The following is a 51,967-nucleotide window of genomic DNA, read 5'->3' as shown; positions in this document are numbered from 1 at the left end:
GGGTAATGCCGTCCATATCCAGATCTCCGGCCTGCACTATATAGAGGAAACCTAATGTATCTGTGCCAGTACCGCCCTGATAGGTAGCCTGATGGGTAGTGCCACCAATGGTGATATCGAGTGTAGGCGTACCCGTTACAACGATGGACTCACTGAAATGTGCTTTGAAACGGAGTCCTTCACCAAGATGATAAATGCCGTTGGCAGGAACATCTATAGCTGTAATAGTAGGTGCAGTGCCATCATAAACGCGGCTTAAAATATTGGAGGCCGTATTATTATTGTTACCTACATTCACGGCTACACTTGCCGGTATCTGTATAGTCACAGTACCATCTGCCGTTGGTGTGACGAGTACGGTATATGTAATGTTGTCTGTTGTCTGGAATGCACTTAACGTAGCATTGGTAGCGGTAATATCTCCGACTACAAATCCGGTCACTGCTTCAGTGAAGATAATGGTAGCGGTGAATGGTTGCTTCAGTGGAGAAGTAGCGGTGGTTGTCACCGCTACACCTGGTATGTTTGTATTTACGAGTACACCTGTGGTGTTTACCGCAGGAAGTGTAAGTACTGCGTTGTTACCGGCTGCATCTTTTATAGTACCAGTGAGCGCAGCGCCCAGTGTGATACCATTCATGTCTACATCTCCGGCCTGTACTATGTAGAGAAAGCCTATTGTATCAGTAGCGCTACCACCCTGATAGGTAGCCTGACGTGTGGTGCCGCCGATGGTAATATCCAGTGTAGGCGTACCTGTTACAATGATAGACCCACTGAAATGTGCTTTGAAGCGGAGCCCTTCACCAAGGTGATAAATACCGTTAGCCGGTACATCCATGGATGTGATGGTAGGTGCCGTTTGGTCGAGCGTGATTTGTGCCTGAATAGTTTGCGTATTTCCCGCTGCATCCGTCAATTGCATGTATACGGTTTTGAGTCCGTCACCTGTTGGCAGCGTAAATGCTTTTGTAGCGGCAACTGCTTCATAGGTGGAAAAAGCCACATTGTCTGTGGAAAAGCGCATCTGCGTAGCACCCGACGTTGTAATGCCTAAGGTGACTGCAGTGGCATTGGTAAGAGTGGCGCCACTATTGATCGTAAGCGTTCCCGTAGGAGCGGTTTTGTCAATGGTATAAACATCTCCGGTAGTAAAAGGAACATTACTTACGGTATTTCCCATGTCGGTGCCGGTTACATTCAGACGCAGGGTACCGTCTCCGGTGCCCGTATTGACTGTAACTGTATAAGTAGTGCCACTGCCGGTAACCCCTGAAATAGATGCGCCGGTAACACCACCACTGGTGGTTAATGAAAAGGCAGAAGTGGTAACGCCGGTAGCCGTACCACTGAAGGTTACGGTGTACTGCACGCTTGTAGCATTGGTAGGACTGCTGCCTACTTTTGTAACGCTGCTCACGGAAATAGAAGGACTGGATAATTTTATTACCCGGCCACTTCCGGTGGAAGCCCCATCGTCTACAAAAACATCGCCATGACTGTTGACCGCTAATCCCCACGGATAAAAAGAGAGACTGCCAATCGTCAATCCATTAAAAATTTCAGTACCTGACGCTCCCGTGGTAACAGGAGCCGTATACTTCATAACATGAGCGGCAGTGCCGCTGGTACTTTCTGTTGTATAAAGATTATCCTGAGCATCTATGGCAAGAGAGGAATAGCCTTTTCCGCTGCCCAGAGTGGTGGGAGTATAGCCGGGCGCTGTTAGTTTAATGAGCCGGCCATTAAAGCTATTGTTGGGAAAGTCAGTGATGTAAATATTATTCGCCTGGTCGGTAACAATGCCCCAGGGGTAGGTGCCGGAGCCTACGGCCAGCGGCAGTCCGTTGTAGATAGTTGTTCCTGCACCGGTTAAGTTGGCTGCAGCATATTTTACTACGCGATAGTTAGTCGTTGCGACATCATATTCCAGCGTCAGCAGGTTATTGCTATTATCAACGGTCAACCCGGTGAAGTAACGTCCCGTTTGTATGACAGAGGAGGTATAAGTGCCCGCTGCCAGTTTAATGATCCGCCAGTTACTGCCTGCATCGGGGTCCATAACAAATACATCGCCGGTACTGTTTACCGCGATGCTCCAGGGATACTCTGAGGCGTAGGACAGTCCCTGGTAAATAGCGGTAGGAGTGCCGGTACCATTGGTATACTTTAGCACCTGGTATTTGTCAGTCGCCGAATTATAGGCGGCTATGTAAATATTATCCAGATTGTCTTTCGCGATGGCAGTATAAAACTTACCTGTTTCCAGCACACTGCTGGTATATTGCGCCATCGCTTTATGGGATACAACTGTGCTACCCAATACCCATAAGAGTATGTGTAAAAACCTGATGTAAATTTTTTTCATAGCATTTGTTAAATGCAGAGGAAAGGATTTTGCCATCCCGACACGGTGCCTTCATGGATCACCTCAAACTCCTTCGCATCAAAGCGCATCCCTTTTCCCTGATCAAGAATAATTTTATGAATTTGACTATTGGAAGTGTTAATTTTTATAATGTTGGAGGAAGGCAGTGCAAAGCCGGATAAAGGATAGAAGTTCTTTTCTCCACGGGGCCCTTGTATCACTTCTGTGCGTAGTTGCTGCTTTACTTTTTCCCAATCTTTTTTTCGGGCATGAGGTAACAATTCTTTCCATATTAATCCTGCTTCATAGCCCATCAGGGCGTAGATATTGGCGGGTTGTTTTGCCAGGTTTTCAAATTGTTTTACAAACAATTGGTTGGCCTTGTTTTCATCTTCCCGCATCCAGGAGCGGGAGGTGTACAGTTCAAGGTCTGCATGTTTTACATCTTCGAGAATATCATCATACACCATGGCTTCGTGCACAAGTAATGGTATTTCTTTGTGCAAGCCACTCTGTATCCATTGTTCAAGGAATTTCAGGCCCAGACTTCCGCAGAAAATGGCATGTACATAGGCGGGTCTTTCTTTTTTCCATTTATTAAAAATGGCGGAGGTATCCAGTTTATGAGGATCCTGTGGATCAAATGGAAGTATATTTAACTGGAGGGAAGTACCACCAGCTGCTGCAGTGCCCTGCTGAAAAGTAGTGTTCAGATGATAGCCGGCTTCATACACGGGCATGATCATATGTCCTCCGTCACCAAAAGTGTTCTGCGCCCAATGGCCCAGTGCATATTGCGACTGCCAGAGTTGGTGGGAGGCGTAAAATATATCGGGGCTCAGATAGGGGAAGTGAGGTACATATTCTCCCATATCAAAAAAGAAGGCAGGCTTTTTATCCATCTCTATCAGGGGAACCAGGTCTGGTACTGATTTATAGCTGATAAGACCGGAAAGGATATCTACTCTGTTGAAAAAAAGCAGCTTACGGGCGGCTTCTTCACTGGCTTTTATTCCTCCCATATGTGTAAATTCCGGGATGAACTGAACGGTGCGTTGCCGCACGGGATCAAGTCCCATACCGATTAACCATCCGGTAATCAGGTGATGGGAGAAAAAAGGGTATATACCCGAATAGGGAGTCAGAAACCCTACAGTGAGGGATGGATTTTGGGACATGTTATTTTTGCTCGTAATTTTTTAATAGCTACCCTTAGCTTCTTGAAGGAAAAATACCTTCGAGTGCAATCAGATAAGTCATTGCCAGATAAGGATTCAAAATGGAAATAGGTTGACTGCCACCGCTAATTCCAACGGTGATAGTGCCCGCAACTGCACCGGGTGCAAGTGTGGCGGTGTTGTCCTGAACTGCATAACCTTTAATCGGAGTGGCGGATGGACCACTTCCAATAGAAGGCAGCGTGGCTGGTACCAGGGTTGCGCCAGGGGTGGTGGTCGTACCGGCAGCAGTACTAGCCGATGGGGCTGCCGTCAGACTGAAGGTTGCCTGGTGATTGTGCGCCGGCATGTTGTTCAGGAGAATAGTGGTATTTTCGCTACCTCCTGTTTGACCGATAACATAAGAAGAAAGACCAGGGCCTTGTCCCCAACCAATAGGCGCTCTGCCTCTCAGGTCCGGTAAAGCAAAGGTAGTCACACCATCACCACCATAAGTGGTGCCGAGCAGGGAAAAGAGTGCACTGTTTTGTGCGATAGACATTAGTTGTCCCCAGCAGAGGGCCCAGCCTCTGATGGCGAAATTACCGCCGAATAAAATGACCATTGCGAGGTACGGTTCCATAACGAATAGTATAAAGGTTAGAGAATAATGACAGGGATTATCTGAAGCTAACTATCACATTATTTCCCGGGAAGGAAATAGTCAGGCTCTCTTGAGGATTTCAACGACTAAGGGTAAAATTTTATTAATTATTAATAGAATTAAAGTGTGTACTTGATAAAGATAGGATTTTCCATTTAATAAAATACCGGGAATTCTCCCGTGGTTAGGATTCCTGTACTGCGGTCCTATTTCAGTGGGATAGCAATTGCACGAAAAGATAAATTCATAGGAATGCAATAGGAACACTATCTGATTTTTATAAAATGTTTTTTATACATATATTTAAAATTGAACAAGGGGGAAATATGAAATTTAACACACGGCTCATTCATTGGTTAACCTTTCTTACCTGTCTGCTATTTGCTGGCATAACAAATGCCCAAATCACCATCATCAAAGCAGGACATGTTTTTGATGCCCGAACCGGTAAAATGTTGCCCCAACAGATCATCGTGGTAAAGGATGGTAAAATTCAGCAAATGGGTGCCCATATACCTTATACCGCAACAGATAAGATTAAGATAATAGATCTGTCAGATTCATGGGTGCTTCCGGGATTGATGGACTGCCATGTTCACATGACGGTAGCATTTCCTTATAAGAAAGTAGCCATTGAACATATGTATGTAACTGAAAGCACTGCCTTACGTGCACTGCGTGGTGCACATAATGCGGAGATACTGCTGGCGAACGGATTTACTACAATAAAGGAAATTGGTAATGATGGCAACTATGCCTCCGCAGATGTCATCAAGGCGATTAAGAAAGGATGGATAGGGGGCCCTACCATTTTCTACGCAGGAAAAATCATTAGTCCTTATGGCGGACAAACCGCTACTGATATTGAACATGAACATTTATGGGAGTATGAATATTTAGATGCCAACAGCCCGGACGAAATCCGGAAAGCCGTCAGGAAAAATATCTACTACGGGGCGAATGTGATTAAGCTGGTGACAGATTCTTACGCTTATCATTATAGCCAGGCAGAAATTGAGGCTGCTGTCAGCGAAGCAAAAAGTGCGGGTATGAAGGTAACCGTTCATGTGCAGGGAGGAGAAGCCGCTAAAAATGTGATTCTCGGTGGAGCAGCGGCAATTGAACATGGAGTGGAACTGGATGATGAGTTGTTGCGTTTAATGAAATCCAAAGGCACCTTTTTAGTCGGAACCGATCTTTCCGTCAATAATAGTTTAACCTATGGCATAGATACGGTTACAGCGCTGAAATATTATCAGTTAAATATCGACCGGCTGAAACGTGCCTATAAAATCGGTACTCCGATGGCGTTTGGATCCGATATCATTATTGATATCCCGGGAAAAGACAGGGCACAGACGATACTGGAAGTGCTACAGACGTGGAAAGATGCGCAAATTCCAAATGACTATATCCTGCAGTGTATGACCATTCATGCAGCAACATTGTTGGGCATAGAAAAAGAAAGAGGCATCATAGCACCCACATTTTTTGCTGATATAATTGCAGTGAAAACAAATCCCCTGGACACTATTGATGCAATAAAACATACCAGTTTTGTGATGAAAGAAGGAAAAGTAATCCGTCAGGATTAATGGAAGAGGTATGAATGTGTAGCTGGGACAGCTGGCACATTGCTGCTGTTTTGCAGCAGAAATACCGTATTTTTAAGATGAATCTGTAACAATAGCTTAGCTATGCATGCCGGACGCCGTTACCTGTCAATATAAAATAAGATCATGTACCTTATAAAAATAGGTTGCCTGCTGGCCGCTTTTTTCTCACTTCATCCTCCACTGTTTTCACAGGATACTACTGCGCTGATCCTGAAAGATATCCGGAATAAATGCCAGCAGGTCAATGCAGGCAAACCTGCTTACAGGAAAGTAGAGGCGGACCCGTCACAAACTTCGGAAGGGGGAGAAGCAATGGGCTATTTTAATAAAGGTAGTATCGTACTGATAGAGGAGCGCATGTATTGGGAGAGCGGGAAGTCCCGGAGATCTATCTATTATAATAACGGATTACCTGTTTTTATCTTTTTGCAGGCAAGTACCTACAATGTTCCATACTATGATTCTACATTTAATAGCAAACTTACTAAAGTAACGGAAGACAGGTCCTATTTCTATAAAGGTAAAATGATCCGTTGGATAGATGCCAAGAAGAAAGTCTTTTCTGCCAGAGATAGCATGTATGCTGAAAAAGAAGCAGGCGCTTTAAGTCTTGCTAAAGAATTATATGATAAGGTACTGGCGGCAGACACTTCTAAAAAGGTGTTGCCGCCTGGCAAGCCCCGGACTAAATAATTATCGTGGCCAACGTCTGCCTGTTTTATCGGGACAGGCTCATAAACATATTGCTACAGGCATAGTATAATTTTTTACTCCTCTTCACCCTTTTTTACACCTGCATTGCCTTAATAAGGGAACATTACCCGCCGGGTAATATTTACAAACCGTAATTATTCTGATATGAGCATTGCTAAATATGGGCTTTTCCTGCTGCTGCCCGCAGTGGGCTTCACTTCTTTTGCCGCCTCCCGAACAGACGGAGAGGTGGATGTCAACCGGAAGAACGTAATACGCCTGGTGATGAAGCGCATCAAAAATCAACACTATGCACCGAAACCGGTAGATGATAATTTTTCAAGGACGATCTGGCAGAACTACCTCAAAGCATTGGATGGCAACAAGAATACGCTCTTGAAAAGTGATGTGGAAAGTTTACGTAAATATGAAACGCTGATTGATGATGAACTGGAAAACCCTTCCCTGGAGTATTTCAATGCCATCTATACCGTGTCTATGCAACGTTTGAATGAATTGACGGTGATATACAGGGACCTGCTTTCAAAGCCGATGGATTTCAGCAAAAAAGAAACCATACAACCCGATCGCAGCAAGGCGGACTTTCCCGCTGATGAAGCGGCTCGCCGGGAAGTATGGCGTAAGAGCCTGAAATATTCCGTGTTGAAAAAAATGCTGGAGCTGCAGCAGGTCGATAAAACGAAAAGTGATGCGGTGGCGGAAAGAGAAGCCAGGGCCGCTGTGCTGTTGTCAACGGATGGATTATTTAAAAACCTCCTCGGCAGCAACGCACCTGATGATCGTTTTAGTGCTTACATGAATACGATCACGCTGGAAATGGATCCGCATACGTCTTATTTGGCTCCTGTGGATGCGGGAATCCGTGATGCGCAGATGGCGCACCGCTACTATGGTCTTGGCCTGGAGCTAACTTCCAAAGACGGTACTATCCTAATAAAAAGAGTGTTGTCTGGGGGAACCGCCGATGCCAGTGGCTTACTGCAACCGGAAGATTGTATACTTCGGTTGAGCGATGCTGCCGGTAAAATGGTAGACATCAGTGGCATGAGCATCCTCGACGTATCCAGGATGATCCGCGGTGAAAAGGGGACAACCCTGAAACTGTTGGTGCGCAAGTCTTCCGGCGGTGAAAAAGAAATGACCCTCACCCGTGGCGAAATTGTAGAAACAGAAAACGCTGCTAAAAGTGCGGTGATAGAAAAGAATGGTCAAAAGATCGGCTACCTGTTGCTGCGTGAGTTTTACCGGGATTTCAAAAGGGTGGATGGTGCGCAATGTGCGGTGGATATGGCCAAAGAAATCATGAAATTAAAAGCGGAGAAAGTCGATGGTATTGTAGTGGATCTCCGCGGCAACCCTGGTGGATCGCTGGATGAAGTAGTAAAAATTACCGGCTTTTTTGTAAAAACCGGCCCGGTGGTATTAGGCAGGGATAAAGACCATATACAAAATTACGCCATTGAGAATGGCGATCGAACGCTCTATGATGGCCCATTGGCAGTGATGGTAGATGAAAGCAGCGCGTCTGCATCTGAAATATTTGCGGCCGCCATCCAGGATTACAAACGGGGCATCGTGGTAGGAAGTCCTTCTTCCTACGGTAAAGGCACTATGCAGGAAAGTTTGCCGATGGGTAAGCTGGGAGATGTGACTAAAGGCATTCCTGACATCAGCTACGGTACGCTGGCCCTGACCATCAAAAAATTTTATCGTATCAATGGCACCACCACGCAGCTGAACGGTGTTATACCGGACGTGATTTTCCCCAGCAGAAGAATCTATCAGAAGATCCGGGAGAGGGATAATGCCAGCGCATTGGTATGTGATACCATTGAAAGTGCCTGGTTTATAAAATCGCCCGTAGCAGCTGTTTTGCCGGGTGTAATTGAAAAGGCCAACCTGCAAATCAGCCAGGATAGCACGTTAAATGAAGTGAAGCGGGAAGTGGAATGGCTCAAAGTAAATGAAGCACCGGTATTCAGTTTGCAGAAAAATGTCTTTAAAAAACAACTGAGCGATATCCAGTCACATAATAATGCGATCGATTCGGCCCTGAAATTAACTGCCGGCAAACAATTAAAAATAAGTGCCACGCCAATAGACAAGCCATCACCGGACAAAATTGCCCGGAACCAGGAGTGGCTCAATACCTGCAGTACAGATGTATATCTCAGCAGAACAGTAGATATCCTGACTGATTTTTCAGGTAAATAGCCGGATGAAATGAATAAATGCAGATTTTAGTCTATTTTGTGCGTTGATTAATTATGGGGGGCGCCAACGGGCTATGTATCAACCAAATTCAATAGAGCCGGCTTCATTTGAAGAGTTATTCCGACTACATTATTCTTTTTTATGCGCAACAGCTTATTATGTGGTAGAGGATGAAGATGCTGCGAAGGACATTGTGCAGGACTTTTTCCTTTATTGCTGGGATAAGCGGTTTATGATTCAGATTACGCAAAATTTTAAAAGTTATGCCACCCGCGCTGTACGCAATGCATGTTTAAACTATCTGAAAAAGAACGGTAAAATTGTTTTTGGTGATCCGCTTACATTAGCAGAAGAAACACCGCAATTGCCGGAAGACGATAAAGAACAGGAAGAGATTCGAAATGCCGCCCTATGGGCGGCTATCGGTCGTTTACCTATACAGCGGCAGCGCATTTTTTTACTCAGCAACCGCGATGGACTGAAGTACAAGGAAATAGGGGAGCAGTTAGATATCTCGGTAAATACCGTTAAAACACAAATCAAATTAGCTTATCAATACCTCCGGAAAGAGTGTGAATGGATGGTCATTTATATTGCCGTTTTATTTTTTTTAAAACAAATAATGATTTGCCTTCACCCTTTTTTTAAATACGGTTGCCTTTAATACAGATCGTTATGGATACACCAGATAAGGACATCAATTGGGATAAACTGCTATCGGCATTGGAGGATGGCAATACGACGCCTTTGAATGAAGAAGAGGCGGCCATGTTGCGTGCTGCCAGAGAAATGAAGGATAGGGTAAAGGTAGGGGCTAAATTTCCCACAGAAGAAGGATGGCAGCATTTTGTAATAGCAAAGGAAGCGCGGAAGATGAAAATGATCTGGCGCAGGAGAATAGCTGTAGCCGCTGCTGCCGCTGCACTACTGATCACCGCGGGCGTGTGGAGCTGGCAACAGCGTACACCAAAGCCGCAGGTAGCTGCTATCAGCAAAGCTGATCAGCCGGCCGTAACACAGGTACAATTAGTCATGTCTAATGGTAAAACCATTACGCTGGGTAATAACGCCCCCATTACGCAGGATAATAATGGCACACAGGTACAGGTAGATAGTACCGGTATCGTATACCAGGCAGGCCGCAATAAGCATGTGGTGAATGCGATGGATACCCTACATGTACCCAGGGGAAACCAGATCCGCATAGCGCTGTCTGATGAAACTGGGGTATGGGTAAATGCAGATTCCAAACTGGTTTATCCTGCTACTTTTAACGGGGATACGCGGGAGGTATGGGTACAGGGAGAAGCTTACTTTGACGTGGCACCCAATGCGCAGCAACCTTTTGTGGTGCATGCCGGAAGTACAAGCGTACAGGTACTCGGAACATCGTTTAATATCAGCACTTATGTGACGATACAAACTACGCTGACCAGTGGCAAAGTAAGTGTCAGCGCGGGTAAGGAGAAGGCAGTATTGTTGCCGGGACGGCAGTCATCTTACAATGTAGCTACCGGTAATTTACAACAGCAATCTGTTGAAACCAGGATCTTCACCGCCTGGAAAGACGGAGATATTTATTTCGAAGAAACCAATTTATCGGATATACTGAACGGCCTTGGCCGCAGCTTTGACTACGATTTTAAGTTCGAGGATACTACTTTGGAAAAGTTGAATATTACTTTGGATATGCATAAACCAGCAACATTACAACCGGTACTGGAGCATATCAGGCTAACTATTGGGAATATAAAATTTCGCGTACAGGGTAGAACGGTATTTGTGAGCCGGCCCTGAGTACAGCGAAACAGGAACATGAAAGAAGTATGTAGAAACACTGCATTACGCCACACTTATGCGTAGCTGCGGGCAGGCAGTTTAAATCTTTAATATCAAACCAAAATGAAAAAAATGTTGGGCTTACCTTCATTCAGGAAGGGTATGCAGGGCCATGCCATGTGCTTATTGCTGCTGTCCTTTTTGCTGGTTATTTCGAATGTAGCACAAGGGCAGAATTCCGGCATCCTGAACAAACCGGTGGTGTATCATGCCAGTAAACAGCCGTTGTCGAAGGTATTAAAGGAAATACGTACACTCACGAATGTACGTTTCACCTACAACAATGATGCGATCCGAAAGCAAGGGCTGGTAACAGTAGACCAGAAAACAGGTACGCTGGAACAGCTGTTGAAACTGATCCTCCTGAATACAGGACTGGACTTTGCTGAAGACCTGGGAGGAATTGTTATTTATCCGCAGAATCCTATAGAGTCTGTGAGTATAAGCATTTCTTTCCTGGTCACCGGGCAGGTCACCAATTCGAACAATGAACCCTTGCAAGGCGCCACCGTACAGGCGCTGGGTTCAAAGGACGGAACGGTGACCACCCGCGACGGCGTTTTTTCTATGATGGTGACGGACAAAGAACAATTACGTGTGTCCTTACTGGGTATGAAGCCGGTTGTATATACGTCTAAGGCCAATGCAGGGTTTGTGAAAATTGTGTTGGATACCGCCGCCCAGGCTATCCAGGAGGTGGTGGTAAACGGGTACCAGAAGATAGATGCCCGTATGTCTACTGCTTCCGTATTTAAGCTGACAGCGGCGGAACTGATGCAGCCGGGACAGCCCAGCATTGATAAAATGCTGCAGGGCAAAGTGCCCGGGCTAATGCTCCTCAACAATTCAGGTGGCGTAAATGCCCGGCCTACTATCCGTGTGCGGGGTACCTCCACCTTCGTGGGTAACGCCAGCCCTTTATGGGTAATAGATGATGTGATAAGACCTGATCCGGTAGATATATCAGCAAGCCAGTTAAACAACGTGGTATCAGATGCGCAGGGTGGCAACTTTTCACTGATAGGAAACGCCATCAGCGGATTAAATCCTTACGATGTGGAAAGTATCACTTTTCTGAAAGATGCTGCCGCTACCGCTATCTATGGGGTCCGTGCTGCTAATGGCGTCATTGTGGTTACCACAAAAAGAGGTAAAGCAGGGCCTATGCAGGTGAGCTATAATAACAGTTTTTCTTTCCAGCAACGTCCTTCATATAGCAATTTACACCTGATGAATTCCAAACAAAGAGTGGCGCTTTCACAGGAATTGCTGGACGATGGCATTTTGTTTAATAGCGCTGCAAACGGATTCAAGGAAGATGTTAGTTATGAAGGATTATTGCAGTCCTTCTTTGCCCATAAACTTACGAATGCTGAATTTAAAAAGGCGGTGAACAACCTGGAAACCAGGAATACAGACTGGTTTAAAGTATTATTCCGGAATTCATTCAACATGACGCACGCCATTAATATGAGTGGTGGAAATGGAAAAACAACCTATTACGCTTCGTTAAATTATACGGATAGTAAAGGTGCCGCGCAACTGGATACCCGGAAGATGTATACAGCGAATATCGCACTTCATACTGAAATGGGTAAACGGCTGGCGGTGGATTTCAGGTTAACAGGCGGTTACAGTAAATCAGGAGGCTATTTTAATGGCATTAATCCATTAACCTATGCGTTGCAAACCAATCGCGCCACCAGTGAAAAAGACGTGTATCCGTTACTCGCAGGTATCTATACAACACAGCCGTTTCCCGGGCCCATTACTTTTAATATGCTGAAAGAAATATCCCAGACGGAAAATAACGCCAGTACCAGGTCTTTGATAGCCAATCTGGGATTGAGTTATAAAATTGCGAATGGGTTGTTTCTCAGAAATACGACCAGCGCTACATTGGATGCATCAGAATCCATGACGGCGGCTTATGAAGGAAGCAGCTATGTAGGCGCAAAACGTGGCTGGGATTGGGATTTTAAACCTACGGATTTACAGTTGGCAGCTTCCTATCTGCCTTACGGTGGCCTGGCCAGCCTGGCCAATCAAAATTCAATGACGGTATCTGTACGCAATATACTGGAGTATAACCGATCCTTTTTTAAAGAACGCGACCAGTTTATTGTCACGCTGGGAAATGAGATTACTTCTACACAAATGAAAGGTGTATCCTCCACAGAACCCGGATATTTTCCGGATCGTGGCCAGAGCTTTTTTGCTACTGATTTAAGCAGGCGGCAATTGAGCAGGTATAGTATTACCAATGGTGTCACCAATACGCTGTCTATGTTTAGTACGGCGGTTTACAGTATTAATAATAAATACGTAGTAAGCGGCATTCTCAGAACAGATGGGTCTAACAGATTTGGGCAATACTCCAACGCCAAATTTTTACCCAACTTCGGGCTCTCCGCCAGGTGGAATGTAACAAATGAGCACTGGCTCCAAACCAGCAGATTGATCAGTGGCCTGGATCTGAGGGCATCTTTCGGTACACAGGGCAATGTGGTAAGTTCAGTGGGACCGGAGTTAATCGCTATGTATCCTACGACGGGACAGGTTGATCCGCTTACCGGCATCCCTTTTCTGGGCATCAAAAGTTTGCCCTACCCCGATTTACGCTGGGAAAAAACATATCAATGGAATTTCGGAGCAGATCTTTCTTTGTTTAACAGCCGGGTAAATCTTACCGTAGATTATTATGCCAAGAAAAGTAAAGACCTCCTCGTGAAAAAGAGCATTGCTGATGAGTATGGGATGGAAAGTATGTATAAAAACGGAGGCACGCTCTTAAACCAGGGGATCGAGATGCAGGTACGGGTGGAGGTGATCCGCCGGAAATATACCAGTCTCTCCTTCAATTTTGTGAACAGTCGGAACATTAATACCATACAGGAACACGATTTTACCAATAGCTATGTCGCCTACCTGGATGGATCTGCTTTTGTTCCCGGCAGGCCGGTGAGTGCATTTTATTCCTATGCTTATAAAGGATTGAGTTCAACAACCGGGTTACCATTATTTAATCAACAGGATCTTAAAGACCGGGTAGATTCATTGGCTTCTTACCTGGTTTATTCGGGTCAGTTGCACCCCGTATTTAGTGGAGGATTTTCGGCAGCGTTCAGGTATAAAAGTTTTTCTGTAAATGCCGATTTCTATTATGCCCTGGGAAGTCAAAAAAGGCTGGACCCTTTATTTATGGAAGACCGGACGGGAGATGGTGTACCAACCCCTTTTACGAATGTAAAGGAAGAACTTTCTCAACGCTGGCGCAAACCAGGTGATGAGAAATATACAAATGTACCGGCCATCAGGGATGTTTCTGCTGGTTTAACCACTAGTGGACTTGGAATGAATGTATATCAAGCGTATAACCGCTCAGACTTACGCGTAGTGAATAATAGTTTTCTCCGCTGTCGGGGTATGCAGTTTAACTATATGGTACCAGCGGCTTTTTACAAACGGGCCGGTATAAAAGGGCTTACCACAGGGCTTTTTGTCAGTAATCTGTTTACCATCGCCAGCAAAAAGCTGAATGGACAGGACCCCGAAATTGACGGTGTGGGATCCACTGCATTGCCCGTTACGAGGCAATACGGGTTTAACATGAACCTGAATTTTTAGTACTGACATTTAAAAAAAGAAGTATGAAGAAAATTATAGTGATCACTTTATTGGCACTGAGCTCCATTTCATGCAAGAAGTTTTTGGAAGAGCGCTCACAAACGGATGTGATTCCCAAAACAACGAAAAATTTTGGAGAGATTTTATATACAAATGGTTATCCTACCACCTCCACTTACCTGCAGCCCTATATAAACCTGATGGATGATGATATCCAGTGCTATAACGGGCCTATGCTGGCCGATGCACAGGGAACCGTTGTAGGGAATGCAGGCGCTTTTCAATGGCAGCCGGACTTTATTGATGTATGTACGGCAGCCGGAAGTCCGGATACTAAATTTTTCAATTCATGGAAATCATATTATCAACTGCTTTTAGGGGTTAATGTGGCATTGCAGTACATGGATAATTCCGTTGGCAATGCTACAGAAAAAGCCATGTATAAAGGGGAAGCATTTGCACTCAGGGCTTTCTATCATTTTATGCTGGTGAACCTGTATGCGAAGCCATATAACGACTCTACCACTACTCCGGACAAGAGCCCCGGTATTCCATTGCGGTTATCTGCAAATCTGTCGGAAGATTTACCTGCCAGAAGCTCTGTAAAAGAAGTATATGCACAGGTGACAGCAGATCTGGATAGCGCCATTAATTTGCTGGAACAAGGAAGGGTGGATCAGCCATTATATCGTATCAACCATGTGGCGRCACACCTGCTGGCAAGCCGCGTGTATCTGTATATGGAGAATTGGGAGAAGGCGATAGCTCATGCGGATTATGTACTGGCTTATCATCCGCAGTTAGTAGACCTGAATAATTGGGGAGATGTGATCGATCCAAACGAGAAACCGGTGTTGGGGCTACAGAGTCCGGAAAGCATCTGGTGCTATGGACAGCAGCGGGAAACATTTCCGGACGGAACGGAAACAGCATATGACATTTCCCCTGATCTGGCCAGTTGCTTTGAGGCCAATGACCTCCGGAGTAGCATCTATTATATACAAACGCCAGATTTCTTAAAGGATTTTGTGGCATCTTCATTTATATATTTCAAAAGCTATCCCAGCCCAGTAGTGTATGCAAATCTGGGTTCTTCCTGGCGTAGTTCAGAAGCTTATCTGAATCGCGCAGAAGCCTATATCCAGGTGTATAAAACTAAAGGAGACGCTGCTGCTGCCGGAGAAGCGCTGAAAAGCCTGAATATACTCCGGGCAAAAAGGATCGATAAAAACAGTTTTACCAACTGGACCCAGCAACCGGCGGATGTGTTACTGACGAAGTGCCGCACAGAGCGCAGACGTGAATTATTCAGGGAATGTGGTCATCGTTGGTTTGACCTGAGAAGATATGGGATGCCGGCTATAAAACACACTTTTGCGCCTGGTATTTACACTACTACTGAATACGAGTTGCCCAAACGGGATCCACAATATGTGCTTCCCATTCCCAATGAAACACTATTGAAAAATATGTCGCTCAAACAAAATCCGCAATTGGGTAGCCACCGGTTACCGCGCTGATTTTTTTCTGCCAAATCATAAATTATATTTTATGTATACTGCCTTTTCGCGTAATGTCATTGTCGCTTGTCTGCCGCTGTTATTATGCATATTTATATCCTGTCGTAAAGAAGCGCCACTGGTGGCCGGTGAGCCAGCCGATTTTTATAAGCTGCCACAGGGGAATCAACCCTATGATGATTCCATTGTGGCGTTCTATCAAAAATATGGTTCCTATATATTGTACCGGTTTACCGAAAAAGATCTTACCTATGATTATTCCCGCTACCTGACAGTAAAAGGAACGGAAGGGAATCCGGCTTATATCAAAAATACGCTCGACTATTTTAAAACCCAGTGCCTGAATTTTTACCCGGAAAGCTTTCTAAAGAAGACAATACCATTTAAGATTATACTGGCGGCTGCTATTGAYACTTTCAGCCTGGTGAATGAGACAAGACCCACCCCTCTTATCAGATCTTTAACCGGCTTTTGTGCCTCCGGAAACATGCTGGCCATCGGCTGGGCAGACAGTACATTGCTTCAGCAATCTCCTGCGCGGCTCAAGCAGCTCCGTGGATTTATGCACAGGTCTTATATGGAGCAGGCAATACAAAGTGGTGCTATGGATGTTCCCGCAGCATTTATGAAGTATATGCCGCCGACATATAATGAGGTCGTTGGCAGGGAACGTGCAAATGGCATTATAGAAAGTGTAGGCGACCTGGCTTCGTCAAGAAGGAATGTAATGTGGGATTTTACCTGTTATGTTTGTGCGATTACCGGCCATACGAAAGCTGAACTTGATGCTACTATTTTAAGTCCCGCATACGATGTGAAGGGGCTGATAAAGCTTAAATATGATGCGGTCATCCGTTTCTACCAAAATACCTATGGCGTAGACTTACAGGCAATCGGTAATCATCCTTAAAAACCAGATGTATGAATTATTTCAATAAACAACTCCTCACTGCCATTACATTTTTCGGATGTACACTGATAGCTGCGCAATCGGCCGTTGCTCAAACCGCAAAGCCTGATTTTACCCCCAGCTCACCACTGTTGCAGCTGGCAGAAGAACCGGATGAGCTGGCGTTCGGCAGTGCTGCACCCGCCTTTACGCTTAATGATGTAAAAGGAAGGAAAGTAACGCTGGAAGATTTCAAAGGAAAAATGGTGGTAATACACTGCTGGAATGGAGGCAATGAAAAAAGTGTAGCCCAGCTTCGTGAGTTATACAAAGCCGCAGGCGACAACCAACAAGATGCCAGTATTGTTTTTTTAGTGATCTCCGGAAGCAGGGATCCGAAAGTAAAACAACCTTCCATGCCAAACTGCTTGGAAATAACATTGCCCTCCAACACAACAGATGCCGCTGGTGCAGCCTTTCTGAAAGACTATAAAATTACCAGTCTTCCCCGTACAGTGATCATAGGCAGGAAGGGAGATATCTTATCTTCCTCTATTCCTGACACTGCTTTTGCCAGCTTCTTTAACATGTGGCGACTGCAACAGGAACGCATAGACGTAGCCAGCCACGAACCATACTGGGACTATAAAGTAAGGGAAGGTGACCTATTGCCTGCCGATGTGGAGCTGTCTGTAATAGACGGAAAGAAAGTGACTACCGGTGATCTCCGCGGAAAAGTAACCCTGCTGGAATTCACCGCCACCTGGTGTTCCTATTGCCGCAAACTCATGCCACACCTGGAAAATGATATCTGGAAAGTATATCGGCCACAAGGTATGCAGGTATTTGGTATTGACTTCGATGAGCCGGCAGCTACGGTGCGTAAATTTGCAAAAGACATGAATATTACCTACCCACTGGTATTAGATCCCGGCGGAAAGATATTTAAACGTTTTGTAAAAGAGAATGGTGGTTTGACGAAAGTGATGCTGATAGACCGCAACGGCCGCATTGCTCATCTAAGCCAGACACTGGATGCTGCCGAACTGGAAGTCATCAAAAATAAAATAGCCACCCTGCTGCAAACAAATAAGTCATAAAAAAATAACACTGGACTTCACCCTTTCTGTCTTTCCAGTTGCCTTTATTTAAACTATCATACTTGACCATGAGATCATTCCCACTTTTAACAGCGATGCTGTTTGGCAGCATCGGCGCATTTGCCGGCAACCCGGTGGCTACTACTTCCCTGAATGTAAAGGTGGGGATTACCCCGGAGTATGTGGGCCTGATGCAATTCAACCGTTTAGGAAATAAGGGACTGACAGCATATAAGACAGAAACTTTTTTTGTAGCGAAAGATAAACCGGTAGCAGTTTTTACCCGGTCGGTAGAAGCAGGCAAGCAAATTGTTCATCTCGGTAATTATCCTGTACTGGTCAATACCGGCGACAATGTACAAATGGCATTATCGCCTAAATATAAAGATGGTAAAGCCCAGCCCAATCAGTTTTCCGCTTCCTGGACCGGAAAAGACGCTGCCAGACAGGGACTGCCATATCTGATAGATAGTTTGTATACTATAGGTGCTGACATCAATACCGTAGAACAGGTCGATGCTTTTATTACAGCCCGCTCACAACAGGTAAAAGAAGGCATCTCCCGCGCTAAAATAACTGACAAAGAAAACATCGCACTTATTAACGCATACGAACAAACGAAGTTATTACTTCTGAAATTTACCTTTCAGTATTCCCATAAAAATTTGTTACCACTTAAAGCTTATGGTGACTGGTGCTTACAGGGTTTTGATATTGCCACACCGGCCTTTTCCGGATTTGGTGATAACGGACTGGCACAACAGGCGGTGAATCTCTGGTGGTTTGCCAGGAAAATGCAGGACTCCACACTCACAGACGACTTTAAATTACCGGAAGTGATGATGCGGGCTAAAAGTGAACTAGTTAAGGGATCATTGGCAACCATACTGATCCTCGGAGAAGCCAGAACAAATTGCTTTACGCAAAAGTTGAAAAGTTTATTCAATGCTGCCAGTGGACTAAGTAAAGATGCGCCTGCCAAACACACGATAGATTCCCTGTACAAAGCTTATCACCAGTTGGAAGTAGGTGAGCCCGCTTTTAACTTTGCGTTGAAAAATGATCAGGGAGATATTGTACGTTTATCCGATTTTAAAGGTAAAGTAGTGATCATTGACATCTGGGCTACCTGGTGTAGCGGCTGTGTAGCTTCACTGCCTACCTACAATAAAATCAAAGATTCCTATAAAGATAAAAACGACATCGTGTTCTTAACGATTGGCTGGGAAAGCCCCGATGCAGTGGACTATTGGAAAGAGTTCTCCGTAACGAAACAAATCGCAGGAGAACATAACTTATTCCTTTCCAGCGACAGAACAGAGGAGCAATGCAAACAGTTTGTAGAACGCTACTGCCTCACCGGAGTTACCCGCTGGATTGCCATCGATGAAAATGGAAAAATAAGGAACGGTAACCTTGGGTATCCGACGGATCCCGCATTCCCACAAAGGATTGCGAATTGTTATAAAATGAAAAACTAAGGTTTCTTCTTTCTCCATTCTAATAAATTAATACGCTTGTTCAATAAAATTTCAACGCTGTTGATAGTGGGATGCTGTTGCTTTTATAACGGTATTGCACAAACGAAAAATGAAGGGGTAAACATAGACGAAGCTTTTGCACCACTGGTCCGTCCGTCCGGCAATAACAGCCGTACGGCGGATGGGAAACCAGGTACGCAGTACTGGCAGAACCAGGCAGATTATAATGTACAGGCATCTTTCGATACCCTTACACGGAAAATAGAAGGAAAAGCTACCATTACCTATACAAACAACAGCCCGGTTACGCTCACCTATGTATGGCTGACGGTGACACAAAACCGCTTCCGGAAAGATTCACGTACCGCGCTCTTAACGCCTCCTGCGGGCAGTCGTTTCGGCGTGCAGGAATATACGGAGGGATGCCGGATCCATCAGCTACAGGCAGGAGTGGGAGGACAGCCATTGAAAAAAGCAGTCTACGATATTACAGATACTTATGTAAAAGTAGCGCTGCCGGCGCCGTTAAAGCCCGGTGATAAAGCTGTGATGGAAGTAGCCTATGATTTTACGTTGCCTTTCAACGGATCGGATTACTTCGGTATCCTGGACGCTACACACGGAAAAGTATTTCAGTTTGCGGGGTTGTTTCCAAGAGTGGTGGTGTATGATGATATACAAGGCTGGAATGTATTTGTTGGCGGGTATTATGTAGAACCGGGTGCCCTGGATATAAGCGTCACCCTGCCAGCGGGATTAACGGTACAGGGCACCGGTCAACTGATGAATCCGGAAGCGGTACTGCCGCCAACGGTATTAAAACGCTATCAGCAGGCGTGGAAAAGTGATACCGTAGTACATATCATCACAGAAGGGGAAGCGGTGAAAGTGACAGCATTGCCCGGACAAAAAACATGGCGCTTTCATATCGACAATGCCGGAGACGGTATGTGGGCGGCATCTGCCGCCTTTGTATGGGATGCGGTGAAAGTAAACCTGCCTGCAGGAAAACAAATGCTGGCGATGGCATTATACCCGCCGGAAAGCAATCCCGAATGGAAGCCCATCGTGGGGCAAATGAAACGCATGGTGGAAACGTATTCCGGTTTATGGGCGCCTTATCCTTACAATACCTGGGTTAATATAGGCGGTTCCGTTACAGGCATTGCCTCCCCGGCAGTATCCATATTGCATTATAAAAACACCGGGTTTGGTAATAATGTGTGGACTAAATCCAATCATGAGCTCGGCCACACCTGGTTTAACATGCTGATCGCTGCCGATAGCCGGCATGGCTGGATGTGTGAAGGGTTGAACACTTTCATCAACCTTATTAACTGCGATTCTTTAAAAGGAGAGGCTGCCTTTCAAATGGAAAGTGCCATTGAATGGCTGTCTGCCAAAAAAAGTATACAACCGTTGAATACGCCTGCGGCATCTGTAACAACGCAGAATATGGCCATGGTCATGTATGTGAAGCCTTCGGTGGCACTATCGCTGCTGCGTAATGACGTAATAGGTCCCGCACGTTTTGATCCCGCTTTCCGCGCATTTGTAAAGGACTGGTCTTTTAAACATCCTACTCCTGACGATTTTTTCCGTGCCATAGAAAACGGCACCGGAGAGGATCTCAGCTGGTTCTGGCGCAGCTGGTTTCTGACCGACTGGAAATCAGATCAGGCGGTGAAGCAGGTGATATATGTAAACAATGATCCGTCAAAGGGCGTGGATATTACAGTAGAGAATAAAGGAGATTTGGTGATGCCAGTAAACATACTGATTCGCGAGTTTAACGGTGACGCACATACGCTGCATTTCCCCGCACAGATCTGGCAATTGGGACGTACACATACTTTCCATTATGCATCGGTTTCTCCGGTCACAGCTGTGATCATTGATCCGCTAAAAGCGATTCCGGATACAGATCGCAGCAATAATGAGTGGAAAGGCAGTGGTGCAAAGTTATCCATCGGAAAGGAAGTAAATGTCTCCCGTGTTATTGCCCGTTATCTGCTGGCCATTCGTGGTGAAGAGCGCCTGCGGCAGATGCATATTGCCGCATTGACCTACGCATCATCGGTTGGTGGCCAGTATGTATTTGCAAAAAATAATACTGCAGATGGTCAGCATCGAATGACGATTACGCTGAGTAATCTGAACCTGCAGCTACGCAGCGTGGTGGTGACCGACAGCAGCATTAGCAGCGAACGGCTGGGAGCCGCTGCAGGACTGAATGCACAGCAGGAAGAAGAATTACGTATGTCCGTTGCTGTTATTCCTGAACTGCATTTTTTTGAAAAAAAGTATCATGCAGTATTAAGTGACTCTACGATTCACATCAATGGTATGAACGCCTATGTAGTGAGCGTTACTGCACCGGCAGGCGCAAAGTGGAACTACTATTATGATGTGGTGACTGGTTATAAAATACAGGAAGAATGTGCCGGTAAGCCAGCGGAAACTCCTTTCTGCACAAAGCTGGAGTTTTCCGGTTATCAGCCACAGGAGGGGATGACTTTACCCCGTCAGCTGATCATCAAATTTTATGAAGAAGCCGAAGAAAGCCTGGTGCTGAATAAATTGGAATTACGTCACTAACCATAAATCACTTAAAACAAGCTATATGAAAAAAATAATGTTAGGGCTTAGCCTGTGTGTAGCTTTTGGGGCCAATGCCCAAAAGCGTCTGGATCTGAATGTGAAAATTCCTGGATTGCCAAATGGCGACACCGTAGTTTTATGGGGCCCGTTAACCAATACCGTGGATAAAGCCGTGGTGACCAACAGCACGATCCATTTCGATGTAGATATGAAAGACGGTGGTTCTACCTATATTATGCAGGTAGGTAATGATGGTAATGACCAGCATGGCACTGTACTTTACCTGGAAGCAGGTAAAATGAACATCACCGGTAAAGGGCCTTATTTTAAGGACGCGGTGTTGACTGGTAGCCCCTTTGTGGCAGATTGGGTAGATGTTTCTAAAAACATTCTCGATGGCGATACGCTGGGTGCACAGAAGGATGCCCTTGCCAATAAAATGGCCGCTGCCAGCCAGATTGGCGATGCAGAAGCTGCACAGGAAGCGAATGTTGCGCTGATGGCCTTGAACCAAAGAGAAGTGGATGCCAGTCTGAAATGGATCAACAGTCATCCTAACTCCGGCGTATGTTCTTACCTGGTAAACTCTTACCTGTCCGCTCTTCCAAAGAAAGAGGTAATGAATATCATCGACAAACTGGGCCCTGATGCTAAAAATACGTTTACAATTAAGAAAATGATGAACGACTTCACCGGTGGGATTCTGAATTTAAAAGGAAAAGATGCACCTGCCTTTACGATGCCGGATACCAATGGCAAGGCCGTATCACTGGCTGATTTTAAAGGTAAATATGTATTGCTCGATTTCTGGGCCAGCTGGTGCAAACCATGCAGAGCGGCTACACCAGGGTTAGCAGCTACCTACGAAAAGTATAAGAACAAAAATTTTACGGTTCTTTCCGTATCCCTGGACAAGGATAAAACGAAATGGTTACAGGCCGTCGCAGAAGACAAAATGGTGTGGCCACAGATCAGCGACTTAATGGCGGAAGAAAGCCCGGTGACAAAAGCCTATGGAGTGAAGGCCATTCCCGCTGCAGTGCTGATTGACCCCAATGGTAAAGTGATCATGATAGGTGTTGCGGCAGGTGATGGACTGGACCAGCTGCTGGCCGATCTGTTGAAGTAAAAATATATCCTCCAATTGATATCCTGTTAAAAAAGAGACCGTTGTAAAACGGTCTCTTTTGATGTATAATCCTCCTGAAAATGATATATTTGTTTGTAGGATCACGACTACAGTAACTAAAGAAAACAGTTATGAAAACATTACTCGTACCGGTTGATTTTAGCACTACTTCTGAGGAAACCATCCACTTCGCTGCGGCCTGGAGTCAGCACTATGAGTATAAGCGGGTGATTCTCCTCAAGACCTTCTACCAAAATGTTTTCAGTGACATTGTGATGGCGGCGGAATATGGTGCAGTGAGTCACGATTTTATGGAAAGTCATCGGGAAGAGGCCATGGAGCACCTGGAAACGCTGTCGCAGAAAATAAAGGAGGTAGTGGATGTTACGGTAGAGATAGCGGTCAGTGAACTGCCGTTGTTAAGAGCGGTGATGGAAGTGATCCATGAAGAAACGCCTGATATGGTGATGCTGGGCAGCGAGCATGGCAAGGCAGACAGCCTCATTTCCCGTAACATTATCCCGATCGCTAAAGCCAGTCCCATCAGGGTGATGGTGGTCCCGGCAGGATTTACCTATCAACCGGTAAAAAATGCGTTGGTGCCTGCAGATTTTAATGCCCTGCATGCCCTGGATAAACTGAATAAATTAAAGGCATCCCCGGTGTGGGCAGCTACCCGTTTAATGGTGCTGAATGTAGACCCGGAAGAACATTATGAACGCCCGGATGATCAGTTCCGGGAAGATGAAAATAACCTGCACGAATACCTGAAAAATTTTAAACACGAATTGTATTACCGGAACGATAAGGACATTCTCAGCAGCATCATCAATTTCACTGCTACCAATGATGTGCAGCTCATTATCGCCTTACCGGGAAAACGCAGTTTTCTGTATTCCCTCACACATAAAAGTATTTCTGACGCTATTTGCCGCTCCGCGAAAGTGCCGGTCATCATCCTCAAGTAAGTGAGGGCGCTTTAACCGGTTTGGCCACAAATAGTAATCCGATGAACAACCCGGCTTCGGCAGCCATTATCAGCAGGTAATGCAGAGAGGTGGTGTCAAAATCACCCGTTACCCAGAAAAACAACAATGCCGATAATCCGCATACCATGCCAATCGATGAAATGCCCCACTTCGTTATTTCCAGCCATTGATAAGCTTTATGTACCATTTCCGTTGAGGCGGGAACGTTAGGGGCCGTTTTGCGGAGCAGGTAAATATTTTCTATGATGTCGCATAGCCAGGGCAACAACTGTAGCCATGCCAGCCATTCGAACAGGGTGGTACCAGCGGGATTCATTTTCTCTGCTACTTTTATGCATACCAGGAATATACTGCCATATGCGGCGGRCATAAACAGAAAATCTGTCCATAACTGTCCGCGTAAGGCCGACAGGGTTTTAGGTCGTTGATCTACCGGTAATGCATATACGCCTTTTATAAGCGCCGGTATTTCATATCGCGAACCCGGGAACTCCAGGTCCAGGATACTGAACCTGCGCATCACCACATCCATGGTATAAAACTCCCGGCTTTGCTGCATCATGACAAAAGTAGTGAGCAGCAACAGCCCCATTGAAATGCATAACCAGCCCCAGGCATCGTTGATGAGTGTTTCCATGTTTGGTTGTTATTTGGTGAGTTGCTTTTGTAATGCTTCCCGTTTGTCTTTGTAAGTACTCCAGTCAAATTTTTGCAGGAAATCGCAGGCGGCATGAGCGCCCATGGCAAACATGTCTATTTTATCCTGGTCAGACAGGAAGAAGTTGAGCCAATTATATTTATCATCCGAGAGATCCACTTTACCCACCCCTTTCTGATATACCTCATTTTTCAAGAGGAAGTCTTTGTCGTAGTAATTGCGGATGGTATTGAACATGCGTCCCAGGTAGCCGGTGAGCGACCAGTTGAAGGCGTTTTCTCCTTTATCTCCTGGCTTACTGTCGTCCAGGTCTATACCGAAAGAAGGGAGGCGGGGAACAGGGATATTGGCGTTATAAAAAATGCTGATCGGGAAATTGGATAGAATGCYGCCGTCTACAAATCTTGCATTGGCGGGAGGGCAGCTATTGTGAAAAAAGCTTTGCCAGGCAGCTTTGATCCGGTCATCGTTGTAAGGGATATTATTGATCATATAAGACTCAAAAAAGACAGGGATAGACATCGATGCCCGGATAAATCCTGCGGGCTGCATGGTGTCTATATCTGTGGCGAAAAGGCTGCACATGGCGGGGAACTGGATCTTGTTCTGCGTCACCAGTTCAGAGGTGATGAAAGTGACATCACCTTTTAAATCATCAACGCCACTCTCGTTATATACTCTCAGTGATAGTTTGGGGCAGATAGCTGCTTTTTGATTCAGATCGCTGACCGTAACCACGCCGTTCTGGAATAGCAGTTTTTTGATCCAGTCATAAAAAACATCGCCGGGGTTAATTCCAAATCCGGAATTCTTCAGTCGTTTAAACAGGTTGATGACGTAGGATCCGCCAACGCCCAGTAACAGGGACCAGAAGCCGGTGAGTATAAAGCAGCCGCCTGCCCAGGCAGAGAGGGCCGGAAACTTGCTTCGTAGTCCTATCAGCACTACATCTGCAATTATCAGCAATCCGAAAAATCCCAGCAGGAATAACAGCCAGTTTTTGGTTTTACCGACAAAATCTTTTTTAGTAATAAATTTCCGGATCAGCCAGCGGGCAGCAGGGTGCCCGTCTACCAGTGAAAAGAAATCGAGTTCACAGATGGCCTGCAATACTTCTTTTGACTTTTTATCCTGCTTGTTTTTAATGACAGTGAGGAGGGCGGTGTTGATAGCGCCGGCACTGGTACCGGCCAGCCGCAGAAAACGAATCCCCATTTCTTCCAGTATGTAGGTGTATCCTACGAGGGCAATCCCGAATACACCACCACCTTTTTGTACCAGGTTTACATACTGATTCCCGGCGGCATCTACTACATCCGATATCACAAAGGGCCTGCCGCCGCTGGCGGGGTCAAAGCTTTTCTTTAAATTTTCCAGGTCCGCTTTTACCCTGTTGTCATTGATAAAATCATCAGTAGTAAGTTTGGCTTTGGCGCCGGCATTTTTAGGGGACATAAGATCATGTTAAGGGGTAGACTTCTAAATTAGTCATTTTTTTAATTGCCGGGTAGGGTGGTGGTTGCATATTCCCGGTTTAACGAGTATATTGAGGGATATTCCGTATTTCCACGTTATCCAAACTGCCCGCATATGTACCGGTCTTTTCTGTTAGTTGCCATTGGTCTGCTTTTCCTGACGCCCATTCACGCGCAGGAGATGGTTAGTAAAGCCAATGCGTTCATTCATCTGCTCAGCAAGGAGCAACAGGCACAAACGCTTTATCCCTTTGATACGGGAGAACGGTATCATTTCAGCTATGTACCGCGGGACGATCGCAAAGGTATTTCTGTAAACGAATTGAATGCGGCCCAGCGCAAGGCCCTCTTTGCGTTATTGAGTACTACGCTGAGCGGGGAAACGGTGAAGAAAGTAAACGATATTATGCAGCTGGACCTGGTGCTGAAAGAGTTGGAGCACCGGCCGGAAAGTGATCATTACCGGGATCCGGGCAAATATTTCCTTACCATTTTTGGTGTGCCGGCCGCCCATACTGTCTGGGGCTGGCGGTTTGAAGGCCATCATGTTGCTTTTAATTTTTCTGCAGATAAAAATGAACTGGTGGCCGGAACGCCCGGTTTTCTGGGCGCCAATCCTGCCATTGTGCTGGAAGGACCTCAGAAAGATAAGCAAGTATTGAAAGCAGAAACGGAGCAGGGGTTTGCCTTGCTGCGGTCCTTATCTCCCGAAGAACTACAAAAAGCAGTGATAGCCACTACTGCACCAGCGGAAATTATTACCGGCGCCAGCAGACAAGCCATGATTGCACATCCCAGCGGTATCCGCTATGCGGAGTTAAGCCCGGCCCGTCAGCAGTTGTTGCTGGGTTTGATCAGCCTGTATGTACACCGGTTTACGAAGTTGTTTGCAGATAATATGTTGAAAGATATTCAGCAGGCCGGCCTGGACAGTCTATATTTTACATGGGCCGGCAGCCAGGAACATGCGTTGGGAAAACCTTACTACTACCGGATTCAGGGACCTACACTGATTATTGAATATGATAACACACAGAATAATGCCAATCATATTCATACAGTGGTACGGGATCTTAAAAATGATTTTGGAGGAGATTTGTTGCTGGAACATTATAAAGCGGCGCATGAGTGAAGCGGAAGGAGAGGAATTGGGAATTGGGAATTGGGAATTACGAATTACGAATTACGAATTACGAATTTGAGCGGAGATAGTAAACGCAAAGAACATCCGCTATTATCTCCCCGCAAATTCGTAATTCGTAATTCGTAATTCGTAATTCGTAATTCCCAATTCCTCTCCTTCCGCATCCCTTTATCAGCGGCTTTGTGGCTTACTTTTTATTTCTTCCAGTTGAGCCGCCAGTGCTTTTACTTTGTCCGGATACTGCTCCGCCACATTTTTTTGTTCATGAACATCTGCACTCAGATGATAGAGTTGTGGTGCGGGATCATTCCCTAATTCAATATTTACGGCACGGTCTAATTTAGCTCCTTTGGAAGGGGCCATGTATTTCCAGTCTCCGGAAATAAGTGATAAGGTGCCGGCATGCGTTACCAGGAACGGGCGGTTGTTGCGTGACTTACCCATCAGCTGATCCAGCATATCAAAACTATCGGGTGCTTCATCAGGTTGCAGTGATTGTCCGGTTAAGCGGGCAAAAGAGGCAAACAGGTCCAGTTGACTGATGAGCGTATTGGAAGTATTGTTTCCTTTCACACCTGCGGGCCATTTTACAATAAAAGGTACCCTGGCACCCGCTTCAAAAGCGCTGTATTTACCGCCACGCAAAGGGCCGGCAGGTTGATGTGTGCCCACCAGTTCCACCGCCTGATCGATATAACCGTCGTTCAGCACGGGGCCGTTATCACTGGAAAAAATGATCATGGTATTTTGGGTGAGTCCCAGGCTGTCCAGTGCCTGCACGATTTGTCCTACGGTCCAATCCAGCTGCAGAATAGCATCGCCGCGGAGGCCCATCCCACTTTTGCCACGGAACTGGCTATGCGGATAACGGGGCACATGAATATCGCCGCTGGCGAAATACAGGAAGAAAGGTGTTTGTTTATTTTTACCGATGAAGCTAATGGCCTTTTGTGTAATGGTGCCGGCAATGTCAGCATCTTTCCAGCGGGCGCTGTTACCGCCACTCATCCAGCCGATGCGGCTGATGCTGTCGACGATCGTTTGATTATGTCCCTGATGAGGATCCGGATGCATACGCAGCTTTTCCGGATTTTCCAGGCCGGTAGGATCTGTACCTATTTTATGCTGATAGTTAACGGTAATAGGATCGTTTGGATCAGCATTCACTACGTTGTGATTTTCTACAAATACACAGGGCACGCGATCCAGGGTGGCCGGCATGATAAAAGAATAGGTAAAGCCCACTTCCAGTGGACCTGGCTGAATGGATTTATTCCAGTCGATTCCTTCCCGGGTGCCCAGTCCCAGGTGCCATTTACCTATGGCAGCGGTCTGGTAGCCGACATCTTTCAGCATGCCTGGCAATGTACGGTGATCGGTAGGAATGATGAGAGAAGCATCTCCCGGTGCTATACCGGTGTTTTTTTGCCGCCATGGATATTTGCCCGTCAGGATACCAAAACGGGAAGGGGTACACGTAGCTGAAGTAGCATATGCATTGCTGAAACGTACACCCTGTTTGGCCAGCTTGTCGATGTTAGGGGTCTTTATTTTTCTCATCCCATAACAGCTTACATCACCATATCCCAGATCATCTGCGTAGATGATAATGATATTGGGCTTTTGCTGTGCGGCAGCAGTTAATGTCAGTAGCCCGCATAAAAGACCACTGCTGATTTTTTTAATGAAGGAAGAATATATCATCAGTTAATGTTTACGGAATTATTTGAACGCCACAAGTTACTTCAGATTTGGATTGATATTGGTTTCTCTTTGCGGGATCGGCCATTTTTCATCGGTGACTGCTCTGAAAGCTTTGGTGGTTACATACCAGCGACTGTAAGGATCAATAGTGGTGCCATTCTTGCGCAGGTTCACCGCGCCGGGAAATGGCGCACCATAAAAGTCGCCTTTTAATACCTGTGCCGCCACGCCCCATCTGAGCAGATCCCAGTAGCGGATGCCTTCCAGTGCCAGCTCATTTCTTCTTTCGCGGCGCAGTATGGTACGCAGGGTAGTGATATCCGTAACCGTGATGGCCGGCATGTTTACACCGGGCCGGGTTCTTATTTTATTAATAGTAGCATCCAGCAAACCCTGATCAATACCATCGCCGGCTTCCAGTTTGGCTTCGAGGTAACTGAGCAATACTTCTGCATAGCGGATAATGGGCAGGTCGATGCCGGAATTTTGCAGATCGCCGCCGGCAAAACCTTCGTAGCTGAATTTACCCATGCCGAAACCTGTGCGGGTGGCTTGTTTGGTGGTAGATAGCTGATCCGGTGATTTGGTACTATCCGGGTGAGTCACGTAGCGAATATTTTTGAAAGGCTGGTTATTATACAACACGGTAAATTTCAGTCTTGGGTCGCGGTTGGCGGTTACATCTGCCGGATTATATTTTGGATCGGTAAAAGAAAAAGGCGTACCATCTTTAAACTCATACGATTCCACGAGGCTGCCGAGTGGGCAGTACAGATGCCATCCACCAGCAGTAGCCGGGTAAATATGTTGCAGCATCGCATTCGGTGAAAGATCCTGCAGGTACTGGGTAGCGAAAATAATTTCTTTGCTGTTTTCATTGGTGCCGTTAAAGAGACTCTGGAAATTAGCATCGATGCTGTTGTCGTTGAAGTCGATGATTTTTTTATAGGTAGCGGCAGCATCTGCATATTTCTTTTCAGATAATTGTAGTCTGCCGAGAAATGCCAGGGCAGCCTGTTTGCTGGCACGGCCCCGTTCTGATGCCGGTATATCTTTGTACTGCGGCAAATCAGTGATGGCCCCGTTGAGTTCACTGATTACGAATTCAACTACCTGTGCTTTGGTAGCTTTGCTGACTGTATTGGCTTCCTGTAATGAAAGGGTTTTGGTCACCAGGGGTACATCTTTCCAGTATTGCGACATATAAAAATAAGTACACGCGCGTAGGAACCTGGCCTCTGCTGTCATCCGTTTTAGTTTGTCCTGGCTCACAGGTGTTTTGCCTACATTTTCCAGGAAATAATTACAGCGACCGATACGGATATAGCTGGCATTCCAGTAATCGCCGAGTATAACCAGATCTGCAGTCATGGTGCCATTTCCAAGGCGATTGATCACAGAGTTATCGCCACGCCGGTCGTATGCATTGTCTGTAGCTAATTCTATAAACAGTAAACCGTAGTACGACCACCAGTCGGTGGCATTAAACTCTGCGGCTTTTTGCATCTGTATATTACCACGATATACGCCCGTCAGCGCCAGCATTGCATTTTGTTCGCTGGTCCAGAAGGCATCATTGGAATAATTATTCAGTGGCGATTTATCCAGTTCTTTTTTACAGGACATGCAGCCGATGCCAGATAGCAATACCAGGAATAGATATTTATATAGCGCAGAAGATTGTTTCGTCATTTTTTCAGGTGTTGCAAGCATTAAAAATTAAGATTCAGTCCCAGGGTGTAGTTTGCCAGTATAGGGTAGTAGGCGCCACCGGTATTTACTTCGGGGTCCCAGCCTGTGCGGTAGTTGCTCCAGGTATAGATATTTTCCGCACTGAGACTTACACGTAAGCCTTCTATATTAGCGCGGTGCAGCCATTCCTTCGGAAAGCTGTAACCTACCTGTATGGATTTTAACCGGAGATAGGAACCATTCAGCACCCAGTAAGAAGAGGTGAGGGTATTGGCGGTACCCTGGTTAGAGATGAGTTCCAGGCGGGGATATTTGGCCTGTGGATTAGGATTGTCTGCTGTCCATCTTTCATCCATCTGCCAACGCTGCACATTACCATTCTGATAAAAAGCCCATCCTGCATAATTATTCAGGTAGCCGTTTACACCGGAAACGCCCTGTAACAGCACATTCAGATCGAAGCCTTTATAGCTGCCACCTAAAGTAATGCCGTAGGTATATTTAGGAATAGTGGATCCTAATACTTTGCGATCGTAGTCTGCGGTTACTTTGCCGTCTGGTTTTCCATCGGGCCCACTGATATCTTTATAGCGGATATCACCTGGTTTAGGATTGGGACTGATAGCTGTCATATCATTGTTGGCTTTCCAGGCGGCAACATCGGCCGCATCTTTAAATAAACCGTCTGCTTCGTAGCCGTAGTAGAGGTTCATCGGATAGCCCACAAACAGGCTGCTGCCGTTGCCGGTAAGACCATTGGCCTGATGGATGTTGCCTACACCAAGGTCCAGTACTTTGTTATTGATAATGCTGAAGTTGGCCCCTACATTATAATTGAATTTTCCAATGCTGTTGCGGTGGGTGGCGGTAAATTCCCAACCGGTATTTTTCAGCCGGCCGGAATTCTGTTGTCCTACGGCGGCTCCTAATACGCCGGAAACGCTGGCAGTAGGGCTTACGAGGATATCATAGGTATACCGGTCGAAATAAGAAATGCTGATGGTGAGTCTTTGTTTGAAGAAAGTTGCATCGAGTCCCAGGTCTTTGGTACGGGTAGATTCCCAATGCAGCGTAGAGTCATTGATGGTAGGTCTTACAGCACCAGGCGTAGCCACGCCCCCGATAGGGTAGTCGTAGCCGGTATTCAGGAGGTTCTGGTAAGGATAGTTCCCAATGTTCTGGTTGCCGAGGGTGCCATAGGAAGCTTTCAGTTTCAGTTCATCCAGCCAGTGAATACGGTCTTTCAGGAAGTTTTCTTCTGTTATCCGCCAGCCCACTGCCATGGAAGGGAAGAAGGCATACTTATCATTTGCGGGGAAACGGGAAGATCCATCGTAGCGCATATTCGCCTCAAACAGGTATTTTCTGCCATAGTTGTATTGAAATCTGCCGAAGAAAGATTTCAGGGCATATTCACCTGCGGAGCTATTGTTTGTTTGGGTGCTTGGATCTCCTAAGCCCAGTACAGTCAGGTCGTTGCTGGGAAGATTACTTCTACCGGCACTTAAGCTATCTGCATGATATCCTTCAAAAGAATAACCGCCCAGTACACCTATTTCATGTTTTCCCAGTTGTTTGCGGTATTCTGCCAGCATTTGAATGGTGCGGTAATCTGAAAAGCGGGAGAATTGTGATAAGCTGGAGGGGCCCAGAAATATATTTTCGTTGATGCGTTGGGTGGCGAGGAATGTTTTGCCTTGTTCCTGGAATTGTGTGTAGCCGCCGATGAGCGATAGTTTTAAGTCGGGGATCGCCTGCCAGTCCAGCCGCATATTACCATTCAGATCTGTACCGCGGTTTTTATAGAAGGCACCGCTATTCAGCCATGCTACAGGATTTCCTTTGTTCACACTACCGGCACCCCAGTAGCCGTTGCTTAGCTGGATGGGGTAGTTCGGCGTATACCGGATCACGTTAGAAATGATGTCCTGCATGCTGGTAGCATCCAGGGTGGCGGGAGTAGTAGGTTCTTCCCGGTTGGACTGTATTACCGCGATCCGGGTAGTGAGCTTCAGTTGCTGACTGATATTGGTCTGCAGGTTCAGCCGGGCATTGTATCTTTTATAATTGTTGCCTTTTACCACGCCGTCCTGGTCCAGATAGCCAGCAGAAATCAGGTACTGCGTTTTGTCGTTCCCGTTAGAGAGAGAAAGATTATGTCCTGTTTGCAGAAAATTCTTTTTGAAGGATGCGTTGGTATAATTCACGTTGGGAAAATTATCCGGATCGCTGCCGTCTTTAAATTTCTGAATTTGTTCACCTGTATAAGATCCGGGCTGGGCCTCATTCATGAGGGTAGCATATTCCCAGGAATTGACAAATTTAGGAGTAGATGTAATTTTTTGTTGACCTACGTAACTGTTCAAACTGATGCGCAGTTTTTTGGCGTTGCCTGTTTTGGTGGTGATCAGGATTACGCCATTGGCCGCTCTGGCGCCGTAAATAGCGGCGGAAGATGCATCTTTCAGTACGGAGATACTTTCCACATCGTTGGGATCAATATCATTATATGATCCGGTGGGAATACCATCTACCAGTATGAGTGCATCCGAAGAGGCGCCGAAGGAGCCGACTCCCCTGATTTGTATGTTATTGCCGGTGCCAGGTTGTCCGGAGCGTTGTATGACGGTCACACCTGGCATTTGTCCGGTGAGTGCCTGAGAAAGTTGTGTTACAGGTCTGTTATTTATTTCCTTGCTGCTGATCTGTGAGACAGATCCGATCAGTTGTGATTTCTTTTGTGTGCCATAGCCTACCACCACAATTTCATCTCCCTTAATTTCCCTGCGCTTCAGGGTAATGGTAATGGAAGATTGGCCATTCACGGGTACTTCCTGCGTTTCGTATCCTACAAACGATACTTCCAGCGTAGCGTTATTGTCTGGAAGGTTCAGGGTGAACTGTCCTTCTGCATTGGTAGAAGTACCTTTGGTAGTACCTTTCAGCCGGATGCTGGCGCCGGGCAGTGGAATGCCCTGCTCATCTTTGATGATACCTTTTAGTTCTGATAAGGGCGCTGACAATGCGGTACCTGCTGCCGGAGCGGCTACCGGGGCTTCCCGTATCACCACTATTTTATCCACGATATCATACGTCAGTCCTTTAGGTTTCAGGCACTGGTTCAATACATCCCGGATATCGGCATTGGTAAAATGTGCGTCTACTGTTCCTGCCAGTTTTAATACTTTCTCTTTAAAGAAAAACTGGTATCCGCTCTGTACCTCAATTTCCCGTAGCACCGTTTTTAAGGGGGCATGGGAGGTGGAGATAGAAATTTTCTGTGAATACGTTTTGGCGCTGATCTGTAAACAAAGCGCCAGTTGTAAAACGACTGCAAGCCTCATGGCCAGTATGATTTTGGTGATTCCCGGCCTTTTCAGGAAGGGGGGAGTGAACTTAGCTCCTAAAAGCATAAATTTGTTTGGTTTAGGTGAGATAATAAGTAGTTAAGCGACTAGTTTGAACTTACCTGAATACGGCCGGTAGTGCGGGAACACTGCCGGCTTTCTTTTGGCGGATGGTTGTTTATGGCATAACGGTAATTTGTCTTCCTGTTATTTTAAAATGTACTCCATTCAATTCTAGAATCTGTAGTACCCTTGATAGTGGTACGTCTCTGGATATTTTTCCGGAGAAGCCATCTTCTGTGATCTTTCCTTCAAAACGTACTTCCACATCATACCACCGGGCAATTTGTTTCATCAACGCATAGATGTTGGTATCATTGAACCAGAAGTAGCCTTCTTTCCAGGCCATTATCTGTGCGAGGTCTACCTGTTTACGGACATTGATACCGGCCTGCTCGCTGATCACCGCCTGTTGTCCGGGGCTCAGCAATTGTTGTTGACTGCCTTTGCGGATACTGACGGCGCCCTCCAGCAATGTGGTGGTGATGTCTGTTTCATCTTCATATGCATGCACATTAAAGTGAGTGCCCAATACGGTGATGGTTCCTTTATGGGGCATTTGTACCTGGAATGGATGGTGGGCATCCGGGGCAACTTCAAAGTATACTTCTCCCGTAACTGCTACCAGTCGTTCACTACCCGAAAAAGCTACCGGGAAACGCAGGGAGGAAGCGGAGTTGAGCCATACTTTGGTACCATCCGACAGCACCATGCTATAGTGATTTCCTCTGCCGGTGGTGATGGTGTTATAAGTAATGGTGGTGTTAGCAGTATTGCCGGAGTAAATCAGTTTTCCATTGACCAGTTGAACAGCGGTATTGCCCTGTTGGGGGAGTAATCCGTTGGAGGCGGTATCCAGTCCTACCACAGTGGCATCGCCGAGGGTCAATGTGGCGTTTTCTTTACCAGGCGCAATGTCTGCAACGGGTGTTTTTACCAACGGTGCGGGATGTTTGTCGGGCATAAGCCAGGAGATGCCCAGGAGCAGCAAAATGGCGGCAGCAGCGGTGGCGGCGTACTGCCATGCGGAGAACCTGCGCACCGGACGGCGGTCTTCCTGCAATATATTTTGCAGGATATTCCGGGCTACGTTTGGAGGAATCACCGGATCTGCCACGGATAATTTTGTGCCCTGTTCCCGGATGAGTTCTGCGAGTTTTTCTGCCGGGGCCTGATCGATCAACGCCATCAGGGCGGCGGTTTCCTCCGGCGTAGCCGTTTGGTTGTAGTATCGTTCAAAAAGTTCCTGCAGCAGCTGCTGGTCCATAGTAAAATGTCTTTCTCCATACTATGGACAAATTACCGGGACAAAAAGGGGGAGGGTATCTGGAAAAAATTTTCAGAGCAGTAAATGAATAGCCGTCATCGTAACTGCCAGTTGCAGCTTTACATGTTTGGAAATAGCTCTGGTAGCCGACTCCAGGTGTGTTTTAACGGTTTCCCTGCCGATGTTCAGGTGCGCTGCAATTTGCTGATAAGTCATTCGTTGATGACGGTGCAGCAGGTAGATTTCTTTCTGCCGGGGAGATAATTTGTCGATAGCCTCATCGATCAGCGTATAAAAAGTGGTAGTGGGATCGGTGCTTTCCGTTTCGGTGGCATTGTCTTTTACCCATTGTTCCCAATGTTTAAATTCCCTTGCTTTTTCTTGCAGGGCATTGAGTGCATGGTTGCGGGAAATGACCAGCAGGTAGGTCCAGAAATTTCGGATATCTCCCAGTGTTTCGCGGTTGTTCCAGATCTTAAGGAATACGTCCTGCACAATTTCTTCCGTGAGTGTTTGTGATTGTGTGACCCGGAAGATATGTGTAGCCAGCAAAGGATGCCATTGCTCAAACAGTTGCTTAAAAGCCCGCTCATCTCCGGAAGCTATTTTGGAGAGCAGCATTTTTTCATCACACGTAGCTAAATTTTCCACTGTCAAATATTAATAGTTCTTACTGCCGGTGGACTGATGTCCGGCTTTTCTGTATTAACATAAACCTGGTGGGGGTTTGTTGGTTAGTGCTTGTTCACTTTTACTCCTGTCAGGGAGTGACAATTACAAAGATGCAGTAAAAATAGTTTTTTCTTGATAAATATTTTTCTGCGGATATTATCTAATTTTGGCACGCCAGCATATCCGGTAGCGCATTTGCGCCGGGAACTGAAGTCCCTTTTTTATGAAATGTATTGAAAAGTGATACCTGTCTGTGAAAGAGATGCCCTTATTTTCATTTAATAAGCTATGTCATACCTGATGAAATTTTTACCCCTCCTGCTTATGCTGATTGGCATAAGTTATGTTTCCCAAGCCCAGCAAGTATACCAGATCCGCGCCGACAGTGTACGTATTTACAGTAATTGTGATACGGCGGAACTGATTATTGAAAACCGGACCAAAGCGGTGCCGGGATTTTTGTTTAATAAAGGGAACGGTCGTACGGAGTTCCAGCGTCTTGGTTTAAAAACGATCGGTAGTTTGCTGACCATACCGGGGCAGGATACTGTGAATCTGGGATTGTGGGGAAATCAAAGTTTTATCCGCAACGATACAAATCTTCAGACGGGCAGCTTTTATATCAGTGGTATTGCCCGTTCAAAGGCAGTGGATGCACAGCTACTTAAAACTACTGCGGGGACAGATGCAGATGGGGAATCGCATTATTACATGTATAATGGTCCTGGTGTGGAGGGAAATGTACGCTGGTCGCAAGGACTACTCGGGGTACAGGGATCTGCTGATTCGGGAGCAGATTACCGGATATTCAGATATTCAAATACAGGAAAATTCCTTTCTACCGCGTTAGGCATCGAGAGATCTACGGGAATCGCGTTTATTCCTTCAGGATTACAAACCGGATATTTAATGGTGAATACACCTTTTACTCCAACTTCGAGATTGACGGTGACGGATACCAGCAGCAGTCCCTATGTGCCTTCTTCTACTACGTCCCCAGGACCTAAAGTCAGCGTGGCCAGTTTTTTCAATCTGGCAGGCATGACAAATAGTTACGTTGGGTTTAATATGCAGGCGATGGTTCCGGGAGGGACCTACCAATCTGCTTATATGGGAGTGGTATCCACGGCTGATGGAGTTGGTTATGGAGCTCACCTCATATTTGGGCAAAGAACTGGTTTAAATGCTTATGCAGAGCGCATGCGTATTACCACGGCGGGATTTGTAGGCATTGGAACTACTACACCCGCTGCCATGCTGGATGTGGCCGGATCGGGTAAAATGGGCAGTTTACAGGTAACCGGAACTGCTGGGTTTTCGAAACTGAAAACCTATGGCGTTACTGGCGCGGGCCAACTGGAGATATACGGTGGTACACTCGATCCGAATGATATAAAAAACAGGAGATGGTCTTTCACACGTAATAACGCAGAATCGGGTTTACAAAACGGCAGTGATTTTGCCATCAACCGGCATGACTCCAATGGAATATTGATAGACACTCCCGTAAGGATAACACGCAGCAGAGGTATCGTAGAAATGGCCAACGGGTTTATTGCTGCCAGTTCTTCCAAGATCCGGGGCCTGGCTACAGGAAATGCCAATACCTCTTACATCGCATTTATGGAGAAAAACGATACGGTAAGAGCAGGATATGTGGGGAAAGTTTCATCTGTAAACGGAGACGTCAGCTTATTAAGTGACAACGGGAATATTTCTCTGGGCGCTTTGGGGGGCGCGCAGTTTACGCTGTCGCGGGCATTTTTAATGGTCTCAACGGGTAATATACTCCTGACAGATACGATTTCTAATATTATCAATTACGGTACCGCAGGAGTGGCGTTGCCTACACTCAGGGCAGCCAGTGCAGGTACCAAGTTGTTGTTGTATCCCCGGGCTACTGATACCAGTACAAATTTTGCCATAGGCGTTGAATCCGGCGCGACCTGGTTTTCCGTTCCTCAGCCTACGCTTAACTACAGTTGGAAGTATTACGCTGGCACTACACTCGTAGCCAGACTTACCGCTCAGGGAGGACAGGAATGGAATGGGCAAGGCCGGTTTAAGGGTTGGTATACCAGTGGTGCAGACCCTGCAAACAGTCCTGCCGCTGAAATAGGGTTTACTAATGGATGTGCTACACTCATAGGCTGCAATAGGAGCACCAATGCGTATACCCCTTTGAGATTAATGGGAGGATCTACTTTGACTGATTTTAAAGTTTTTGACATAGATGCCACTGGCTATAGATTTCAACAACTGCCTAATGCCGCTGTTTTAAGTACAGATGCTAACGGGTACCTGGTAAAAACTTTGACTACCTCCACTGTTGCCACCGCCAACACTTTAGCCTTACGTGATGCCAGCGGGAATCTTAACGCTACCGGATTTTTTCAGAGCTCCCGTGCCAGCCTGAAAAAGAATATCCGCAGTTTTAATGAAGATGCACTGGCTTTACTCATGCAGGTACAGGTGAAACAGTTTATCTATAAAGATGATAAACAGGAAAATGTACGTGTAGGTATCATCGCAGATAGCACCGACTGGCATTTCTCTACGGCGGCGCATGACCGGTTTGATACCAACAGCTCCCTGGCCATCACGATGAAAGCTGTACAGGAACTCAACCAACTTCTGAAGAAAGAGAATGATGCCATGAAAGCAGAGAATAAAGTACTGACCGAAAAATTAGAAGAGCTGCTCAAAAGAGTAAGTGCCATAGAGCAATCCGTGAAGAAGAACTAATAGAAGAGGTAGTGCTCCCGGAATATTCAGACAGGCTCCGTGCATTGCACGGAGCCTGTCTGTTTTTATAAAGCAGCGCTGAATAAAATGTAAACGCTTATTTTGGCTCCTTCCGCTTTTGATTACATTTATGATTAAATAGCAGGATTCCACCGTTGAGCTGAAAACAATTGTGATTTTGCAAAGTCGAATGTGATTTTACTATTGTTTACTGCTGTTTATATTTGACAACTTCGATAAACTTGCCATTCAGATGGTCAAAATCGCCATCGATAGTGAGTAGCTTAGCTTTTGATACCTTAGATGTTGCAGCAATCCACAAGTCATTTTTACCCATGGTAATAGCAGAACTGCCAAGTGGATGTCCTTGTAGCTTACCCTTACTATAGGCATCAATTTCGGCATAAGACTCCAACAAATTGTTATCACCAGAGTTTATATCTATAACAATTAATTTGTTTATGACTTTTTGAATTTCGTATCGTTTCTCTGCACCCCAATTCCTTTGATGCGCAAAAGCAAGAATTTCCCCATAAGAGACGACTGAAATCATAGGCAAAGAGTCATTTGCGCCTAATTGCTGCTCCTTTTCTATTTGCTTATAAAGTGTGCTTTGTCTGGCGATATGGACTAAAATGCCAGTGTCTAGCAGATATCTTCTCATTAATCTAATTCATTTAAGATTTCATCAATGTTTTCATCCCCTGGCCACTTCCCAACTATTTCGTTCAAATTATTATTATACTTGAGTTGTTTCTGCTGTCTTTGAATTTGCTGTTCAACAGTTTCCTTTTTAGAAATTTTTGAAAAATATCTATCAGATTCAGATGGCTCAAAAAATTTGTCAATATATATAAATGACATCTTTCCATTGGGCTGGAAATGGGATCGCCCAGATATGGTAAGACGTTTACCCCAAAATCTTGATATTTCATCCGGGTCAATAGTATCACTCAAAATTCCAGTAACAGCTCCATCTTCTGTGTCAATTGTGATCCTTGATTTGCTGTACTTTAATTCGTCGATGATACCATTAATGATAATTTCCYGCGATTCAGGAATACTTTCTTCCAGTTCTTTTATTTTCTTGAAATCTGATTGTTTAAGTGTAAGATCAGGAATACTTCCACGATTGCTAAATATTACCGATTCATTATCTGAAATGAATATTTTTTCGAAGGTTTTCAACTTTTTTAAAAGCCCCTTGTCAAGATGACTATTATCTTCTTTATAATTAAGCGCTTCCCGGAATGACTCAATAACTAAAGCCATAGGAGTTTGGTCAGGAAGTTCATTGAGAATTTCAGCATTAAAGGCATCTCCCTGTTGCCCTGCCAATGTTTCACGAAATGTTTCGCATTCTAATTCCAATATAGTAGATCCCTTTTTCAAATCAGCCAGGTGGATGCTTGCGGCATTAAGAATCCGATCGCTTTTTCGCCCTCTCTCAGTACTCACTCCAATCAACCTAAGGCGTAGAGCGCCACTGGCAATATCCTTTATGGACTGAGCTAAAAGAGCTAATCTATGGAGCTCTATACGACCATTATCCTGTTCTACTCCTGATAATTTTACTTCATAGACCATAAATAATTTATTGAATGTATACCTTAGACAAAAGGAAATACTGTTGGTAAAAGAGAAGTAATTCGTTGTAAATTACGAAAAATAATTCACTTATCATGGCATCAGATAGCGTTGGTCAAAGTAAATGCAGTAAGGCATTTGGGTGTAACCCTATTTCATGGAGTAGCAGAATTATAATATTAATATTCCACTCATTTTTTATCTTTTAAAATCTCTTTGCAGTTTTTTTTATTACATTTTTATTATTCAGATCTTATAGTTTGAAGTATTTAAAATAACCTTACGGAGAAGATGGGGAGTGTCTGAATAGGAATTAAAATTGTGGGGATCTGATCCGTTTTATTAATTTCAACAAACACGATCACTACCACGTATTCCTGCCAGGGAAATACAAATAAATAAACAGTGAACTAAAATGAAGGCTGGTCATATGAAATCATCATTTTTAAGCGGTCTGCTTTGCCTGGCATTATTGCCTGGTAAAGCACAAGGCAAAGCGGACGTCTGGATACCTCCGCATACTTTACGGGCGTTGAAAGCGGCGCCGGTAGCATTGATCCCGTTTCCGCAACAGGTCACCTGGCAACATGATAACTGGCGGCCGACAGCATCGCCACAGCTGGTGTATTACGCAAAAGACGCCGCGATGGTTAAAAATGCTGTGCAGTCGTTGCAGGCATTGCTATCTGCCGAAGGCGTAAAAATTACTACCTATGAACTGTCCGATGGCAGCCCTTTGCCCACCCATGTGATCAGTATAAAAATAGCACCCGCACTGCGGGTAAAAGCAGAAGGTTACCAGCTGGCGGTGAATAGTAAAGGTGTGGCGATTACCGGCAAAGATGCTGCCGGTGCTTTTTATGCGGTGCAAACGTTCCGGCAGCTGCTCACTTCACATGCAGGGCAGTTGAGTGCATTTGGTTGTACGATCACAGATGCACCAGCCTTTGCCTTGCGTGGTTTCATGCATGATACCGGCCGTAATTTCCGGGAAATAACTTCGCTGAAAAAACAGCTCGATCTGCTGGCAGCATATAAATTCAATACCTTTCACTGGCATCTCACGGATAACCCCGCCTGGCGGCCACAGAGCAGGATTTTTCCGCAGCTGAACGATCCTAAAAACAMACGGCCGGGCAGAGATCCGGACAGCAGCTATAGCTTTGACGAGATCCGTTCGCTTATTTCGTATGCGCGTGAACGTTGTATAACGGTGATCCCTGAACTTGATATGCCCGGGCACAGTGCCTATTTTGAACCGACTTTCGGTTTTAAGATGGGGACACCGCAAGGGATGGAGGTATTGGAGAAACTGATAGATGAATTTTGTGCAGAAATACCCGCATCAGATTGCCCCATTATTCATCTTGGCTCTGATGAAGTACATATCCCGGATCCAAAAGTATTTATGCAGCGGATGTCTGCCCGTGTAAAAGCAAATGGTCGCAGAATAATGGTCTGGAACCCCGGACTGACCGGGGAAGCGGGTACTATTGAGCAGTTGTGGTACGACATGGATCCTTCCGCACTGCATGCTTCCAACGGGCATCCGTATGTAGATTCCTATGCGGGCTACCTCAATTCAGGTAATGCGCTGAACCTTTTGCAACGCTATTTTTTCCAACAGGTATGTAACCGTCCGGAGGGCGACTCGATTGCTTTGGGTGGTATCCTTTGCTGCTGGCCGGATACCCGGGTAGCGGATAAGGAAAAGATATCCTTACACAACCCGGTTTGGCCGGGGGCTTTGACTTACAGCGAAGCAGTATGGTGTGGTCGCCCTGGTTTTGTTAAAGCGTATATGTCGGTATTGCCGGAAAAAAGTACCCTGGCCTGGCAGCATTTTAACGAGTTTGAAAAACGACTGGCTGTACATCGGGATCGTTTCTTTAAAACGGAGCCTTTCCCTTTTGCCGCATTCAGTAATATCACCATGTCGTTGACCGGGCCGTTTATCAGAACGTCGGATCAGGCGCCGGATGCAGCTTTTGCGCCGGAGTATACCGGCAATGGGCCTACGAAAATACCGGCATATACCGGTAACGCGCCTACGAAAAAAATCACGCTGACCGGAGGCGTGCAAATGATGGATGACCTGATTGCCCGCTATCAGTTGCCGGACAGCACAGATGAAACATTTTATATCAGCACGGAACTATACAGCGAGTCAGCGAAAGAGATACATGCCTGGATTGGATTTGAAACAGCGGCCCGCTCCACGCGTTTGAGTGCAGGTATTCCGGCTGCAGGTAAGTGGGACGCCAACGGTGGGAACGTATGGGTGAATCATCATCCACTGCCGGCGCCGCAATGGCTGCAACCCGGTGCCAATCGTTACCTGACAAATACCTGGGAAAGTCCTGGTAATGAAATACCTTTTACAGATGAAGAATTTTTCTGGTCCCGGCCACCGGCAGTCATTCCTTTGCAAAAAGGGTGGAACAAAATATTGATCCGGGTACCACGTAGTTATAAAGAACAAAACTGGCAATGTGCTTTTGTATCTGTTAAAGCAGGGCCCAATGGGAGATGGGTGGAAGATACATCACTCCGTTTTCGTTAAAATATATGCGGGCCGCAGCTATCACTAGCTGCGGCCCTTTTTGTATTAACCCGCACTGATGTTTTTCGTGGGATTAGCAGCTACCGCCCGCATTACCTGCAAGGCTACTGTGGTGAGTGTAAGTAAGACGGCAAAGCTGCCGGCTACAATAAATATCCAACTGCTGATATTTACCCGGTAGGCAAACCCCTGCAACCAGTTATGCATCACTGCCCAGGCCACCGGCGAAGCCAGCAGGAATGCTATCAGCACCAGCTTCATAAAATCTCCGGAGAACAATACGACTATATCAGACATACCTGCGCCTAATATTTTGCGGATACCAATTTCCCGTATCCGTTGCTGTGTAGCAATATGAGCCAGGCCAAACAATCCGGAGCAGCATATAGCGACAGATAACAGCGCCGCGATATAAATGATTTTTTTCCAGCGTTGTTCCTGTACATATTCGCGGGCATTTAATTCATCCAGGAACTGATACGTAAAAGCTGTTTCAGGTAATGCTTTTTTATAGGCTGCCGCGAGCGCTGCGAGGGCAGCGGGTTGGCGCTGCTTATCCAGTTTCAGCCAAACCGCACCACCGTAGGTAGGATGCTGTATCATCACCAATGGTGTAATGCGTTCCCGCAGAGAGCCGGTATGAAAATCTTTTACCACTCCGGTAATCATCCGGGTTTCTTTATCAAAATATTCATCGGTATGTATGCGTGTACCTATCGGATGTTTGATGCCGGCAGCTTTTACAAAAGCTTCATTTACGATGGCGCCGTTAGAAAGCGCCGCAGTAAAATTCCCGCCTTCTTTCAGAGAGATCCCCATGGCTGCGAGATAGTTGTTGTCAATCACCCGGTGTACCGCGGCGATCTGTTTACCCGGTAGTTGCACGGCAGATGTGCCGCCCCGCTCACCGCCAAAGGATACCACGCTGATGCCCGGCTCTTTCGACAACTCACTTTTCAGTAACTCCTGTACAGGATGCAGGTCCCTGTCACCGCTGATATGGGTAACCACTACCTGCTGCGGACGGTAGCCCAGGTCCTTGGTCCGCACATAATCCATTTGTCTGTAAAATAGCAGGGTAACGATCATAAAGAATACCGCCAGTGAAAACTGCGTAACAATCAGTACCCGGCCAAGCAACTGGCGGCCAAACAGGTGTCGCTTGCCTGAAAATGCCTGCAGGGCACTGAAATCGGCTAATACATAAGCAGGATAAGCACCTGTTAATAATACGATAACCGACAGCAACGCCGCACAATACAAGAGTAGTTCGCCATTAAAAACAGCAGACAAGGTAATGGCTTTACCAGCCAGGGTATTGAATAGCGGCAATACTGCTACCGCCAGCAGGAATGCCAGGATGAATGCAAGTCCACAGAGCAGGCCTGATTCTACCAGGAATTGGGCAATGATTTGCCGGCTGCTGCTGCCGTTAATTTTCCGCACGCCTACTTCTTTGATACGCTTTAATGAACCAGCCAATGTAATATTGATAAAATTGATACCGGCCATCAGGAGTATAAACACCGCAATGCCCAGGAAGATATAAGAGAATACCGGGTTGCTGCCATTGATAACGCCGCCTTCGCGGCTGCCCTCCCCGTTATATAATGGGTGGAGGTGTATATCCGTTATTGGCTGTAATCCGAATGCCATAGCTGGTTTTCCGGCAGCTGCATAGGTGCTCTGAACACGATTTAGTTTGCTGCTTACGGCAGATAACGTAGCATCGGGACGCAGCACCACAAAAGTGCTGAGATAAGTATTGAACCAGTCGGTATCATTAAATGATAGTTGCAGAAAGCGGAAAGGCAGCAATACATCAAACTGCACAGAAGAATGCAGGGGTGGGTCTTTAACTACGCCGCTAATGACCAGTGGTTTTCCCAGCATACGTGCAGAAGGATCTGCATCCATACGGAGCATTTGTCCAACTACATCTGTGCGGTTAAAATATTTCAATGCGGTACTTTCTGTAATCACCGCAGAACCCATATCATGCAGGGCTGTAGCCGGATCACCTTTTATCAGCGGAAAGGTAAACACTTTGAAAAAGCTTTCATCTGCAAAGAGCAGCTGTTGTTTCAGTACTTTATTATCAGCAATGATATCACCGTAAATATCTCCTCCCATTATCCGGCTGTAATCAACAATTTCAGGTACCTGTGCTTTGAAAGCAGGTCCCTGTAACTGCCCGGTGTTGCCTGTTAGTTGCGGGATATTATCTGCGGGTGTAACGGTAGTGGTTACACGATAAAGATGAGGATTGTTTTCATGGAAAGCGTCGAAACTGTGTTCATCTTTCATATATAATACTGCCAGCAATATAGCCGTAATACCCAGTGCCAGCCCGCAGACATTGATCAGTATGTAAAGTTTGTGCTGCCTGTGATGCCGGAAGGCTATTTTGAAATAGTTGATGAACATAGTTTTTGGTGCTTTAGCGGTGACCCTGCGTCAGAAAAGATGCCAGTTTTACCGTGTCTGACAATCAGGAAGTTAATACTTTTAAAAGAAACCGGATTGTTCATTATAGTACTCCGGTGTTCATATGTGAACAAGGAAAGTAGGAGGTAGAAGATTGCCGGCAGGGGAATGAGGTGCATTATTCCCCGGCCGGCTTTATAACAGTCAGCATCAATTGTACTCTTTCTGCAACAGTTGCTTCCGGTAAAATGATCAGGTCATAGTTCAGCTCCTGGTAAGTCTTTACCATCTGATCATAGGTACGCACCGCCTCTTCAAAGGATTGTTTCCGTTCGTTATCCTGCTCATAGATAGCCGCCCATGGAGGTGTAATAAATACGCTTGTGTTAAAACGATATGAGGTAGCCGCTTCACGCATGGCAGCCGGTACTGGTAAGGCACAAAGTTCCAGGTAGCCGATAGTGTCCGCAATACCGCGGTCAAAAAATACCGGCGACTGTTGGTCGGCGAGGGCCCTGAAATCGAGCAGCGAGCGTTCAAACATCAGCCGGGCAAAGGCATTCCGGTTGGCCCAGGGGAGTGCATTGCCGCCAGCCGCCACCTGTTGCCGGATAATATCCCTTCCCGTTTCCGGTACACAGGTATATCCCCGCTCACTCAATGCCGTAATAACGGCGGTTTTACCCATGCCGGGTCCGCCGGTGATAATAAAAAAGTTGTCTTTTTTCATGATGAAATATTTGGAAAAAAATAAATATAAAGGAGGGGAGTGGGTGAGAAGAAGCTGCAATGTAGTAAAAAAAATACGCGCTGCAAACTGTGGATTTTCAGACTATCTTTGGGGTATCTATGCGGCAGGGACTGAAACAACTACTATATCAATCCGCTACACACTACTGGAATCACATCGTTAATTTAGGTGTGCATCCTGCCATGCCCTACATCGAATCGAGGCGTACGATGTTGCTCAACTTAATGGCGCTGCCCTGTATTCCTTTCATGTTTTTTTATTGTGTTTTAAATGCCTTTCAGGGCAGGTACCTGTTATCGGCATTAAATGCAACTACCACGTTAGCCGCCGTCATCGTATTGCTGCTACATAAATACCGCATGTATCTCAGCGCCCGGGTGGTCCTGATATTCTTCAGTTCAGTGCTATATACCTTTACCGGCCTGTACTTTCATAATGGCGCCGAATATTTTTTATTGAATATCCTGGTAGTAACGATATTGGTATATGATAACAAATGGATTGTTGGATGCCTGAGTGTATTAATTACGACTGCGTTTCTCCTGATCATATTTATGCCACAGTCCTGGTACCTGGCGCCACCAGTGCCTGCGCAGCGGGTATGGAGTAATGTAGCCATATCGCTGGTGTTCCTGATTGCAGCACTTAGTTTTTTTAAATATATCCAGTCCGGCTACCAGGAAGAAATCGAAAAACAGCGACAGGCACTATTGGCCATGAACAAAGACAAAGAGAAGCTTTTCTCTATTGTTGCGCATGATATCCGTAGTCCGCTGGCCACGCTGGAGAGTTTACTGGACATGTTTCAGAAAGGAGAATATCCCCGGGATGACATGGAGGAGGCGGCCGCCATACTTCATAAGAAAGTGGCGCAGCTGGGAGGCACACTGGATAACGTGTTGCGCTGGAGTACCCGGAGTATGAAGGGGATTCAGACAAGGCCCCGGCATTTTTTACTGGCGCCGGTGATGAGCGAAGTCTTACTTTTTTTTGAACTGATTGTACAGCAGAAAAATATGACGGTAGATGTACAGGTGCCCGTCAATACTACCTTGTATGCCGATAGGGATCAGGTGTCTGTTATTCTCCGTAACCTGTTCAGCAATGCGCTTAAATTCAGTTATGCCGGTGGAAGGATCACGGTGATTGCCGGTCAAACGGATCAACAGGTGGCTATTAGCATTACTGATTATGGCGTTGGGATGGGGCAGCAGCAGCTGAAAACGCTTTTTACCTCCCAGCAGCAGCCGGCATATGGCACCGGCGGCGAAAGAGGTACCGGCATTGGCCTGATGCTTTGCCAGGAATTTGCAGAACAGAACAACGGGTTCATTGATGTGGAAAGCGCTCCGGAAGGCGGTACCACCTTTATTGTATTGCTCAGCAAGGGAGATGTCCCCATCAATGAACCAGCTGTTTCTAATTAACTATTGGAGCTTCAACGCCACGCTGGCATAGATATCATTATAGGCATATCCGGTAATCAGGTTGAATCCCGGTAGCGGATTAGCGATCAGGATGGTAACAATAAGAAAAACTTTTTCAGCCGACCCGATTAGCGCTAAAGAATTACATATTTATTCTATATTTGTAGAGACTATGTCAGATCCCTATTCTTTATTCATGCAACGTATCATGTTCCGTCATCCCGTACTTTCCCTTTCGCTTTTGCTGTCTCTTTTATTTGTGGGTTGTGCTAAGGAGAAGTCGTATGAGCTACCAACAGATCAGACCGGCAGCACCTTTACCATCATCAGCACAGCTGATGCAAAGGCATTTAACGGACTGTATCTCAAAACAAAAATGCAGTTTAAATGCAAGCTGTATAATGTGAACACGGGCGCCATGAAGGAAGTAACGAACGGAGAAATGGTAGGCACATTTGGTAAAATATAACAATAACGTTGCCGCATATACGCATCACCAACTGAATACATAAACTAAAGTTACTACCAATGGCCAAATACGATGACGCTTCCTGGCATTACGGAGGCGACTATCCGAAAGACTTACCCAACGCAAATGCAGCCACGCATATCGGCATGTTTTTAAACTGGTGTATTGATAACGATCTGTTGTCGGAAGAACAAACCGATGATTTCGAAGAAGATATCGAGAAAGTAAAGAACAGAAGCCTCACAGGCGCGGAGTTCCTTATAAGCGTTTGCGATGAGAAATTTACAACAGACGACCTGGGGCAGCTAGGGAATGACTTTGCCAAAGCGTACTATGCCCGTAAAGAAAAAACGGCTTCCGCCAAATACGCCAGTTATTTCGAAGACTATGAGAAAGTATTCAGTAATGGTACTGTATTCGACTTATACAGGGTGGCTAACACCTGGGAAAATTATGATCTCATCAAACCATTAATCGACCAACGATTTAAAGAGTGGAAAGGCTTCCAGTAATCGGGAGCCTTTATTTACTGCAATGCTTCCTGTGCCCGCATGACATGCTCTCTGTTGGCATTGCCCCATTTGTCAATAGCGTCAATCACAGGTAAGATGCTTTCTCCTACTTCTGTAAGATAATATTCTACCCGCAGGGGTATTTCTGCATACACCTTTTTCCAGACCATCCCATATTCTTCCAGCTCCCGCAGTTGCATATTAATCACCCGGGGAGCAGCCGTATTAATGGCAACATGCAGCTCGCTGGGTCTTCTGATGCCTTTGTTAATACCGTCCAGTATACAGGGTTTCCACTTGCCGCTCAGGACTTTCATACTAATGTTGATGCCACATTCCAGGTCTTCAGGAATTTTTCTTTCGTACATATACAGGTAATTAAAGCACAATTTTAATTAAATAATGTGGCATAGGGAATAATTATTCCCTGCCGGAATCTTTCTTCCCTTATTTTTTAGCTGCGCGATAGGGCGGAAGTTTGTGTCATGAAAACGAATAATATGACAACAAACAAAGGGGCTGTAACGGTCATTGGTCTGGGTGCCATGGGCATCAAATTAGCTGAACTCCTGTTAAAGGATGGATATAAAGTAACTGTTTGGAACCGCAGTCCGGAAAAAGCAGCTGCTCTGGTAGCAGCAGGCGCCATACTCGCCACCGATGCCGCCGCAGCAGTGGCAGCCAGTCCAGTAACTATTATCTGTGTATACAATCACGAAGCGACTTTCCATATCCTGGATACTGCTGCCGTGAGAAATGTATTACATGGACGTACTTTATTGCAGCTCACCACTATCAGTCCTGCAGAATCCCGCTTATCCGCCACCTGGGCAGCCGATAACGGTGCCGCCTATATGAATGGTGCTATACAGGCCGCACCGGCACAAATGGGTAATGCTGATACGCCTATCCTGGTATCCGGTCCGGAAGCAGTATACAATACGGTTACCCCATTTTTACAGGTATTCGGGGGGAGTATCACCTATCTCGGCGATGCCGTGGCGGCAGCCCCTACGATGGATCTGGCTACCTTATCCTACATCTATGGCTCAGCAATAGGTTTCTTTCATGGCGTAAGGATCAGTGAAGCAGAAGGCTTCGGGGCAGATAAGTATGCAGCGATCATAGGCGGCATTACACCTTCCTACGGAGAATTCCTGAAGCATGAAGGCAATATGATCCATGCCGGTAATTTTAATGTGACACAAAGCCCCATGAGGATTTCTGTAGAAGCGACTGCGCGCCTGGAACAAACAGCAGTGGAGTCAGGTATCAACAGTGCTTTCCCGGCTTTTGCAGCGGCATTGTTTAAAAAGGCAGTGGCAGCAGGTTATGAAGATGAAGAAGTGGCGGCGTTGATCAAAGTCTTGCGTAATCCTGCCTGAATGTGATTTTGTTTTACATTTGCCTTTTAAACAAGGCTTTATGCAGATCCTGGTAATTGAAGATGAACAACGGGTAGCAGAAATGATCAAAAAGGGACTGGAAGAACAGGGCTTCCAGATATCCCTTGCCTATGATGGGGAGATGGGAAAGAAACTGGCCCTGTCCCAGACTTTCGATCTCATCATCATGGACCTCATTTTACCTAAGATCAATGGACTGGATCTGTGCAAACAAATACGCAGTGTGCTGCCCGATTGTCCCATCATTATGCTCACCGCCCTTGGTACTACAGATGATAAAGTAGAAGGCTTTGATGCAGGCGCCAATGATTACCTCGTTAAGCCTTTCGATTTCCGGGAACTGCATGCCCGCATCCGCGCACTGATCAAGAGAAACCAGGCAGGTACCAATACTTACAGTCAGGGCTTCCTGCTGCGGTTCGCAGACATGGAAATGAATCTGCAAACAAAAATTGTAAAACGCGACGAGGTGGTCATCGACCTGACACCAAAGGAATTCCGGCTCCTCGAATACATGATGAAAAACCCGGAAAGGGTATTGTCGCGCACCGAAATAGCAGAGAAAGTATGGGATACCTTTGACTCTGGCACTAACTTTATCGATGTATATATTAATTACCTGAGAAAGAAAATAGATAAAAATTTTCCCACAAAATTGATCCATACCCGTTCAGGAATGGGTTTTATATTTAAAGCAGAGTGAAAATAAGAATCCGGCTCATATTATTGTTCCTGGTGCTTTTCGGAGTACTCTTACTTGCTTTTGCGGTATTCGTTTATATTTCTTCTGCCAGTACCCGGAAAGAAGATTACTATGAACACCTCAAACGGGAAGCCATCACCAAGGCCAATATGCTGCTGGATGCCAAAGTGCCCCCCAATGTATTACAGCTGATGTATAAAAATGCAGACAATGCTTTGTTCGGGGAAGAAGTGGCGATCTATGACACCGCATTTAACTTGTTGTATCATGATGCTGTGCAGATCGACAAAGTAAAGGAAACCCGGGCCATGATCAACCAGATTCTGGCAGAACAGGTCATCATGTTTGAGCAGGGATCCTTACAGGTGGTAGGACTCCTCTATGAACATAACGGCAGCCGCTACGTTATTACCGCCGCCGCTACCGATAAGTACGGCCTGCAACGCCTGCAGCGCCTGCAATACAGCCTCGTTTTTTCATTTATAGGTATTATTGGTCTTACGATTATTGCCGGCTATTTTTTTGTAGGGAGAGCCCTCAAACCGGTAGAAGAAATGATTGATAAGGTAGAAGAGATCACTGCTACCAACCTGGATTTGCGGGTACCCGTGCAAAATGAAAAAGATGAGATAGGAGAGCTGGCCACCACCTTTAATAAAATGCTCGACCGCCTCGAACATTCGTTTGATGCACAGAAACATTTTGTCAGCAATATTTCCCACGAGCTGCGCACGCCATTGGCCACCATTGTAGGAGAGCTGCAGATTGTGCTGACCAAAGACAGGACTACCACAGCATATAAAGAAGTGATCAGCCTGGCGCTCGCCGATGCCAAGCGACTGGTAAGACTTTCCAACGGATTACTGGATATGGCTAAAGCCAATTATGACCATACGGAAATAGGTCGTAAGGAGTTACGGGTAGATGAACTACTGATGGATGCCCGCAATACTGTGATCAAATCAGCCGAGGATTATAAAGTAGCTATTTTGTTTGAACAGGAAATTGAAGATGATGATTTCATTTCTGTAAACGGCAACGAGTACCTGCTGAAAGTAGCCTTTATTAACCTCATGGAAAATGCCTGCAAGTTTTCTCCCGATCATCAGTGTACGGTGTCCATTAATTATTTTGAAAACGACCTGGTGCTGCGTTTTATGGATAAAGGCATTGGCATCAGTGACGCGGATCTGCCCAATATCTTTTCCGCCTTTTACAGAGGCGCCAATATGGATTTTACCCGGGGCAATGGTATTGGTCTTTCTTTAACACAAAAGATCATCGGCATGCACCATGGCACTATCAGCGTGACTTCCAGGATACAGGAAGGCAGCACGTTTACCGTAGAAATACCACACTTATAACATACAGTCTCCCCAGGATTTTTCTCTCTAATAAATTTCTAATAAAATTCTGTTCCCCCTCTAACGGCTTATACCGCAGTGCGTGC

37 protein-coding genes are annotated in these 51,967 nt (G+C 45.9%); 22 read left to right on the top strand and 15 right to left on the bottom strand.

Going from position 1 to position 51,967, the window contains the following annotated elements; translation table 11 throughout:
- The 3 genes from AC1DP6_RS33135 to AC1DP6_RS33125 all read right to left on the bottom strand — a co-directional run.
- On the bottom strand, positions 1–2,368 hold a 2,368-nt coding region (locus tag AC1DP6_RS33135), incomplete at its 3' end, for an Ig-like domain-containing protein (RefSeq protein WP_477058708.1).
- Positions 2,369–2,376: 8 nt separating this feature from the next.
- Entirely contained in the window at positions 2,377–3,546 is a 1,170-nt protein-coding gene (locus AC1DP6_RS33130) for an ABC transporter substrate-binding protein (RefSeq protein ID WP_477058707.1), read from the bottom strand.
- A gap of 34 nt (positions 3,547–3,580) precedes the next feature.
- On the bottom strand, positions 3,581–4,168 hold the full coding sequence (locus AC1DP6_RS33125; protein ID WP_477058706.1) for a phage tail protein: 588 nt from the start codon (positions 4,166–4,168) through the stop codon (positions 3,581–3,583).
- 347 nt (positions 4,169–4,515) lie between these two features.
- Here AC1DP6_RS33125 and AC1DP6_RS33120 point away from each other — a divergent pair, with 347 nt between their 5' ends.
- The 13 genes from AC1DP6_RS33120 to AC1DP6_RS33060 all read left to right on the top strand — a co-directional run bounded on the left by AC1DP6_RS33120 (position 4,516) and on the right by AC1DP6_RS33060 (position 23,887).
- Complete coding sequence (locus AC1DP6_RS33120; protein ID WP_477058705.1) at positions 4,516–5,784, top strand: amidohydrolase family protein; 1,269 nt, start codon at positions 4,516–4,518, stop codon at positions 5,782–5,784.
- A 144-nt stretch (positions 5,785–5,928) separates the two neighbouring features.
- On the top strand, positions 5,929–6,498 hold the full coding sequence (locus AC1DP6_RS33115; protein ID WP_477058704.1) for a hypothetical protein: 570 nt from the start codon (positions 5,929–5,931) through the stop codon (positions 6,496–6,498).
- 165 nt (positions 6,499–6,663) lie between these two features.
- The gene (locus AC1DP6_RS33110; protein WP_477058703.1) at positions 6,664–8,733 is read left to right on the top strand and encodes a carboxy terminal-processing peptidase; all 2,070 of its coding nucleotides are present in this window, start codon (positions 6,664–6,666) and stop codon (positions 8,731–8,733) included.
- A gap of 73 nt (positions 8,734–8,806) precedes the next feature.
- Complete coding sequence (locus AC1DP6_RS33105) at positions 8,807–9,397, top strand: RNA polymerase sigma-70 factor (protein WP_477027417.1); 591 nt, start codon at positions 8,807–8,809, stop codon at positions 9,395–9,397.
- Positions 9,398–9,408: 11 nt separating this feature from the next.
- Entirely contained in the window at positions 9,409–10,530 is a 1,122-nt protein-coding gene (locus AC1DP6_RS33100; protein WP_477058702.1) for a FecR family protein, read from the top strand.
- A 105-nt stretch (positions 10,531–10,635) separates the two neighbouring features.
- Positions 10,636–14,199, top strand: a complete 3,564-nt coding sequence (locus AC1DP6_RS33095; protein WP_477058701.1) for a SusC/RagA family TonB-linked outer membrane protein — start codon at positions 10,636–10,638, stop codon at positions 14,197–14,199.
- Between the two features lie 23 nt (positions 14,200–14,222).
- Positions 14,223–15,719, top strand: coding sequence for a RagB/SusD family nutrient uptake outer membrane protein (locus AC1DP6_RS33090; protein ID WP_477058700.1), 1,497 nt, complete (start codon positions 14,223–14,225; stop codon positions 15,717–15,719).
- A gap of 31 nt (positions 15,720–15,750) precedes the next feature.
- A complete protein-coding gene (locus tag AC1DP6_RS33085) occupies positions 15,751–16,629 on the top strand; it encodes a hypothetical protein (RefSeq protein WP_477058699.1) in 879 nt (292 codons plus the stop codon).
- A gap of 11 nt (positions 16,630–16,640) precedes the next feature.
- Positions 16,641–17,708 (top strand): redoxin domain-containing protein, encoded by a 1,068-nt coding sequence (locus AC1DP6_RS33080; protein WP_477058698.1) that lies wholly within the window; start codon positions 16,641–16,643, stop codon positions 17,706–17,708.
- A gap of 68 nt (positions 17,709–17,776) precedes the next feature.
- On the top strand, positions 17,777–19,189 hold the full coding sequence (locus tag AC1DP6_RS33075; protein WP_477058697.1) for a peroxiredoxin family protein: 1,413 nt from the start codon (positions 17,777–17,779) through the stop codon (positions 19,187–19,189).
- Positions 19,190–19,225: 36 nt separating this feature from the next.
- Positions 19,226–21,787 carry a M1 family metallopeptidase gene (locus AC1DP6_RS33070; protein WP_477058696.1) on the top strand — a complete coding sequence of 854 codons (2,562 nt, stop codon included), beginning with the start codon at positions 19,226–19,228 and terminating at the stop codon, positions 21,785–21,787.
- A gap of 25 nt (positions 21,788–21,812) precedes the next feature.
- Positions 21,813–22,919 (top strand): peroxiredoxin family protein, encoded by a 1,107-nt coding sequence (locus AC1DP6_RS33065; protein ID WP_477058695.1) that lies wholly within the window; start codon positions 21,813–21,815, stop codon positions 22,917–22,919.
- A 131-nt stretch (positions 22,920–23,050) separates the two neighbouring features.
- Complete coding sequence (locus AC1DP6_RS33060; RefSeq protein WP_477058694.1) at positions 23,051–23,887, top strand: universal stress protein; 837 nt, start codon at positions 23,051–23,053, stop codon at positions 23,885–23,887.
- On the opposite strand, the gene AC1DP6_RS33055 is transcribed toward AC1DP6_RS33060, so the two are convergent.
- Together AC1DP6_RS33055 and AC1DP6_RS33050 are read right to left on the bottom strand one after the other, a co-directional pair.
- Complete coding sequence (locus AC1DP6_RS33055; protein WP_477058693.1) at positions 23,880–24,545, bottom strand: hypothetical protein; 666 nt, start codon at positions 24,543–24,545, stop codon at positions 23,880–23,882. The genes AC1DP6_RS33060 and AC1DP6_RS33055 overlap by 8 nt on opposite strands.
- Before the next feature lie 9 nt (positions 24,546–24,554).
- The gene (locus AC1DP6_RS33050; RefSeq protein WP_477058692.1) at positions 24,555–26,021 is read right to left on the bottom strand and encodes a patatin-like phospholipase family protein; all 1,467 of its coding nucleotides are present in this window, start codon (positions 26,019–26,021) and stop codon (positions 24,555–24,557) included.
- 135 nt (positions 26,022–26,156) lie between these two features.
- Here AC1DP6_RS33050 and AC1DP6_RS33045 point away from each other — a divergent pair, with 135 nt between their 5' ends.
- Positions 26,157–27,173 (top strand): DUF3500 domain-containing protein, encoded by a 1,017-nt coding sequence (locus AC1DP6_RS33045; RefSeq protein WP_477058691.1) that lies wholly within the window; start codon positions 26,157–26,159, stop codon positions 27,171–27,173.
- Positions 27,174–27,356: 183 nt separating this feature from the next.
- Here the strand turns inward: AC1DP6_RS33045 and AC1DP6_RS33040 are convergent, their stop codons facing one another.
- The 5 genes from AC1DP6_RS33040 to AC1DP6_RS33020 all read right to left on the bottom strand — a co-directional run bounded on the left by AC1DP6_RS33040 (position 27,357) and on the right by AC1DP6_RS33020 (position 35,906).
- The gene (locus AC1DP6_RS33040) at positions 27,357–28,889 is read right to left on the bottom strand and encodes a sulfatase family protein (protein WP_477058690.1); all 1,533 of its coding nucleotides are present in this window, start codon (positions 28,887–28,889) and stop codon (positions 27,357–27,359) included.
- 36 nt (positions 28,890–28,925) lie between these two features.
- The gene (locus AC1DP6_RS33035; protein ID WP_477058689.1) at positions 28,926–30,581 is read right to left on the bottom strand and encodes a RagB/SusD family nutrient uptake outer membrane protein; all 1,656 of its coding nucleotides are present in this window, start codon (positions 30,579–30,581) and stop codon (positions 28,926–28,928) included.
- A gap of 20 nt (positions 30,582–30,601) precedes the next feature.
- Positions 30,602–33,994, bottom strand: coding sequence for a TonB-dependent receptor (locus AC1DP6_RS33030; RefSeq protein WP_477058688.1), 3,393 nt, complete (start codon positions 33,992–33,994; stop codon positions 30,602–30,604).
- A 112-nt stretch (positions 33,995–34,106) separates the two neighbouring features.
- Positions 34,107–35,255 (bottom strand): FecR family protein, encoded by a 1,149-nt coding sequence (locus AC1DP6_RS33025; protein ID WP_477058687.1) that lies wholly within the window; start codon positions 35,253–35,255, stop codon positions 34,107–34,109.
- A gap of 72 nt (positions 35,256–35,327) precedes the next feature.
- Positions 35,328–35,906: an RNA polymerase sigma factor gene (locus AC1DP6_RS33020; RefSeq protein WP_477058686.1), complete on the bottom strand. Its 579-nt coding sequence runs from the start codon at positions 35,904–35,906 to the stop codon at positions 35,328–35,330.
- A 345-nt stretch (positions 35,907–36,251) separates the two neighbouring features.
- Between AC1DP6_RS33020 and AC1DP6_RS33015 the strand changes: the two genes are divergently transcribed.
- On the top strand, positions 36,252–38,672 hold the full coding sequence (locus AC1DP6_RS33015) for a tail fiber domain-containing protein (RefSeq protein WP_477058685.1): 2,421 nt from the start codon (positions 36,252–36,254) through the stop codon (positions 38,670–38,672).
- Positions 38,673–38,880: 208 nt separating this feature from the next.
- Here AC1DP6_RS33015 and AC1DP6_RS33010 read toward each other — a convergent pair whose 3' ends face one another.
- Together AC1DP6_RS33010 and AC1DP6_RS33005 are read right to left on the bottom strand one after the other, a co-directional pair.
- The gene (locus AC1DP6_RS33010) at positions 38,881–39,336 is read right to left on the bottom strand and encodes a type II toxin-antitoxin system VapC family toxin (protein WP_477058684.1); all 456 of its coding nucleotides are present in this window, start codon (positions 39,334–39,336) and stop codon (positions 38,881–38,883) included.
- Positions 39,336–40,259: a hypothetical protein gene (locus tag AC1DP6_RS33005; protein ID WP_477058683.1), complete on the bottom strand. Its 924-nt coding sequence runs from the start codon at positions 40,257–40,259 to the stop codon at positions 39,336–39,338. The genes AC1DP6_RS33010 and AC1DP6_RS33005 overlap by 1 nt, the downstream gene beginning before the upstream one ends.
- Before the next feature lie 430 nt (positions 40,260–40,689).
- Between AC1DP6_RS33005 and AC1DP6_RS33000 the strand changes: the two genes are divergently transcribed.
- Positions 40,690–42,822, top strand: a complete 2,133-nt coding sequence (locus AC1DP6_RS33000) for a family 20 glycosylhydrolase (RefSeq protein WP_477058682.1) — start codon at positions 40,690–40,692, stop codon at positions 42,820–42,822.
- A gap of 45 nt (positions 42,823–42,867) precedes the next feature.
- Here AC1DP6_RS33000 and AC1DP6_RS32995 read toward each other — a convergent pair whose 3' ends face one another.
- Both AC1DP6_RS32995 and AC1DP6_RS32990 read right to left on the bottom strand, forming a co-directional pair.
- A complete protein-coding gene (locus AC1DP6_RS32995) occupies positions 42,868–45,249 on the bottom strand; it encodes an ABC transporter permease (RefSeq protein ID WP_477058681.1) in 2,382 nt (793 codons plus the stop codon).
- Positions 45,250–45,427: 178 nt separating this feature from the next.
- The gene (locus tag AC1DP6_RS32990) at positions 45,428–45,979 is read right to left on the bottom strand and encodes an AAA family ATPase (protein ID WP_477058680.1); all 552 of its coding nucleotides are present in this window, start codon (positions 45,977–45,979) and stop codon (positions 45,428–45,430) included.
- Between the two features lie 89 nt (positions 45,980–46,068).
- Here AC1DP6_RS32990 and AC1DP6_RS32985 point away from each other — a divergent pair, with 89 nt between their 5' ends.
- From AC1DP6_RS32985 to AC1DP6_RS32975, 3 genes are all read left to right on the top strand, one after another.
- Positions 46,069–47,427 carry a sensor histidine kinase gene (locus tag AC1DP6_RS32985; protein WP_477058679.1) on the top strand — a complete coding sequence of 453 codons (1,359 nt, stop codon included), beginning with the start codon at positions 46,069–46,071 and terminating at the stop codon, positions 47,425–47,427.
- 172 nt (positions 47,428–47,599) lie between these two features.
- On the top strand, positions 47,600–47,896 hold the full coding sequence (locus AC1DP6_RS32980) for a hypothetical protein (protein WP_477058678.1): 297 nt from the start codon (positions 47,600–47,602) through the stop codon (positions 47,894–47,896).
- Between the two features lie 59 nt (positions 47,897–47,955).
- Positions 47,956–48,408, top strand: coding sequence for a DUF7832 domain-containing protein (locus AC1DP6_RS32975; RefSeq protein WP_477058677.1), 453 nt, complete (start codon positions 47,956–47,958; stop codon positions 48,406–48,408).
- A 14-nt stretch (positions 48,409–48,422) separates the two neighbouring features.
- Here the strand turns inward: AC1DP6_RS32975 and AC1DP6_RS32970 are convergent, their stop codons facing one another.
- The gene (locus AC1DP6_RS32970; protein ID WP_477058676.1) at positions 48,423–48,776 is read right to left on the bottom strand and encodes a winged helix-turn-helix transcriptional regulator; all 354 of its coding nucleotides are present in this window, start codon (positions 48,774–48,776) and stop codon (positions 48,423–48,425) included.
- A 132-nt stretch (positions 48,777–48,908) separates the two neighbouring features.
- Here AC1DP6_RS32970 and AC1DP6_RS32965 point away from each other — a divergent pair, with 132 nt between their 5' ends.
- From AC1DP6_RS32965 to AC1DP6_RS32955, 3 genes are read left to right on the top strand one after another with little or no spacing between them, the layout of a single operon-like run.
- Entirely contained in the window at positions 48,909–49,793 is an 885-nt protein-coding gene (locus AC1DP6_RS32965) for an NAD(P)-dependent oxidoreductase (RefSeq protein WP_477058675.1), read from the top strand.
- A gap of 40 nt (positions 49,794–49,833) precedes the next feature.
- Positions 49,834–50,517, top strand: coding sequence for a response regulator transcription factor (locus tag AC1DP6_RS32960; RefSeq protein WP_477027389.1), 684 nt, complete (start codon positions 49,834–49,836; stop codon positions 50,515–50,517).
- Positions 50,514–51,881 carry a HAMP domain-containing sensor histidine kinase gene (locus AC1DP6_RS32955; RefSeq protein ID WP_477058674.1) on the top strand — a complete coding sequence of 456 codons (1,368 nt, stop codon included), beginning with the start codon at positions 50,514–50,516 and terminating at the stop codon, positions 51,879–51,881. Before AC1DP6_RS32960 ends, AC1DP6_RS32955 begins: the two co-directional genes overlap by 4 nt.
- Positions 51,882–51,967 lie beyond the last annotated feature (86 nt).

The sequence above is a fragment of the Chitinophaga sp. 01L420 genome, from assembly GCF_056399985.1.
Note: the sequence above shows the minus strand (reverse complement) of the source record. Positions and strands in the feature narration are given on the sequence as shown.

Bases quoted from the DNA above. Each gene is read 5' to 3' on its own strand.
- AC1DP6_RS33125 (WP_477058706.1), bottom strand. From the start codon at position 4,168: ATGGAACCGTACCTCGCAATGGTCATTTTATTCGGCGGTAATTTCGCC.
- AC1DP6_RS33025 (WP_477058687.1), bottom strand. From the start codon at position 35,255: ATGGACCAGCAGCTGCTGCAGGAACTTTTTGAACGATACTACAACCAA.
- AC1DP6_RS33015 (WP_477058685.1), top strand. From the start codon at position 36,252: ATGCTGATTGGCATAAGTTATGTTTCCCAAGCCCAGCAAGTATACCAG.
- AC1DP6_RS33045 (WP_477058691.1), top strand. From the start codon at position 26,157: ATGTACCGGTCTTTTCTGTTAGTTGCCATTGGTCTGCTTTTCCTGACG.
- AC1DP6_RS33095 (WP_477058701.1), top strand. From the start codon at position 10,636: ATGAAAAAAATGTTGGGCTTACCTTCATTCAGGAAGGGTATGCAGGGC.
- AC1DP6_RS33075 (WP_477058697.1), top strand. From the start codon at position 17,777: ATGAGATCATTCCCACTTTTAACAGCGATGCTGTTTGGCAGCATCGGC.
- AC1DP6_RS33100 (WP_477058702.1), top strand. From the start codon at position 9,409: ATGGATACACCAGATAAGGACATCAATTGGGATAAACTGCTATCGGCA.
- AC1DP6_RS33130 (WP_477058707.1), bottom strand. From the start codon at position 3,546: ATGTCCCAAAATCCATCCCTCACTGTAGGGTTTCTGACTCCCTATTCG.
- AC1DP6_RS33010 (WP_477058684.1), bottom strand. From the start codon at position 39,336: ATGAGAAGATATCTGCTAGACACTGGCATTTTAGTCCATATCGCCAGA.
- AC1DP6_RS32995 (WP_477058681.1), bottom strand. From the start codon at position 45,249: ATGTTCATCAACTATTTCAAAATAGCCTTCCGGCATCACAGGCAGCAC.
- AC1DP6_RS32980 (WP_477058678.1), top strand. From the start codon at position 47,600: ATGTCAGATCCCTATTCTTTATTCATGCAACGTATCATGTTCCGTCAT.
- AC1DP6_RS32975 (WP_477058677.1), top strand. From the start codon at position 47,956: ATGGCCAAATACGATGACGCTTCCTGGCATTACGGAGGCGACTATCCG.
- AC1DP6_RS33115 (WP_477058704.1), top strand. From the start codon at position 5,929: ATGTACCTTATAAAAATAGGTTGCCTGCTGGCCGCTTTTTTCTCACTT.
- AC1DP6_RS33105 (WP_477027417.1), top strand. From the start codon at position 8,807: ATGTATCAACCAAATTCAATAGAGCCGGCTTCATTTGAAGAGTTATTC.
- AC1DP6_RS33030 (WP_477058688.1), bottom strand. From the start codon at position 33,994: ATGCTTTTAGGAGCTAAGTTCACTCCCCCCTTCCTGAAAAGGCCGGGA.
- AC1DP6_RS33060 (WP_477058694.1), top strand. From the start codon at position 23,051: ATGAAAACATTACTCGTACCGGTTGATTTTAGCACTACTTCTGAGGAA.
- AC1DP6_RS33035 (WP_477058689.1), bottom strand. From the start codon at position 30,581: ATGACGAAACAATCTTCTGCGCTATATAAATATCTATTCCTGGTATTG.
- AC1DP6_RS32990 (WP_477058680.1), bottom strand. From the start codon at position 45,979: ATGAAAAAAGACAACTTTTTTATTATCACCGGCGGACCCGGCATGGGT.
- AC1DP6_RS33080 (WP_477058698.1), top strand. From the start codon at position 16,641: ATGAATTATTTCAATAAACAACTCCTCACTGCCATTACATTTTTCGGA.
- AC1DP6_RS32965 (WP_477058675.1), top strand. From the start codon at position 48,909: ATGACAACAAACAAAGGGGCTGTAACGGTCATTGGTCTGGGTGCCATG.
- AC1DP6_RS32970 (WP_477058676.1), bottom strand. From the start codon at position 48,776: ATGTACGAAAGAAAAATTCCTGAAGACCTGGAATGTGGCATCAACATT.
- AC1DP6_RS33120 (WP_477058705.1), top strand. From the start codon at position 4,516: ATGAAATTTAACACACGGCTCATTCATTGGTTAACCTTTCTTACCTGT.
- AC1DP6_RS32960 (WP_477027389.1), top strand. From the start codon at position 49,834: ATGCAGATCCTGGTAATTGAAGATGAACAACGGGTAGCAGAAATGATC.
- AC1DP6_RS33065 (WP_477058695.1), top strand. From the start codon at position 21,813: ATGAAAAAAATAATGTTAGGGCTTAGCCTGTGTGTAGCTTTTGGGGCC.
- AC1DP6_RS33040 (WP_477058690.1), bottom strand. From the start codon at position 28,889: ATGATATATTCTTCCTTCATTAAAAAAATCAGCAGTGGTCTTTTATGC.
- AC1DP6_RS33110 (WP_477058703.1), top strand. From the start codon at position 6,664: ATGAGCATTGCTAAATATGGGCTTTTCCTGCTGCTGCCCGCAGTGGGC.